The sequence below is a fragment of the Oryzicola mucosus genome (assembly GCF_014534685.1).
Classification (GTDB): domain Bacteria; phylum Pseudomonadota; class Alphaproteobacteria; order Rhizobiales; family Rhizobiaceae; genus Oryzicola; species Oryzicola mucosus.
In genome coordinates this window covers 853089-908548 of the sequence record NZ_JACVVX010000001.1, presented here as the reverse complement: position 1 = coordinate 908548, position 55460 = coordinate 853089, and the positions used below count along the sequence as shown (strand labels likewise).

Sequence of the window (55460 nt, the reverse complement as noted above, 5' to 3'; positions counted from 1 at the left end):
GCACGAATTTCGTCGTCCCAGGCGCCGCGATAGTCCACGGCCGCATGCGCGCCGATAGCCGTGCACACCGCTCGCTTTTCCTCGCTGCCGGCCGTGGCGTAGACCGTGGCATTGCGCAAACGCCGCGCGATCTGAATGCCGGCCATGCCGACCCCACTCGTCCCGCCATGGATCAGCAGGGTTTCCTCGGTCTCAAGACGGGCGAGCCATATCAAATTGTTCCAGGCGGTGAAGAAGACTTCCGGCAGCGAGGCTGCCTGGACAAAGCTGAAACCGCGCGGAATGGGCATACATTGGACGGCCGGCACCACGCAATATTCCGCGTAGCCGCCGCCATTGACCAAAGCGCAGACCGCATCTCCGACCCGCAGCATGTCGACACAGTCACCGACCGTCTCGACAATGCCTGCGACATCCAGGCCCATGATCGGGGATGCGTCGGACGGGGCTGGATACAGCCCACGCCTTTGCTGCACGTCGGGGCGGTTCACCCCGGCGGCCAGGACCCGTATCAGAACTTCACTCGCCCCAGGCCGGGGGCACGGCTGCTCCACGATCTGAAGAACGTCCGGCCCGCCTGGCACCTCGAAGAAAACCGCCTGCATCCTGTCGACCGCGACGACGGCGTTCAGCTGCTCAGTCCAAGCAGGCGGGCGGGATTGTCCGCCACCATGGTCCGCACCTCGGCCTCGCTGAAGCCGAGTGCCAGGCAGAGCTTGATGGCCTGGCGCATGCCTTCGACCGGGGTTGGATTGTCCACTTGCCCAAGATCGGAGCCGATCGAGGAATGCTCGACGCCGGCCGCAAGGATATGTTCCTTGAACTCCTCGGGCGTGTATGTGTTGAAGCGCGAGTCCACATAAAGCCCGGCCGACTGCTCGATCAGCGCGCCAAGCTTGGCCAGGTCTCTGACATCTTCATAGGTAAAGTGCAGGCCGTACATGGGATGGTTGACGAGCAACCGCTTGACACCGCGCGCCCGCGCTTCGTCGAAAAGCTTCCAGATCTCCCACACGTGCAAGTGACCCGACGACAGGATCGCGTCGAATTCGGCGATGAGGTCGAGAATCTGCTTCACTTCGTCGAGAATTTTTCCATAGGGGTCGACGACGGTGAGGCCGGGAGATGGCCTGAGCTCGACATTGGTCGCCAGCCGCGTCTTGCGATGCGCGCTGCGGATATGGTTGCCAGCCTGTGCCGTCGGCATCCAGATCAGCTTGGCGCCCATCTTCAACTGGGCGTCGACGACAAACGGATTTAGCCCGCCCGTCGAATTGTTGAGGACCAGGCCGCTATACATCGCAAGTCCGCGCTCTCCGAAGAGACGTTCCATCATCGGTATGACTGGCGCTACCGAATAGTGGTGATCCTTGAACAGTACGGCACGCATACCGGCAGCCGCTGCCTCCTCGGCGGCCTCCATATGGTCGAGCTTTCGCGGCATGGTCGACGGGCCTGAGTGGACATGAAGGTCGATGGCACCCTTCAACAAATCATTTGCGACCGAGTCGTCTATGCCGGCGATCAGGCGCCGAACTTCTTCCCTATTGCGATTTGCGTCGTTTGCCGAAGCCATCATCTTCCCCTGTATTCAACTCAGCCTCTGATAAGGCGCGGCTTCGGCCAGCCACAACTTGTCATAACAGTCGTTTCGCTTTACGAAACGGCACTCGATACGGGGGAGGACGATCCATGGGCATTCGAGCTGTCGAACGCGCGATGGCTGTGCTGCAGGAACTCAACCTGCAGCCGATCAATACGATCGCGCAACTGCATGCCCGGACGAAGCTTCCCAAGCCTACGCTCGTGCGCATTCTGCGCACGCTTGAGGAGGCGGGGTATGTCGAGAACGACGCCCGGCAGGGCGGATACCACGTCAGCGCGCTGGTGACGTCGTTGAGTTCCGGTTTCCATAAAGACCCCCTGGTGGTGGAAGCCGGGCGCGCATGGGCGATTGCGATGACCCGCAAGCACAAATGGCCGGTGGCGATAGCCTTGCCGGACTACGACAAGATGGTGGTGCGTTTCAGCACCGTGCCGGACAGTTTCATTTCCCCATTCCACAGCACGGTCAACAAGCGCTTGAACCTTCTGACGCGTGGACTCGGCCTGGCCTATCTGGCGTTTTTGGACAAGGAAGAGTTCGATTTGATCGTCGGCGTGCTGAAGCGCTCGGACGATCCTGAGAACGCTCTCAGCCACCATCCCAGCGAGTTGGCCAGGCTGGTGGAAAAGGTGCATGACAATGGATACGCGGTCAGGTCTTCGTTTGTAGAGCCGAAAAATTCGAACACGATTGCCGTGCCCATCATCGGCCAAGGCGACCGGGTGCTGGCCAGCATAGGGATGACCTATTTCAAGTCGGCCTTCAGTTCCGAGCAGGAAGCCTGCGAACGCTATGCGCCGATCCTGAAATCGGCGGCCAATGCGATTTCGGAAGACCTGGATCGTCTCACGAACCAACTCGCGGTCTGACTGTTCAGTAGGCGTCCAGCAGCATATCCGCGTTCTCTCGCGAGAAGACGAGCGAGTGTGGTTTTTGAGGATGACGGTGCACGCCTTAGATTCAGTTGCTCGCATTGGCGTCGATCTGCAGGATCATGTCACTGCGATAGCGGCGGTGCGCGAGGCGGGCTGAAGGCCCGCCTCCTCGATCTTGCTTTGCGTGCTCAGTAAGCCTTACTCGATATCGCCGCTATTCGATGTCAAACGAGACGCCCTGGGCGAGCGGCAGGGATTTCGAGTAGTTCACCGTGTTGGTGGCGCGGCGCATATAGGCCTTCCAGGCGTCGGAGCCGGATTCGCGGCCGCCGCCGGTTTCCTTCTCGCCGCCGAAGGCACCGCCGATTTCCGCGCCCGACGTGCCGATATTGACGTTGGCGATGCCGCAATCCGAGCCGTCGACCGCCAGGAAGCGCTCGGCTTCCTGGACGTTAAGCGTGAAGATCGATGACGACAGCCCCGCCCCGACGGCGTTGTGATCGTCCAGCACAGCGTCGAAGTCGGAATACTTCATGACGTAGAGAATCGGCGCGAAGGTTTCTTCGAGAACCGGGCCAGCCTGCTTCGGCATTTCGACGATGGCGGGCTTGACGTAATAGGCCGTGTCCTTGCCGGCATCGGCGACGCGCTCGCCACCGGTGACGGAACCGCCCTCGGCCTTGGCCGCTTCCAGCGCCTTCTGCATGCCGTCGAACGCCTGCTTGTCGACGAGCGGGCCGACGAGAGCGGAGGTTTCCAGCGGGTTGCCGACGGAAACGCTGGTATAGGCCTTCTTCAGGCGCGGCACGAGCTGGTCGTAGACGCTGTCATGCACGAAGAGGCGGCGCAGCGTCGTGCAGCGCTGGCCGGCGGTGCCCATCGCACCGAAGGCAATCGCGCGCAACGCCATGTCGAGATCGGCGGACGGGCAGACGATGCCGGCATTGTTGCCACCGAGCTCGAGGATCGAGCGGGCAAAACGCTTGGCAAGGCGCGGACCGACTTCCTTGCCCATGCGGGTGGAGCCTGTGGCCGAAACGAGCGCGACCTTGCGGTTGTCGACGAGGGCTTCGCCGATGACGCGGTCGCCGATGAGGACCTGGCTGAGGTTCGCTGGGGCATCGCCGAACCGGGCCAACGCGCGCTCGAAGATCGACTGGCAGGCAAGCGCCGTCAGCGGGGTCTTCTCGGACGGCTTCCAGACGATGGCATTACCGGCGACGAGCGCGAGGGCAGCGTTCCACGACCAGACGGCAACCGGAAAATTGAAGGCCGAGATGATGCCGACGACGCCGAGCGGGTGCCAGGTTTCCATCATGCGGTGGCCTGGGCGCTCGGTGGCGATGGTGAGACCGTAGAGCTGGCGGGAAAGACCGACGGCGAAATCGCAGATGTCGATCATTTCCTGCACTTCGCCGAGGCCTTCGGAGGTGATCTTGCCGGCTTCGATAGACACAAGACGGCCGAGATCCGCCTTGGAAGTACGCAGTTCCTCGCCGAGCAGGCGGACGAGTTCGCCGCGTTTGGGAGCCGGCACGAGGCGCCAGGCCTTGAAAGCGTCATGGGCAGCGTCGATAGCCGTGTCGGTCTCGGTCCCGGAAACGGTCTTGAGCTTGCCGATCTCCTCGCCGCTGACCGGACTGTAGGAGGCCATGTCGCCGCCCTGCCAGGCGCCACGGTCGACGCCGAGCTTGTCGAGAATGGCTGCGGTTTCCTGTTTTACGTCGACTTTCGTCATGGGGTAACTCCGTGTTTGTCTCAATCAGAAGGTTGCGGCGCCGAGCGGCTCGGCGAGATAATGGCTTTCAGCCCGGCCGCAAGACGGCGAACCGTTCGACCGCGACGGCAAGACCCAGTCGCCCAGGTCCGCCTCGCAATCGCGCGGCAAGGCGCGGGTCACCCCTGGCGGCGGCGAGGTTGAAGCGTAAGCCACCATCGCCGATATGGCCGAAATCGCAGATCGTCACGTCCTCGAAATGATCAGGCATGTCCGCTTTCATATGCGCCAGGAAAGGCATGATGTCACCCCGGCGGAAAGGCAGATCGAAGGCGATCAGGCGCCCGCTCTGCTTAACCCCTTCGGACAAAACGTGGCGCAGCGCCCGTCTTTGCCAGCCGGCAGTTCTTCCAGCACTTGCTCGTCGTCACGGCCAGTTGCATCTTGTGCAGCGCACGCAAACGGGCAATACATTTTGAAAATGGGGATTTTTACAATGAAACGCTCGCTACTCGCACTTGGTTTGACAACCCTGCCCAGCGCGGCCTTCGCCCATGTCGGCGGGGGTGAGGCCAGCGGCTTCGCGCATGGGTTTATGCATCCCATCGGCGGCGTCGACCACATACTTGCGATGGTTGCCGTCGGCGTGTTCGCCTATGTTTTGGGCGGACGAGCACTGTATCTGGTTCCTGCGAGTTTCGTCGGCATGATGATCGTCGGCTTCTTACTGGGCACGAGCGGTGTCGATCTGCCTCTCGTCGAGCTTGGCATCGGCCTCTCCAGCGTCGTGATAGGGGGTGCGGCCGCATGGGGCAGGTCCGTACCGACCGTCGTTGCCATGGCGCTTGTCGGGGTTTTCGCTGTTTTCCACGGCCATGCCCACGGTGCGGAAATGCCCGGCAATGCCAGCGGTTTCCTCTACGCGGCAGGCTTCATCCTGGCGACGGCTTCGCTGCATCTTGCCGGCATAGCTGCATCTATCGGCGCGGCGGCACTTGTCGGCAAATACGCCCGACCGGTTGCACGCGCGGTCGGAGCCCTGTTCGCAGTCGGCGGCATCGGCGTTCTGGCGGGTTGGCTGTAAGCCGACGGACAAACTATCTGGCCGACGTCCCACGGAGCGCGCGGGAATCAGACCCGGCCACTATTCGACTGATACAGACAGCCCTGCTGGATCGCCGGGCTGCAAAGGGGCGGCTTACTGGGCCGCGACGGAGACGATCTCTTCGCCCAGCGCCTTGTTGACCGCAGGGATGATCTTTTCGCCCCACAGTTCGATCTGCCGCACCATCGTCTTCTGGTCGAAGTCGCCGAGCTGGGTCTGAACCGCGATCTGGTCCGGCTTGAGGATTTCGATTTCCGCCAAAAGCCGGTCGATGACGTAGTTCACGCTGCCGATGGGCAGATTTTTCTGCATCTGCTCGAAGGACATATCGGCCTGCGTCGGCGTTTCCTGCAGCAGGTAGCCGTCAGCACTCTGCTGGCGTCGCTGGTGCAGGGCCTCCGACAGGCGCCGCTGGAAGCGCGCATTGTCGAGGTAGCTGTCGATCTCGGCCTGGCTGTCGCTGGCATAGCAGCAGCGCAGCAGCCCGATCCGCGCATCCGTCACCTTCTTGCCCTCGCCTGCGGCGGCCTCCTCGATGGTGGCGCGAAGCTTACGCACGGTGTCGAGCCCCTCATGGAATGCTGTCACGAACAGATTGTTGCCCTCGCGATAGGCGCGGCTCATGCTGCGGCTCGAACCAGCCGCGAGCCAGATCGGCGGGGTGGGCTGCTGCACGGCGCGGACGGAAATCGCAGTCGGCAGGATTTTTTCGTATTTGCCGTCATGCTCGAAAATCTTCTGCTTGAGACCCTTCTGCAGGATGTCGAGATATTCCGAGAAGATCGCCGGCGCCTCGTCGACATTGACGCCGAAGCGCTCGAATTCAAACTGCTGGTAGCCCGAGCCGACGCCGAGTTCGAGACGGCCGTTGGACACGATATCGGCGAAGCCGACTTCCGACAGCAGCCGCTGCGGGTGGTAGAGCGGCAAGACGCAAACGGCCGTGCCGAGCCGGATGGTCCTGGTGACGCCGGCGCAATGGGCTACCATCATCAGGGGCGAAGGAACGAGGCTGTAGTTGTTGAAATGGTGCTCGGCAAACCAGGCGGTGGTGAAGCCTGCCTTCTCGGAGGCGACGGCCTGCTCGATCGAATTGCGGATCACCTGTTCGGACGATTGATGATAACCGCGTTGCGCGGCGAGAATGAATGTTCCGAATTCCATGACCTGGTCTCTTCCTGGTTGATTTATGGGCACTCGCGTCGGACTTCGACAGGGACCGCGAAACATCGGCGTTTGCGGCGAAAAGCTTCCCCCTCCGTCATCGGTGGACGGCGGCTATCGTCGAAGCTGATGTTTGCGAACCTCCTGCGAAGAACGGCCAGCGACACGTTCTCTGCATGAACAAGACTACCGATCGACCATACGATCAAGTCTTACATATACCGGCCGCGCACATTCATATTCATGAAGAAAGCGGCGGTTGCGGCGTTGTCAGTTGCGCTCGACATGCGCCTTGATGGCATTCGCCTCATCGTCGATCCAGCCATATTTCGCTGCCGCCGCAAGCATCTTTGCATAGCCTTCGCGCCAGGCCTCGGTACTTGGCGCGCCCGGCAATGACGGGACGGCGTCGATGCCAACGAGAGCGTTGCCGTCATCGACGAAACGCAGGCCGTCAACCTCGGGCTGTTGCGTGGCGCCTTGGGCGAGTTGGACCTTGAAGTTGCGAAAATCGTCGGGCTCAAGCAGCGTCAGGCCGACTTGCGGGTCATAGTGAACGATCATGCGGGCTCCTCCTTAGCTTGCGTATCGGGAGCGCTGGCGTGACCGGCATTGCCGAAAGAAGTCCAGCCGCCATCGACATAGACAATCGAGCCGTTGATGTAGGACGCGGCCTCCGACGCCACGAAATGCACGGCATGGGCGATATCTTCAGGCGTGCCGAGATCGGCCATGGGAATCCGGCGGCGGAGCGCGTTGACATCGATTCGGCCGGACGCTTCCAGGGCTGCGACGCCGGGCGTTCGGATATAGCCGGGGGCAATCGTCACCGTACGGTGGCCCTCGGGTCCGAGTTCTGCCGCCATGCAGCGCGTCAGGATGTCGATGGCGGCCTTCGACGCGCCATAGGCATGGCGCGGAGCAAACGGCAGGAAAGTGTTGATCGAGCCGAGATTGACGATGACGCCCTTTCGCCCGTCCATCACCTTCAGCGCCTCGCGGGCGCACAGGAACGCGCCCGTCACATTGACGCTCAGCGTCCGCTCGAGATCGGCGCCGGTCTGGTCGAAAGCCGGCTTGAAATCGTCGGCAATCGCTGCGTCGTTGACCAGGACGTCGACGCCGCCGAATCGCCGGCCGATCTCGGCAAAGGCGGCTTCCACCTCGGCATCGACCGTGACGTCGAGCGCGAGCCCCAGATGCCCCTCGCCCAACGATGCGGCAACTGCCTTTGCAGTCGCACCATCCTTGTCGGCGACGATGACCGTGTCGCCCGCTTCTCCGAATCGCCTTGCAATGGCTTCGCCGATACCGCGGCCGCCGCCGACCACCACGACAATGCGCGAACGCGCATTCGGCGCGGGCCGGTCGAGTTCCTCAGCCGGCGTGCCCTCGACGGGTGGATGCGCGAAACCGGGCTGGTTGAACGACGCCCAGCCGCCATCGACGGAGACGACCGATCCGGTGACGTAGCGCGCTTCGGGCGATGCGAGGAAGCCGATCACCGAAGCCATCTCATCCGGCCGGCCCATCCGGCCAATCGGAATGCGGCGGCGCACCAGCGCGAGGTCGGCCTTGCCGCTGCGCTCCAGCTCGGCGACCATCGGTGTGCGCACATAGCCCGGCGCAATCGCATTGACACGAATGCCACGGCTGGCCCATTCGCAAGCCAGCGACTTGGTCATCGAGATCAGGCCGGCCTTGGAGGCCGCATAGGCATTGCGGCGCGGATTGCCCAGCACCCCCGCCATGGAGGCGGTGTTGACGATGACGCCGCCTGGCCGCATGCGGCGCGCGGCCTCCCGCGCCATGGCGAACGGTCCGATCAGGTTGACCTGCAGCGCCTTGCGGAAATCGGCAGCGGAAGTTGCCTTGGTCGATGCCATGGTCGGGCCGAGCGCTGCGTTGTTGACCAGCACATCGAGGCGTCCGACAGCGGCGTCGAGCCATTCATACAGCGCCATGATATCGGCTTCGGAGCCCAGGTCGCATGCCTTGAAGAGGTGACCGTCGCCATAGGTCTGCAACTCGCCGGCCAACGCACCATCGGCGATGTCGACGGCGACCAGCCTGTAGCCCCGGTCGGCGAACTCTGCCAGCAAGGCGCGGCCGATACCGCCCGCTGCACCGGTAATCAGGGCGACGGGCTGCATTTGCTCATTGTTCTCCGACATCGCGCGCCTCAGAAATTCGCGCCAAGGCGGCGGAAATAGCCGTCGCGATACAGCAGCGGTGCACCATCATCGGAAGATACGGCTTCGACACGGCTGACATAGATGTTGTGCGTACCGCAGGGCACCACCGATTCCACCGTGCAGTCGAAGCTCGCAATCGTGTTCTTCAGCACGGGCGCGCCAGTCGAAAGCGTGGTCCAGTCGCCCACCGCGAAACGCTTTTCCGAAGACAGTTTCGAGGTGGAGAACAGGCGGGCCACTTCATGCTGATCGTCAGTGAGAAAATTGACTGCCAAACGGCCGCTCGCTGCAATCATCGGCTCCGCGCTCGCCGAACGATTGACGCAGACCAGAATGGTCGGCGGCTCCGTGGTCGCCGAGCAGACCGCCGTCGCCGTCAAGCCAGCCTTTTCGCCACCGTCGAAAGTCGTGATCACCGCGACCGGCGACGCTACCTGGCGCATTGCTGACTTGTACAAATCGACCGAGACAAGCTCTTCCGGCGCTTTTTTCTTCAGGCGTGACAATTCTCAATGCCTCCAAAACCGTTATTCATGTTTCGGACACCTAATTTTCTTCAAAAAACTGTCAGATGCCAAATCTAAAATCGCACTCGCGGCAATTCAAATCAATGATGACTTGCCATTGCTTTTGAAATTCATCTTTGTGAAGAAGCTTTCTTCCGGATTTCGTTTCAAGCTTTTCGCTGCCCCGCAATGGCGTAGATGGGGTCGTCTGGATAGGCCGCACCGATGGGCTTGCGCGCGGCGAAGCGTTCCTCTTCGCCGCGTTCGGGCAGCGCCTGGCCTTCGACCCAGTCATACACGACAACCCGCTTGAGCACGCGCCATTCGCCCGAGCGCTTTTCGAAGACATCGCAATAGCGCCCGGCCAGCATGACCTGCTCGACGGCGCCGCTGGCTCCGGGACCGCGCTGCAGCGCGTGGAAGTAGCTTTCGACCGCTGCCTGCCCTGGTCCGGTGAACTCGATCAGAATGTTGCTGACCTGGTGGACCATGCGCGGGGCGGTCTTGAAGACCTTGAGCGCCAGATCGATGAAACCGCTCGCAGGCCCGGAGTAGGCGCCATGCTGGTCATGCGCGTCGGGCCAGTAGGACGAGCGCAGGTTGGCTTCATCGGCGCGGTCGATGCCGCGGCAATAGCGATAGAGACAGTCGCGGATGGCCTCGCGATCCATCAGTTCGGTCAGCATCGCCTCAACAGATATCGTCATGGCCGCGGCTCCTTCAGCACCAGAAGAGCGTCGAGAGGCGCCACGCCCTGCCCCTTGGGCAGAACCCGCACCGGGTTGAGGTCGATGCTCTCGATCACATCGGCATGGGCAGCGGCGAAACGCGACAGGTTGGACAGCAGTTCAGCCAACGCATCGACATCCGCCGGCGGCTCGCCGCGAACGCCTTCGAGAATGGCATAGCTGCGGATGTCGCGGATCATGCGATGGGCCTCGTCGACGCTGAAGGGCGCGGCACGGAAGGTGACATCCTTAAGAACTTCGACGAAGACGCCGCCGAGCCCGAACATCACCACCGGCCCGAGCACGGGATCGTTGACCACGCCGGCAATCGTCTCCACGCCGCCGGAGATCATTGGCGCGACGATGATGCCTTCGATATCGGCGCCCGGACAGGTTTCCGCCGCCCGTGCCAATATGTCGGCGGCGGCTGAGCGGGCCTCGTCGGCAGAGCGGATGTTGATCTTGACGCCGCCCACCTCGGTTTTGTGAGCGATGTCGGGCGACGCGATCTTGAGGACGACAGGGAAGCCGATCCTTTCCGCAATGGCCCCCACATCGCTGCCGGGCGCAGCCAACTCTTCCCGGGGAAAGGCAATGCCGGCCTGGCTCAGAATATCCTTGGCGCTGCGTTCGCTGTGCTTGCCCGGCCTAATCTCGATGCGCTGCGCGGCATCCACTTTCGAGGCCGACTTCGCGGCATCAAAGCTTTTGCGGAAGCCGACCAGCGCACCGAGCGCCTTGATCAGTGCCGAGCCGTCTTCATGGGCGATGAAGCCGTCGGCCTCATAGCGCCGGAACACATCGGGGTCGGCCGACATGGTGAGCGCGCGGATCTTGTCTTCATGCCCCTCGGCGGCCTCGAGCAGCGCCTTGCGCAGCGGCTCGGCAAAGGTCGCGCTGGCCGGACCGGTGCCGAAAATGCCGACGAAAAGATCGTATCCGCCCTTGTCGAGAATGGCGCGGATATAGCGCGTCATCAGCGGCAGGTCGGTCACCGCCTGAGCCGTAGCATCGACCGGATTGCGCGGCGAAGCATAAGGCAGCAGTGCCTTGAGTTCCACTTGGACGGGCTCGGGCATGGTGGCGACGTCGAGCCCGGCCGCAACAGCGTCGTCCGCCATCTGGATGCCGAAGCCGCCCGACATGGTGAAGATGCCGATCTTGTTGCCTTTCGGAAAGATACCTGGCGCGCAGGCATAGGCGACGTCGAGCTGCTCGGCGGTGGTCGCGGCGCGAAACACGCCATACTGCCGGAGCACCGCGTCGAAAACGGCGTCGGAACCCGCGAGGGCGGCTGTATGGGAGGCGGCTGCCTCCGCTCCCACGTCAGACCGGCCGGTCTTCATGAAAACGATGGCTTTCTCGCGATTGCGCGCATGATCGAGCGCCGCGAAAAAATGCTCATGGTTCCGAATACTCTCGGCATAGGCCATGATCACTTTGGTGTCGGGCTGATCGACCATCCAATGCAGGACTTCGGCCAGATCGAGGTCGCATTCGTTTCCAGTGGTGACCCACTGGCTGACGCCAAGCCCGCGGCTGCGCGCGAGATGGGCGATGTGCGACCCGTAAGCGCCACTCTGCGAAACGATACCGACAGGGCCGGGCTGTATGAACGCGTTGTCGAGCACGACCGAAAACGTGCCGTAGAAATGCGTCGACGGGTTGAACACGCCGAGGCAGTTCGGTCCGAGAACCCGCATGCCGCTTTCACGCGCGATGCCGGTTATCCGGTTCTGGATGCGGAGGCCTTCCGCATCCGTCTCGGCAAAACCCGCCGAGAAGATGATCGCGTTGCGCACGCCAAGTGCCGCGCAGTCCTCCACGGCCTTGACCGTGGCGTCCGCCGGCACCGCCAGCAAGGCGACGTCGGGCGTTTCGGGCAGTGCGGAAATTGATCCGAAGGCGGGAATGCCCTGCACCGTTTCGCGGTTTGGATTGACCGGCATGATGCGCCCGGCAAAGCCGGCTTCGCGCATATAGCGCAGCGGGCGACCGCCAATCCGAGCCACATTGTCCGACGCACCCACGATCGCCACCGAGCGCGGCGCGAGAAGGGTTGAAAGCGTTTCCGACACTGACCTAATTCCCTGGTTGATAGCTGAAGCGCGGCTCGGGAATGCCTTTCACCCCCAGCCCCTCGATGGCAAAGAGATGCCCGCCGGCGGGGTGGCGCGAAATGGCGCGGCCCGAACCGGAATCCTTGATCGTCGTGACGAACAGCGTCGACATGTCGGGTCCACCGAAAGCAACGCAGGAGGGCATGTCTGTCGGCGCTTCGATGGTTCGCTCGATCAGGCCGTCATGATCGAAGCGCGCGATCTTGCCGACTTGGACGAGCGCGACCCAGATGAACCCCTCGCTGTCGATCGTGGCGCCGTCCGGGCCGGAATCGAACGGCTTGGTGTCGACATGGATGCGCGGATCGTCGAGCGGATCGTCGCCCTCGGAATAGTGATAGGCCCGCACGCGACGATCGAGGCTGTCGGCGAAATACATCGTATCGCCGCCGGGACTGAAGCAGAGCGAGTTTGCGATGCGGATGCCGTTGGCCAGGAGTTGTGCGTCGCCCCGGCTATTGATGCGATACAATTCGCCCAACGCTTCGGCGTGAACGCCCATAGTACCGCAGACGAAGCGGCCCTGCCGGTCGACCTTACCGTCGTTGAAGCGCACCCGAGGATCGGGCGGATCGAGCTTGAAGATCGGCTCGACCGCGCCGCTTTCGATGTCGACGAGATAGATCCCGTCGGCGAGGCCTGCGACGAGTTTGCCGCCTGTTGCCAGTCCGACAGATCCGACCATGGACGGCATCGGCAGATCGCGGAACGCGCCGGTGGACGGTTCATAGCTGCGAATGAGCTTCTGGAAGCTGTCCACCCAGAAGAGCTTCTGGCTGTCGGCGTCCCAGACCGGGCTTTCTCCAAGCATGTCGGACGTCTTGGAGATTCGGGTTGCCGATAAAACCATCTGCCGATTTTCCATGTCATGTCCCGCGCCGGGAGGACCGACCCGATAGGCCGGTCCTCTGTCAGAGCCTACTTCTTCACGAGCGGGCAAACGCTTTCGGAAAGCGGACGCCAGGCCTGTTCGGCGGGAACTTCGCCGATGACCTCGTAATAATCCCACGGATACTTGGAGTCGCCGGGCGCCTTGACCTTGACCGTCTTCATCGGCCGCATGACGACACCGTCCTCGCGGATCGGCACATCCTTCAGCATCATGTCGTTGACCGGGATTTCACGCATCTTTGCCATGACGGCGTCGCCCTCGTCGGTGCCGGCCGCTGCCACTGCCTTGAGGTAGTGATTGACCGCCGAATAGGAGGACAATTGCGATTCGTTCGGCACACGGCCGTTGAAAGCCTCACCATAACGCTTGGCCAACGCACGGGTGCCGTCGCTCTGGTCCCAATAGACAGTGCTGGTCAAGATCATGCCCTGCGTAGCGTCGAGGCCGATGCCATGCACCTGGTTGATCTGCAGGCCCAAAGGCGCCAGTTGCTGGCCCGCATCGACAATGCCGAACTCGCGCGCCTGCTTGATGACGTTTGCCATGTCGGCACCGGAATTGGCGATGCCAATTGCCTTGGCGCCGCTGGCCTGCGCCTGCAGAAGCTGCGAGGAGAAATCATTGCCGTTCAGCGGGTGAAGCGACGAGCCGAGCACCTTGCCGCCGCCGGCCTCGATGAAGCGCGTGGCGTCTTCCTGCCATTTCTTGCCGAAGGTGTAGTCGACAGTGATGAAATACCAGGTGTCCAGCCCCTGGCCGAGCAACGACGTCACCGTGCCCTTGGGCAAGGTGTAGGTGTCGTAAGCCCAGTTCGTGCCCATTGGAGAGCATTTCGCATTGGTCAGATCCGACGTCGCGGTGCCTGCGATGAGATAGGGCTTCTTGTGCGATGCCATGATGTCCTGGATCGCCAGGGCAATCGAGGAAGCCGAGCAGCCGACGATGGCGTCGACGCCTTCGTCCTCGACCCATTTCTGCGCCTTGGCGGTGCCGATATCGGGCTTGTTCTGATCGTCCGCGACCACGACCTCGATCTTCTTGTCGTTGATCTCGCCACCGGCATCTTCGACCGCGAGCTTGACGGCGGTGACCGAGCCGGCGCCGCAATTATCGGAATAGACGCCGGACTGGTCGTTCATGACGCCGATGCGGATCACGTCGTCCGACACTTGCGCCTGCGCAGGCAGGACGGTCGCGGCCACGGCAAGCGCCACGGTCGCACAATTGAGTTTCAGTGCGGAAATCATCATGTCAGTCTCCTCCTCTAGCGCCCGGACCTCTGGTTCGGGCTGTGTTGTTGGCCCCCTCCGGCCAAAATCAGGAAAATGCGAAGGTCATCGCCCCATCGACGAACATCATGTCGCCGGACACGAAACTTGCTTCGTCGGAAGCCAGGAAAACCGCCGCATTGGCAATGTCTTCGGGTTGGCCGAGACGACCGAGCGGCACGCGCTGGCGGCGGCGCTCCCATCCATCTTCGGACACGACAAGATTGGCGCCGTCCGTCTGGGTCGAGCCGGGCGCAATGGCGTTGACGCGGATGTTCATCGGGCCGAATTCGGCCGCGGCCGAGCGCGTCGATGCAGCAACCGCCGCCTTCACCGCGCTGTACATGATACCGTGCTTCATGGCGAGAACCGCCGACGGCGAGGCGATGTTGACGATGGCGCCCTTGCCGGCTTCGCGCATCTGCGGCAGCACAGCCTGGTAGCCCCAGATCACCCCCTTGAAGCCGACATCGATCATACGGCCGATCATGTCCTCGGTCTGCTCTTCCAGCGGGCCGTAACGATTCCACATCGCGTTGTTGACCAGAATCGTGGTCGGCCCGAATGCTGATTTGAGCGCCTCAGCGCCGGCGAACACCTGCTCGCGCTTGCCGACATTGCCAACGATGGCCAAAGCCTTGCCGCCGGATTTGCGAATGTCTTCAACCGCTGCATCGGCGATTTCCGCCTTCAGATCCATGACGCCGACGGCCGCGCCCTCGCGAGCATAGGCCTCGCTGATCGCACGGCCGATGCCGCGCCCGCCACCGGTCACAAGCGCAACCGCGCCCTCAAGTCTGCCTGCCATATGTCCTCGCCTTCCTCCTGCCCCATCGAACCTTGCGGCGAGGGGCGACGGCAAGCTCCCATGCACCGCAAGGGTGCTGCCGACGGTCCGGAAGATGTCACAGGCGGTTGCACGCAACCAGAACTTTCCCTACGTATGGGATACATTCACGTATATGAAACGGGTGGAGGAGGAGCCAGCCCCAATGCAAGCTTCGCAGGTGAAGTCGGCGTCGCGCGCCATCGAGATTCTCGAATATTTCCGGCTGGTTCAGCAGGAACGCTCGATGTCGGAGATCGCAGCCGATCTGGGCTATCCCCAGTCGAGCGCAACCGTCCTTCTCAAAACATTGATAAATCTCGGCTATTTGAACTTCGACCGGCGCGCCCGGCTGTATTTTCCGACGCCGAAAGTGACGTCATTGGGCGACTGGATTCCGCGCAAATTGTTCGGCACGGGAGAGATTCTGGACGCCATGCGCGACGTACATGCCGCTACCGGCGAAGGCATTTTCATCGGCTCGAAAAACGACATCTACCTGCAATATGTGCAGACGATGGACTCGATTCATGCGCTGCGTTTTCACCTCGACGAAGGCGTGATCCGCCCTCTCACTCAGTCCGCCGCCGGTTGGGTTCTCTTGTCGACGGTGAGCGACGAAAAGATCGACAATCTGGTGCGCCGCGCCAACATAGCCACGCCCAGCGCACAGCGCGTGAAGGTGCGGGACATGATGGAAAAAATCACGGAAGTCCGCACCAACGGCTACGCGGTTGCCGAAAATGTTCCCTTGGAAGGCGGCCGCTCGCTCTGCGCGCTTTTGCCGGCGACCATGCAAGGCCAGCCCGTCGTACTTGGCATGGGCGGCATCATGGACCGCATGCGCAAGAACCACGACCGCTACCTCAACGCGTTGCTGTCCGCGGTCCGCTCCGTCAAGGTCCGGGACGATTTCGACGTGCCGATCCAGATCGAGCTCTGAGCATCGCTTGCCTCGTATCGGAGGACGCGGTAACCCAAAACGGTTACGACCCGTCCCGATTTGCGGCATGGATAATTTTGCCGGCAAATTAGATTAATCTCGATCCAACCGTCGCTAGTGAGCTTTATGTCCGATTCAGAAAAAATCGCGTCTGTCCTTGTTGAGAACGGCGATGGCTATGCCGTCATAACGCTGAACAGACCTGACAAACTGAACGCGTTCAACGCTGAGATGCATCATCAGCTCAGACAAGCCCTCGATGCGGCTGAGCAGGATGAGCGATGCCGCGCCGTACTGCTCACCGGAGCCGGCAAGGGCTTCTGCACCGGCCAGGATCTCTCCGACCGGGTATTCACGCCCGACGCGCCGCCGGATTTGAGCGCGTCCTTGAAGGACAACTACAATCCCCTGATACGGCGCATCCGCAGCATGTCGAAGCCGGTGATCGCCGCCGTCAATGGGGTCGCAGCGGGCGCCGGCGCCAATGTTGCGCTGGCCTGCGATATCGTTGTCGCAGCACGCTCAGCCCGGTTCATCCAGTCCTTTTCTAAGCTGGGACTGATCCCCGATGCCGGAGGCACCTGGACACTTCCCAGGCTGATAGGCGACGCCCGCGCGCGGGCGCTTGCCATCCTCGCCGAACCTGTGTCGGCTGAGCTTGCCGCCGAATGGGGCATGATCTGGAAGGTGGTAGACGATGCCGATCTGGACGGCTATGCGCGCCAACTATGCGGCGAACTCGCGGCGCGCCCGACCAAGGGCTTCGCCCTTCTGAAGCAGGCGTTCCTCGCATCGGCTTCAAACGACCTTTCCGAACAGCTCGATCTCGAAGCTCGGTTGCAGGGCGAGGCAGGACGAAGTGACGACTACCGCACCGGTGTCGAAGCATTTCGTGCCAAGCAAACCCCGGCGTTCAAGGGCCGCTGACAGCGGCCCTTGGGGTAAAAGCCAGGCTCAGGCGGCGGCCTGTGCCTTGCCGACCAGGGATTGTGCCGGCGCGTACACCGGCTTGCCAGTCCGTTCGTGCCAGCGACGCAAGCCTTCGACCACCTTGGACATGCCTTCCAGTTCGGCCCAGAACATCGGGCCGCCCTTGCCGATCGGGAAACCATAACCGTTCGTCCAGACCACATCGATATCGGACGACCGCGCCGCGATGCCTTCTTCAACGATCTTCGCGCCTTCATTGATCATCGGATAGAGCGTGCGCTCGATGATTTCCTGCTCGCCGATCTCGCGCGCCTGGATGCCGCGTTCGCGACGCTTCTGCTCGATCAGCGTGGTTACTTCCGGATCGGACACCGGCGTACGCGACCCGTTCTCATAGATATAGAAGCCGCGCCCGGTCTTCTGGCCGAACCGGCCCTGCTCGCACAGCGCATCCGCGATGGCAGCGGTTTCGCCGCGCGACTTGCGGTTGCGCCAGCTGATGTCGAGGCCCGCCAGATCGTGCATTTGGAAAGGCCCCATCGGCCAGCCGAAATCCGTAAACACCTTGTCGACCTGCGCGGGCGTCGCCCCCTCCAGCAGCAACGCCTCCGATTCGGCGCCGCGCGCGCCCAGCATGCGGTTGCCGACGAAGCCGTGGCACACGCCCACGACGACCGGCACCTTGCCGATCTTCCTGGCCACGGCGACCGCAGCCGCGAGCGCGTCCGGCGCAGTCTTTTCAGCGCGAACGATTTCCAGAAGCTTCATGACGTTAGCCGGCGAAAAGAAATGCATCCCCAGCACATCGGCCGGCCGGTTCGTGCCCGCGGCTATCTCGTTGACGTCGAGATAGGATGTGTTCGATGCCAGGATAGCACCCTCCTTGGCGATCTTTTCCAGCTTGCCGAAGACCTCGTGCTTGACCGACATCTCCTCGAAGACAGCCTCGATGATCAGGTCGCAATCGGCGAGGTCGGCATAGTCGGTGGTACGCGACAAAAGCTGCATCCGCGAGGCCTTGTCCGCCTCCTTCAGCGACCCGCGCGACACCGAGACGGAATAGTTCTTCTCGATGGTGGCAAAGCCACGGTCCAGCGCGGCATCTGTCATTTCCAGGACGGTGACGGGAATGCCTGCATTGACGAAGGACATGGCGATGCCGCCGCCCATCGTGCCTGCGCCGATGACGCCCACCTTGCGGATATCGCGAGACTTGGCGCCCGCCAAGCCGGGCACCTTGGCCGCTTCACGCTCGGCAAAGAACAGGTGACGCTGGGCGCGCGATTGCGTTCCGGCAACGAGTGTCAGGAAAGCTTCGCGCTCCTTGCGCAGCGCTTCGTCGAAAGGCAGCACAATCGCGTTGCGCACGGCCTGTGCGCAGGCAACGGGCGCATCGAGACCGCGCGCCTTCTTCTTCAGCTCGGCGGCAGCCGCATCGAATGCCGACAGGTCGGCCTTCGCCGCGGCAAGCTTCTCGTCCCGGTTTCGCACAGGCACATGATTCGCGCCGGACGCGGCCTTTTGGCGCGCGAACGCCACTGCCGCTTCGACCAGATCGCCCTGCGCCACTTCGTCGACGATCCCCGCCGCAAGAGCCTCCTGCGCGCCGATCGGCGCACCGCTCACGATCATCTTCAAGGCTTTCTCCGGGCCGGCGAGGCGCGGAAGCCTTACCGTCCCGCCCGAACCCGGCAAGATGCCAAGCTTGACTTCCGGCAGTCCGACCTTCGCGCCGGCATCCGCCACGCGATAATGGCAGGACATTGCGAGTTCGAGCCCGCCGCCAAGCGCCGTCCCATGAACCGCGGCCACGGTGGGCTTGGCAATCGTATCGAGCAACGCGCATAGATCCGGCAGCGACGGCGACTGCAATTGTTTCGGCGTTCCGAACTCGGTGATATCGGCACCTGAGACGAAGGTGCGGCCTGCGCAGGCCAGCACGATAGCCGCCACGCCTGCGTCGTCGCTAAGTTCGCCAAGCGCTTTGGCCAGCGGTTCGCGCAAGTGCAGGCTCAAGGCGTTCACTGGCGGATTGTCGAGCAAAACCACAGCTACGTCGCCGTTGCGCGTTACCCCCACGAAATTCGTCATCTGCAAATTCTCCTCCATGCGCCGCATCCGGCAGCTTAGAACCGACCTTCTTTCTCCGGCGATGGATGTGTACCGTCAACCGTTGGCGCGAGCTTTGTAGCCGTGTCGGCGCGGTACGTCGATCTTTCACACTGGTGAATTTTTCCTTCGGCCCGCGATTGCTTTGACTTCACGGTCGGTAATTGGGAAATGTCTTTTCGTTCGGTGCGGGAGAGGTCGCACAGGAGGAGGACGTTCTATGCAGGGTCTGATGCAGGACCGCCCGTTGCTCATTTCTTCGTTGCTCGAGCACGCCCGGCGTTTCCATTCTGATACGGAAATCGTCAGCCGCACGGTCGAAGGCCCGACCGTCCGCACGACCTATGCCGGCCTGGCCGAGCGCGCTGCCAAAATTGCCGAGGCGCTGATCGAAAAGGGCGTCAAACCGGGCGACCGGGTGGCGACCCTGGCCTGGAACACGCACCGCCACCTCGAGCTTTACTTTGCCGTTTCCGGCATCGGCGCCGTGCTGCATACGGTCAATCCGCGGCTGTTCCTCGAGCAGATCGAATACATCCTCAATCATGCCGAAAGCAGCGTCCTGCTTTTCGACATCAGTTTTGCCGACATGGTCGCCGGCTTGCAGCCGAAGCTGCCGCTGGTGCGCGATTTCATCGCCATGACCGATGCCGCCCACATGCCCGCCCATGTCGCGAACTGCCTCTGCTACGAAACGCTGATCGAGGCACAGGACGGCGAACTCGAATGGCCTGACTTCGATGAGCGCACAGCCTCGTCGCTCTGCTATACCTCGGGTACCACAGGCAATCCCAAGGGCGTGCTCTACAGCCATCGCTCGACCGTGCTGCATTCCTTCATCGCCTGCCAGGCCGACGGCCTGCAACTGTCCAGCCGCGACACCACGCTGCTGTCGGTGCCGCTGTTTCACGTCAACGCCTGGGGCATTCCTTATGCATCTGCCATGTGCGGCGCCAAGCTGGTGCTGCCCGGCCCCAATCTCGACGGCAAGAGCCTCTACGAACTGGCCGTCGCCGAGCAATGCACCTTCTCGCTCGGCGTTCCCACGGTCTGGCTGGGACTGTTCAAATATATCGACGAAACGCCAAGCCTCGATCCCAACGATCTCAAGATCAAGCGCGTGGTTATCGGCGGTTCGTCCGCGCCACGATCCATCATCGAAAAATTCAACAGGATGGGCATCTATGTGCTGCATGCCTGGGGCATGACCGAGACAAGCCCGCTGGCCTCCATCTCCAATCTGTTGTCCAAGCACAAGGACCTCTCCTTCGACGAAAAGGTGGATGTCCAGGCCAAGCAAGGCCGCGCGATCTACGGCGTCGACCTCCGCATCGTCAACGACGAAGGCCAGGTGTTGCCGCATGACGGTTCGATCGCAGGGGACCTGCAGGTGCGCGGCCCCTGGGTGACATCAGGCTACTACCGCAGCGAGGGCGGCGACGTGCTCGACAAGGAGGGCTGGTTCTCCACCGGCGACGTCGCCAAGATCGACAGCGACGGCTATGTACTGATCACCGACCGCTCCAAGGATGTCATCAAATCCGGCGGCGAATGGATCAGCTCCATCGATCTGGAAAATGCCGCGGTCGCCCATCCCGGCATCCATGAGGCGGCTGTCATCGGCATCGCCCATCCCAAATGGCAGGAGCGTCCGCTGCTGGTCGCCGTCGCCAAGGACGGCAATCCGCCGACATCGGACGAACTCAAGCAGTTCCTGTCCGAGCGGGTGGCGAAATGGTGGCTGCCCGACGACATCGTCTTCGTCGACGAGCTGCCGCACACCGCAACCGGAAAGCTCCAGAAGATGAAGCTGCGCGAACGCTTCCGCGACTACGTGCTGCCGGGCTGACCGACGTCGACCCAACTCCCAAGACGGCCGCCGAAAGCGCATCCCGCCTTGGCCGAACGAAAGCAGAGGGTGTCATGCCACAAACGATGTTCGACGATGAAGAAGGCACGCTCGGGATGCTGCGCGAAAGCGTGGCGAGCTTTGCCGAGCAGAACCCGGGAGCCAAGGCGCTGCGCGCGCGCCGCGCAGCCGAGACCGACCTGGATGCCGATCTGTGGCGAGGCATGGCCGAAGCCGGCTGGCTCGGTCTGCTTCTGCCGGAAGAGCTCGGCGGTTCCGGGCTGGGGCTCGCAGAGCAGGCCGTGCTCAGCGAGACGCTCGGCCGTTCGCTTCTGACCGAACCTCTCGCCCAGCTTGTCGTCTTCTCCTCGGTTCTGCTGAAGAGAGTTGCTGAAAGCAATGCGCGCACCGCGCTCGCGAACGGCATCGCCGACGGTTCGCGTATCGTCTCGCCGGTCTGGCAGGGCAGCGACGCCGAACTGTCCGACGTCAGCGCAGAACCCCGCCCGGATGGGGGCTATGCGCTGTCGGGCAGCTATCATTTCGTGTCGGCGCCGCATTCGGCCACCGACTTTCTGGCCATTGCGAGGTCGCCGGATGGTTTGATCCTTGTGAGCATCGATGCCGCAGCGGACGGCATTTCCGTCACCGCGCGTCCGACCGTCGACGGCTCCCGCCTTGGACATGTGACGCTGAAGGATGTCGTCGTTTCCGCCTCGCAGGTTTTGGCCAAGGGATCGGCGGTCCAGGCCGCGCTCGATGAAGCCATCGAAGTCACCCGCTTCGCGCTTGCCGCCGAACTCGCCGGCATCGCCTCGCGTGCCTTGGAAATCGCTGTCGCCTACACCCGCGACCGTGTCCAGTTCGGCAAGCCGATCGCCAGTTTCCAGGCCGTCCAGCACCGCCTCGTCGACATGTGGGGGGATGCGGAATTCGCCTGCGCCGCCGTCGTCAACGCTGCGGATGCCGCGCGGGATGAGACAGCGCGCGCGACAAGCCTGGCGATCTTGGCGGCCAAGGCCCGCGCCGGCGACGCCGCGGTATCCGTCACCCGCCGTGCGGTGCATCTGCATGGCGCAATGGGCTTCACCGATGAATGCGACATCGGCCTCTATCTCAAGCGCGCCATCAATTTGAACGCCACGCTCGGACAGCCGGAGGTGTTGCGCCTTCAGTTCGTCGCCCTCGAACGCGCCGCAGCCTGATCGACAGGGAGGATAAAATGCTCAACAATCTCATCAAGGTTACCATCGAAGACCACGTCGCGCTGGTGAAGATGGACTCGCCGCCGGTGAACGCCTGGTCGCTGGAGTTCAGCGAAGAGATGATCCAGGTGTTCGATGAACTCTATGACGCCACAGACGTTCGCTGCATCGTCGTGACCGGTCGCGAGAAGATTTTCTCGGCCGGTGCCGACATCAAGGCACGTGGCAAGGTCGGCGGCCAGCCCGGCGACACCACGCGGCATATGCGCCGCATGCGCGAGGTCGGCAACTGCATCATGGAATCCAACAAGCCGGTGATTGCCGCCGTCAACGGCCCTGCGCTGGGCGTCGGCATGGCGCCGATCATCAATGCCGACATCATTTTGGCCTCGGACAACGCTTTCTTCTGCATGCCCGAAATCGACATCGGCCTGATGGGCGGCGCGAGCCACACGATGCGCCTGTTCCCGCATTCGCTTGCCCGTCGGATGATCCTGACCGGCTATCGGCTGCCCGCTTCCGAAGCCTATCGCCGGGGCATCATCGAGGCCTGCGTGCCGCTCGAGGAGCTGATGGATGCGGCGATGGAGATCGCGCGCAACATCGCCTCCAAGAGCCCGAAAGCGCTCAGCCTGGCCAAGCGGGCGATCAACACGGTCGCGAACATGCCGCTCCGCGACGGCTATCGTTTCGAACAGAACCTGACCAACGAGATGGTGCAGCACGAGGATTCCAAGGAAGCGATGCGCGCCTTTCTGGAAAAGCGGAAGCCCGTCTTCAAGGATACGATCTAATGGCCGAGCCGCAGCAGGACTGGAACACGCTTCCCGACGAGGACTTCCGCCGTATCTTCCGCGACTGGGTCGATGCCAATTGCCCGGCGGAGCTGCGCTTCATGCGCAAGCAGCGCCCGCTCTTCGACGAAGTGGCCGAATGGTATCACGCTCTGGCCAACAAGGGCTGGCTCGCGCCAACCTGGCCGCAGGCCTATGGCGGCATGGGGCTGAACCCTGCCAAGCACATGATCTATGTCGAGGAGTGGGCCCGGCTCGGCTGCCCACGCATTCCCGACCATGGCATCGGGCTGACCGGCCCGCTTTTGCTGCAATATGGCACCGACGAGCAGAGGGCTTACTACCTGCCGCGCATCCTGTCGGGCGAGCATGTCTGGTGCCAGGGCTATTCCGAGCCCAACTCCGGCTCCGACCTCGCCTCGCTGAAGACCTCGGCCGTCCGCGATGGCGATGAATTCGTCGTCAACGGCCAGAAGATCTGGACCACGCTGGCCCATTGCGCCAACTGGATTTTGCTGCTGGTCCGCACCCGCAAGGTCGAAGGCAAGCGCCAGGAAGGCATATCCGTACTGCTGGTCGATCTGCGCACGCCCGGCGTCCGCATCCGGCCGATCCCCAATCTGCGCGAGGAAGCCGACTTCTGTGAAGTCTTCTTCGACGATGTGCCCGTGCCCGCCGGCAATCTTGTCGGCGAAGTCGATCAGGGCTGGACGCTGGCCAAGTCCGTGCTCGGCCATGAGCGCATCTTTCTCGGCGCTCCGACCCGGCCAGAATATGCGCTGGCGCGTCTGGAAACGTTGGCGGAAGCCACCGGCAAGTTCGAGGACAAGGCGTTCCTGTCGCGTTATGCCCGCCACAGGCTGGATGTCTACGACCTCGGCTCGGCCTTTGAGCGCTTCGCCAAGGTGCTGCGCGCCGGCGGCGACCTGGAAGCGGATGTCTCGGTGCTGAAAATCTTCAACACCGAGCTTTATCAGCGCATCACCGAGGAAATGCTGGAGATCGCGGGCGAGGCTGCCCGCTTCGAAGACGATCTCGACGCCGGCGACACCAAGGTCGACGCCATGAACCTGTTTCTGGATTCGCGCGCACCCGCCATCTTTGGCGGCTCCAATGAAATCCAGCGCAACATCCTGGCCAAGGCGGTCCTCAGGCTGCCGGGTTAGGACCAGCCTGATCAGCGCGCAAACGGGAGGAACCGAATGAGCGAAACGTTAAGCCTCGATGAGAGGCGACCGGATGCCGATGCATCGGCCTATGCGCTCACCGCGCGTGGGCTGACCAAGCAGTTTGGCGGCTTCCATGCTGTCAAGAATGTCGACTTGTCCATCCGCCGCGGCAGCATTCACGCGTTGATCGGTCCCAACGGGGCGGGCAAAACGACCTGCTTCAACCTCCTGACCAAGACGCTGACGCCGACGGCCGGCACGATCACTTTCGAGGGCCGCGACATCACAGGCATGCGCGCAGCCGACGTGGCGCGCCTGGGGCTGGTTCGATCGTTCCAAATTTCGGCGACGTTCCCGCATCTGACGGCGCTGGAGAATGTCCGCGTCGCGCTGCAATCGGCCTATGGCAAGGCGTTCCATTTCTGGCGCTCGCTAAGCGCCGTCGAACCGCTGAATGCGCGGGCCGAGGAACTGCTCGACCGCGTCGGCCTTGCGCAGTCGCGCAACCTGACGGCGGCCGAGCTTTCCTATGGCAAGAAGCGCGCGCTGGAGATCGCCACGACCCTGGCGCTCGACCCGCAGATCATGCTGCTGGACGAGCCGACCGCCGGCATGGGCCATGAGGACATCGAGCCCATCACGGAATTGATCCGCGAAGCCGCCAAAGGCCGGACCGTGCTGATCGTCGAACACAATCTCTCGGTCGTCTCCACTCTTTGCGACCGCATCACCGTGCTGCAGCATGGCCAGTTGCTCACCGAGGGCAGCTACGCCGAGGTCTCGTCCAATCCGGACGTGATCACCGCCTATATGGGAGGCGTCGATGACGACTGAAGCCGAGACCTTGGCCAGAACCGTTCTATCGGTCGAAAACCTCAGTGCCTGGTACGCCGAATCCAAGGTGCTGCACGGCATTTCCTTCGACGTGCGCGAAGGCGAGTTGCTGACGCTGATCGGTCGCAACGGCGCGGGCAAGACCACCACGCTCCGCTCGATCATGGGTATCGTCAAGAAGCGCACCGGCTCGATCACCTTCAACGGCGACCAGCTTATTGGCCGCCGCATCTACGAGATCGCCCGCAAGGGCATCGGCTACTGCCCGGAAGAGCGCGCCATCTTCTCCTCGCTCTCGGTCAAGGAGAACCTCACGCTGCCGCCGGTACTGCAATCGGGCGGCATGGGCGACGAAGAGCTGCTGGAAGCCTTCCCCAATCTGCGCAGCCGCGCTTCGAGCCAGGGCACCAAGCTGTCGGGCGGCGAGCAGCAGATGCTGGCCATTGCCCGCATCCTGCGCACGGGATCGCGCTTTTTGCTGCTCGACGAGCCCAGCGAGGGGCTTGCGCCCGTCGTCGTCAAGGAGATCGGCGAGCTCATCCTGCGGCTGAAGGCGCGCGGCTTCACCATCATCCTGGTGGAGCAGAACCTGCGCTTCGCCAAGCGCGTCGCCGACCGTCACGTCGTTGTCGAGAACGGAAAGGTGGTCGACATTCTCAGCGCCGCCCAGCTCGACAGCGATATGGAACGCGTCCAGAGCTATCTAGGGGTTTGATGCGATGTTCGATGCCATTTCCCCGCAACTGATCTTCGGCCAGCTTCTCATCGGCCTGATCAACGGATCGTTCTACGCCATGCTCAGCATGGGGCTGGCGATTATCTTCGGCCTGATGCACGTCGTCAATTTCGCCCATGGCGCACAATATATGCTCGGCGCCTTCGTCACGTGGGTGCTGCTCAACTATCTCGGCATTCCCTACTGGCCCTCGCTTGTGCTCGCGCCCGTCATCGTGGCTGTGCTGGGCATGGTCATGGAGCGGACGATCCTGCGGCCGCTGCAGAATCTCGACCATCTCTATGGCCTGCTCGCCACCTATGCGGTGGCGCTGATCGTCGAAGGGCTCATCCGCCAGCAATATGGGTCCAGCGGCCTGCCCTATTCGAGCCCGATCCCAGGCGGGGTCAATCTCGGCTTCATGTTCCTGCCCTATTACCGGCTCTGGGTGGTGCTGTTTTCCATCGTCACCTGCATCGGCTCCTGGCTGCTCATCGAGCATACCAAGCTCGGCGCCTATCTGCGCGCCGCCAACGAAAAGCCGGACATCGTCGAGACCTTCGGCATCAACGTACCCCGCATGGTCACGCTGACCTATGGCTTCGGCGTCGGCCTCGCGGCGCTTTCCGGCGTGCTGGCCGCGCCGATCTACCAGGTCTCGCCCTCGATGGGCTCCAGCATCATGATCGTCATCTTCGCTGTCGTCGTCATCGGCGGCATGGGATCGATCATCGGCGCCGTCGCCACCGGCTACATGCTCGGCCTTGTCGAGGCGCTGACCAAGATCGTCTATCCCGAAGCCGCCAATGTCGTGATCTTCCTGTTCATGATCCTGGCCCTGCTCGTCCGGCCCAACGGCCTGTTTTCCGGGGCGGAGAAAACCCGATGATGACGCGTATCCTGTTGCTCGGCGTGCTCGCGGTCCTGTTGATCGCAGCCCCCTTCTTCGCCTATCCGGTGACGCTGATGACGATCCTGTGCTTCGTCATCTTCGCCTGCTCGTTCAACCTGCTCCTGGGCTATACCGGCCTGCTCTGCTTCGGCCATGCCATGTTCTTCGGCAGTGCCGCCTACGTCACCGGCTATCTGCTCAAGACCACGGGTCTGTCGCTGGAACTCGCTTTGCTGGGAGGTGCGGGCGCCACGGCGCTGCTGGGCTTGTTCGTCGGCTTGATTGCGCTGCGCCGCAGCGGCATCCAGTTCGCCATGATCACCTTCGCTATTGCCCAGTTCGTCTATTTCCTCTTGCTGCGGGCCCCGTTTACCGGTGGCGAAGACGGCATGCAGAGCATACCGCGGTCGGCTCTGTTCGGCGTCTTCGACATCTCCAGCAGCTTCACCTTCTATTATGTCGTTCTCGGCATCACCGTGCTCAGCGTCTGGTTCTTCTACCGCATCGTGCATTCGCCCTTCGGCGAGGTGCTCAAGGCGATCCGCGACAACGACCAGCGCGTCGAATCGCTTGGGTTCAAACCCGAGCGGTTCAAGCTGGTGGCCTTCGTCCTGTCGGCAGCCCTGGCCGGCCTGGCAGGCGGCCTGAAAGCCACCGTCTTCCAGTTCGCCACGCTGACCGACGTCTCGTTCCCGATCTCCAGCGAGGTCATCCTGATGACGCTGCTTGGCGGCCTGGGAACGCTGAGCGGCCCCATCGTCGGCGCGGGCATAATCATCCTGCTCAACGACTATCTCGCCGATTTCGGCGAATGGGCCTTGATCGCACAGGGCGTCATCCTGCTCCTGGTCATCATGTTCTTCCGCCGAGGCGTCGTCGGCGAGTTGGACAGGGTCCTGCGCAAGATCCGCGCCCGCCGCGCTTCGTAATTCACTCAATTCAAGGACAGCGATAGCAATGAAGACCATCTACATCGTCGCAGGCGCGCGAACCGCGGTCGGAACCTATGGCGGCTCACTCAAGGATATCGCCCCCAGCGCGCTGGGAGCCACCGTTGTCAGGGAAGCCGTCAAACGCGCTGCGATCGACCCTGCTTCGGTTGGACATGTCGTTTTCGGCCAGGTCATCCAGTCCGAGCCCAAAGACCCGTTCCTTGCGCGCATTGCCGGCATCGACGGCGGCGTGCCCAAGGAAGCGCCAGCACTGACGCTCAACCGTCTCTGCGGCTCCGGACTGCAGGCTGTGCTGACCGCCGCCCATACGATCATGCTGGGCGACGCCGAGGTCGCGGTGGCGGGCGGCGCGGAAAGCATGAGCCGCATCCCCTATCATTCGCCCTCCACCCGCTGGGGTGCGCGGTTCGGCGATACCGGCCTTGTCGATGCGCTGAAGGGTGCGCTGACCGATCCGTTCCATCGCATCCTGATGGGGGTAACTGCGGAAAACGTCGCCGAACAGTTCGGCATTTCCCGCGACGACCAGGACGCCTATGCCGTGGAAAGCCATAGACGGGCGGCACGCGCCACCGAAGAAGGCCGCTTCCGCGACCAGATCGTCCCAGTGACCGTCAAGCAGAAGCGGCGCGAAGTTCAGTTCACGACCGACGAGCACATCCGTGCCGAGGTCAGCATCGAAGATCTGCGCGCGCTTCCCACCGTGTTCAAGGAGGGTGGCAGCGTCACCGCCGGCAACGCATCGGGCATGAATGACGGCGCCGCCGCCCTGGTCCTGGCCAGCGAAGAGGCGGTGAAGGCGCAAGGGCTCAAGCCTATGGCCCGCCTCGTCTCCTGGGGTTATGCGGGTGTCGACCCCACCATCATGGGCATTGGCCCTGTGCCCGCAAGCCGCATCGCCATGGAGCGCGCCGGGCTAACGGTCGACGATTTCGCCGTCATCGAAGCCAATGAGGCCTTTGCCGCCCAGGCCTGCGCCGTCGCTCGCGAACTCAATTTCGATCCGGCGCGCGTCAACCCGAATGGCAGCGGCATCTCCATCGGCCACCCGGTCGGCGCGACGGGCGCCATCAACACCGTCAAATGTCTGTACGAACTCGAACGCCTTAAGCAGCGTCATGGCCTCGTCACCATGTGCATCGGCGGCGGACAGGGCATCGCCGCCATCTTCGAGCGCGTCTGAAAAACCTGGCAGCGACCATCATGCAAACCTCCCCGCCCACCAAGCGGGGAGGTTTTTCTTTGTTTGGCGCTCTCGCTTCTCTGGTTTCGACTTGCCGATTTCCGGCAGCCGAAACTGGTGAATTGAAATCGCTGACCAAAACGAACATATTGCGCCGCAAAAGACGGGCCCTGTCGTTCGTCGAAGAAAGGATGACCATGAACCGTTGGCTGATGATTTCGGCTGCCTCGATCGTTCTGGCGGGATGCGCAAGCACAAGGGATACGACCAACATTACCGCGCCGGTCGCCACGCAAAGCGTCGAGGTGTCGGAAATCCTGCCGCTTCAGGCGACGGTGCTGGGAACGGTTAAGGCCAGCGTCTGTGGCTCCGACCAGCCGGCGGCTCTCGAACAAGCCAAGGCGCAGGCCGCGGCTCTGGGCGCAACGGCGATAACCCGCGTCCGCTACAACAAATTGGGCGTCAACGCTCTCCAGGGATGCTGGAATGGCACCATCGCCAGAGCCTTGGCCTATCGATAAAGGCTGCTGCAGGATTTCGACAGCGCCGCCCTCAGGCGCGCCTGATTGCTGCGTTCGCTGGTCAAACCGATATCCATCGCGCTGAAAACTTTGTAGAAGGTTGGCGCAGTCCGGCGCCGACTTGTTTGCTGAAGCTCCGAGGAGCAGGGAGAGACACATGACATTGCATCAGAATCTGATTGCCGGCGAATGGATCGGCAAAGAGGGCACGAAAAATGTCAGCCCCTCCGACACCAACGATATCGTCGGCACCTATGCCCAGGCGAATGCGGACGACGCCAAAATGGCGATTGCCGCTGCGAAGGCGGCATTCCCGGCCTGGTCGCGCTCCGGCATCCTCGAGCGCCACGCGGTGCTCAGGAAAGCGTCCGACGAAATTCTGGCGCGAAAGGAGGAACTCGGCAAGCTGCTCGCCCGCGAGGAAGGCAAGATCCTGCCCGAAGCCATCGGCGAGGTGACGCGCGCAGCCCAGATCTTCGATTTCTTCGCCGGTGAGGCATTGCGCCTGGCAGGCGAAGTGCTGCCCTCAGCCCGTCCGGGCATCGGCGTCGAGATCACCCGTGAACCGATCGGCGTCATCGGCATCATCACGCCTTGGAACTTCCCCATCGCCATTCCCGCCTGGAAGATCGCGCCCGCCCTCTGCTACGGCAACACGGTCGTCTTCAAGCCCGCCGACCTGGTTCCGGGCTGCGCCTGGGCCATTGTCGACATCCTTCACCGCGCCGGCCTGCCCAAGGGCGTGCTCAACCTCGTCATGGGCCGCGGCTCGGTGGTCGGCCAGGCGCTGCTCGACAGCCCCGACCTTGCCGGCATCACCTTCACCGGATCGACCGCTACGGGCAAGCGCGTCGCGCTGTCGTCGCTCGAACACAACCGCAAATTCCAGCTCGAAATGGGTGGCAAGAACCCCATGGTCGTGCTTGACGATGCGGATCTGGGCGTCGCCGTCGAAGCAGCTGCCAATTCCGGCTTCTTCTCCACCGGCCAGCGCTGCACCGCATCCTCCCGTCTGATCGTGACCGAGGGCATCCACGATAAATTCGTCGCCGCGCTGACCGAGAAGCTGAAGTCGCTGACCATCGACAACGCGCTCAAGGCCGGCTCGCATATCGGCCCCGTCGTCGACGACAAGCAGCTTGCCCAGGATCTCGACTATATCGAGATCGGCAAGAAGGAAGGTGCCAAGCTCGCCTTCGGCGGCGAGCGGCTGGAGCGCGATACGCCCGGTTTCTACCTGCAGCCCGCGCTGTTCACCGAAGCAACCAACAAGATGCGTATCAGCCAGGAGGAAATCTTTGGGCCGGTCGCCTCCGTCATCCGCGTCAAGGATTATGACGAGGCGCTTTCCGTGGCCAATGACACGCGCTTCGGCCTGTCGGCGGGAATTGCCACCACGAGCCTCAAATACGCCACCCATTTCAAGCGCAATTCGGAAGCCGGCATGGTGATGGTCAATCTGCCGACGGCGGGCGTCGATTTCCACGTGCCCTTCGGCGGCCGCAAGGCCTCGTCCTTCGGCCCGCGCGAACAAGGCCGCTACGCCGCCGAGTTCTTCACCGTCGTGAAAACCGCCTACACGCTGCCGTAAGCGGCGGCGGCCTCAATACGGCAGGCCGGTGTAGTTTTCGGCCATGACAGCTTGCGCGGCAGCCGAGCACTCCAGAAAGGCGAGCTCGGTGTCCTGCATGCGCCGCTCATAGGCATTGTGCTCGGTAAAGCGATGCATCAGCGTGGTCATCCACCAGGAAAAACGCATCGCTTTCCACACCCGCGACAAGGCCTGCTCGGAATAGCCGTCGAGCGCTGAACCGTCGCCGCTGCTGTAGAACAGCTTCAGCGCCTCGGCCAGATAATGCACGTCCGAAACGGCAAGGTTGAGGCCTTTCGCGCCCGTCGGCGGCACGATATGGGCGGCATCGCCGCACAGGAACAGCTTTCCCCATCGCATCGGCTCCGACACGAAGGAGCGCAGCGGCGCAATCGACTTTTCGATGGATGGGCCGGTGACGAGGCGTTCGGCTACCTCCTCGGGCAAGCGGCGCTTGAGTTCCTGCCAGAAGGCGTCGTCCGACCAATCTTCCACATGATCGGTCAGCGGCACCTGGATGTAATAGCGCGACAGGTTCGGGTTTCGCATCGAGGCCAGCGCGAACCCCCTCTCATGGCTGGCATAGATCAGCTCGTCCGCCAAGGGCGGCGTATGGGAGAGCACACCCAACCAACCGAACGGATAAACCTTTTCGAACTCGCGGCGCACCTCCTTCGGAATAGAGGGGCGGCTGACGCCATGGAACCCGTCGCAGCCAGCGACGAAGTCGCAGTCCAGCCGAAACGGTTTCCCGTCATGCGTCCATGTCACGAACGGCGCTTCGCCATCCAGCTCATGCAGAGCCACCTCCTCGGCATCGTGAATGATGGTCGCGCCCATTGCGTCCTGCGCCGCGTAGAGGTCACGCGTCATTTCGGTCTGGCCGTAGACCATCACCTGGCGCCCGCAGGCATCACGGAAGTCGACCCGGAACATCCGGCCATCATGGGCGAGATAGCAGCCGTCATGCGGCATGCCTTCGTGGTCCATGCGTTCGCCGACGCCGGCAGTTCTGAGCAACTCCACCGTGCCCCATTCCAGCACGCCGGCGCGAATGCGCGACAGCACGTAATCTCGTGATTTTCGCTCTAGGACAACCGTCGATATGCCGACGCGGTTGAGAAGCTGGGACAAGAGCAGGCCAGCCGGCCCGCCGCCCACGATGGCAATCTGTGTCCGCATTGTCGATCCTCCGTAGCGAAAGAATATCGCAGCAGAGAAATCCATGAATGGACAAAGCCGTGTTGTTCCGGCACTTTTCGGACATGGCGTCGGAAATCTCACCTATCCCGTCCTATCAGCTATACGGCGAAAAGCGCGGCTTTCCCGATGTGCTGCACATCGAGCGCATCGTTGACCGGGCGGCAGGGCTGGACTGGAAGATCGGCCCGCACCGGCATCTTCACCTGCATCAGATTTTTCTGCTGCTGTCGGGCGAGATCACGCTATCGATCGACGGCGAAAGCCAGGCCGTCATGACGCCCGCTCTGCTCAACATCCCGCGCGGCTGCGTTCACGGCTTTCGTTTCTCGGCCGGTACCGAAGGCTATGTGCTGACGCTGCCCATAGAAGAATTTAGCGACCTCTTTAGCGAGGACAGTGAAACAGCCGTGCCGGCCAGCCGCTTTTTCGTGGCTGTGCCCGGGAAATGGGCCGAGACGCTTTTCATGGATATTTCGCAGGAGCATGGCGCATCGCGGCCTTTTCGCAAGACGCGGTTGCGGGCTTTGGCGACGTTGGCCATGTGCCGTGCTTTTTCAGCCGCTGATCTTGCAGGCGACCAGGCAGCACCGCATCTCGGCCGCCGCGACCCACGCCTCGGGCGTTTCGAGGCGCTGATCGAAAAGCACCACAGGCAGCACTGGACGGTTTCGGACTATGCGCGTGAGCTGGGAATGTCGCCGCGCCATCTCAGCCGGCTCTGCACCGCTCTCACCGGGCTGTCGGCATTGGCGCTTATCGAAGGCTATCGCACCCGCGAGGCCTGCCGGATGCTGGTCTATACCCGGATGTCGGTCTCAAGCGTGGCGTTTTCGCTCGGCTTCGACGACGCGTCCTATTTCAGCCGCAGCTTCCAACGCAACACTGGGCTGTCGCCCAGCGCCTACCGCGCCAGGTTCGAGGCTTAGCCGCAAACGGCTACTCGCTCGACTTGGTCCAGCTAACCGTCTTGCACACCAAGCCGCCGATGACGCAGCCTTTTGTCGACAGGCTCGCGCCCGAGACGCTGATATGGATCTTGTAGCTCATGTTGCGCTTGGCATCGAACGCCGTGCCGCTCAGCATGTCTCCCGATGGCTTGACGTCCATCACCAGTCTGTCGCCGACGGCTTCGCCGCCGCTGGTGTCCTTGATCCAGAGATTGGTGGCGCAGAGATCGTCGCCGCAGGGTGCTATCCGCACCTTGGCGTTGCCGTCGCCGCGCAGCCAGATGCCGTCGACATCGGGCTCGGCGTGGGCGACGGACGCCGTGGCGACCAAGATGCCGAAGGCGAGTGCAATTCCAGACTTGAAAGCTTTCATGGCGGCCTCTCCGGGTGGGTCTATCGCAAAGTCACGGAAGCGGGGCTTGGCGAGTTTCACTCCGCCTCAAGAAATGAACATCCCGGCCTGGCAGTTCCTCCATGAGCCTCGTGAAAACCACCGGGCGCGAAACCATTTGCCTCTGGCATTCGTATAGGGAGGACAACAGCAGGAGCGGATGAGAATGAAAACCTTGGGTATCGCCTATGTTGCGACCGGACTGGTGTTTCTGGCGATAGACGCCATATGGCTTTCGACCATGGCGAGCAGACTCTACCGCCCGCTTCTCGGTGACATGCTGACCGATAGCTTCAACGTTGCGCCGGCGGTCTTTTTCTATCTCATCTATATCGGCGGAATTCTGTTTTTTGCCTTGTATCCCGCGCTGGGTGCCGGCCGCTGGCAGACGGCTGCCTTGAACGGGGCCGTGCTCGGCTTTGTCGCCTACGCAACCTACGATCTCACCAACCAGGCAACGCTGCGGAACTGGCCGACGATCATCACCGTGGCCGATCTGGCGTGGGGTACATTCCTGACCGCGGCCTCGGCGACCGGCGGCTTCCTCATCACCCGCAAGCTTTTGGGATAAAAGCCTACTTCGGATCGCCGCCGCGTTCGGCGATCAGGTTGGATGCCAGGATGCCGACCAGCGCGGTGAGCATGCCGACACTGGTCGCGTTCAGCCTGATAAAAGAAGCGTATTCCTCGGCGGTGAAGCGGTGGAACGGCTCCCCGTAGCCGCCATGCATCACCATGTAGACGGCGAGCGATAATCCAGCGAGTGCGAAGCTGTGCAGCCTCTCCTTGGGCCGGAAGACTACGAAAGCGATCAGCACGATCGGCAGCAGGAACAGTTCCACGCCGGAGGCGTCGCCGAACGCCTTTGCGCTCAGCATCGTGTTGCCGATGCCTGCGACAGGCAGCAGCGCCCGACCGGCCATAGCGTCCATACGAGACACCATCGGCACCGCCAGGAAGAACGGCGTCGACAGGAACGTCCAATAGGCCGCTTCGAAGTTCGGGCTGACGAACCAGTAGAGATAGAGCGGATAAAACGGTTGGTTGAAAACGACGACCAGCGCGATCATGTTTGCCGTTCGCACCAGCGGATCGGGATGGTGGAAGTAACGGCTGACGGGTCCCCTGAGACGGCTCAGCAAGATGGTACTCACGAACCGCTGACCGGCAGCAGACGATAATGGCTGACCGCCCATTCCTCGCCACCGGCATGGCCGAACAGGCCCGCCGTCGCCAGGAAGAACAGCCGCCAGCGCCGCCGCCACAAGGCGGCATCCGCGCCATAGACGTCGCACAGGATGCGATCGGTGGCGTCACGGTTGGCATCCATGTTCTTCAGCCAATCCTCGGCGGTGCGCTGGTAATGCGTGCCGTTCCAACGCCATTCCTTCTCAACCGAAAAAAGATCGGTGAACTGATGCGCCAGCCCGTGGCTGGGCATGATGCCGCCGGTGAAGAAATGCTGCGCGATCCAGTCGGACTTGTCGCTATGGTCGAAGCGATAGCAGCGGCTGCGGTGGGTGAAGACATGCAGGAACAGCCGCCCATCCGCCTTCAACCAACCCCGCGCGCGTTCCAGCAAGGCACGCCAGTTGGCCATGTGCTCGAACATCTCGACCGAAACGATACGGTCGAAGGAACCCGTTGCCTCAAACTCGTTCATGTCAGCGGTAATGACCGTGACATTGCCAAAGCCGCGTTCGCGCGCCTGCTGCTCGATATACAGCCGCTGCGGCGCCGAGTTGGACACGGCGACGATCCGCGCATTCGGGTACTGCTCGGCCATGTAAAGCGTCAGCGAGCCCCAGCCGCAGCCCAGTTCCAGAATGGACTGGCCGTCCGCGAGATCGGCATGCGTCACCGTGTCCTGCAAGGCGGCCACTTCGGCTTCGGCCAGAGTCTCATTGCCATTGCGATACAGGCAGCATGAATATTTTCGCCGAGGCCCCAGCACTAGCCCGAAGAATTCGGGCGGCAGTTCGTAATGCTGCTCGTTGGCGGCGTCGGTGTGTTCGGCGATGGGATAGCGCGCCATATCCCGCGCAAACGCGAAATCCGCATCGCCACCGGTCTCGCCGACCAGTCGCTGACGCGTCCGTCCCACAAGAAACTGGATGCCCTGACGCAGCACCGGATCGGGCAACGCGCTGCGTTCGACAAGATTGATGGCGGAGGCGATCAGGCTCATGGTGTCTTCTTTTGCGATTGGCGGTTGGCGGGAGGACCGGGCCAGAACGCGTTGACCCGCTCCTGATAGGCCCTGAATTTGTCGCCTCTCGAGCGCAGCATATGCTCTTCGAGCGGCGGGATGCCGGAGGCATAGACGAGCAGCCAGTACATGAAGGCCGGACCGGCCAAGGCCACCCAGCCCCAGGGATAGCCGCCGGTGAACTCGACGGCGATCACCGCATAGGCGACCCAGCCGAGCCATTGGAAGAAGTAGTTGGGATGTCGCGAAATGGCCCACAGTCCGACATCGCAGACCTCGCTTTTGTTGGCAGGATTCGAGCGAAACTGCTTGAGCTGACGGTCCGCCAGCCCTTCTCCGACAACAGCAACCAGCAGCAACGCGACGCCGAACAAATCGCTCAGCCCGAGTTCCGAGCCGGGATTGTGCGCGGCGGCGGCAATCGACAGCGTCAGCAGAAACGCCGCCGCGGCCTGTATCTGCAGAAACCAGAACAGCCGGCGCGGCGCGGCATCGCCCCATTCCTTCCGCAAATGCGCATAACGCGGATCGTCGCCCCCGCCCAAGGTGCGCATCAGGATGTGACCGCCCAGCCGCAGCGCCCACAACACGGCCATAGCGGCGACGAGCCATTGTCGCGCAGCCAGATCGGAAGCACCACCCAGAGGCATAAGGGCTGCGGCGAAACCTGCCCCACCCAGGGCAAAAGACCAGATCACATCGATCCAGCCCGACCGCCCCGACTTGATCGCAATCGCCCAGGCAACCGCCATCACGCCCGACAGACACGCCGCGATGAGGGCGAACGAGATCCATGCATCCAAAAGTCAATCTCCCGCAATTCAGCGGTTTCTACTGGCGCAGATACGCGTGCGGTCCGGCATCGGTTTCAAGCATGAGCGAATTTCGAAACAGATGCGGACGTTATTCCAATAGTGTTGCCTTTTCGGCAATCATCGCAGCGAACATCGGCGCTTCTGCGCAACGCCACCGTTTGGCATAGTTACAGGGACGGCAACGCTGGAGCGCGGCATGGCCTATGTGGTGACGGAACCTTGTATCGATGTGAAGGACGGCGATTGCACAGATGTGTGCCCCGTCGACTGCATCTATGAAGGCGGCCGCACATTCTACATCCACCCGGAAGAATGCGTGAACTGCGGCCTGTGCCTGTCGGTCTGTCCGGTCGACGCAATCATCTGGGACGAAGAGGCGACACCGCAGCAGGCACCGTATATTGCGATCAACCGTGAGTTCTTCGAGGTCAGCGGCATCGGATCGCCCGGCGGCTGGGACAAGCGGCTGTCCACCGCTGCCGACCATCCTGCGGTGGCCCAATTTGAAAAGTCCGCATGAACGCGGCTGCATCTGGAGGAACCATGCCCACCAAACTGTCCGGCGTCATAGCCGCTGTCCCCACGCCCTTCGACGCTCAGCGCAAGATCGATCTCGCAGCCTTTGTCGAACATTGCAGCTGGTGTCTCGCCAATGGCTGCGACGGCTTGAACGTGCTGGGCACGACCGGTGAGGCAAACTCGCTTTCGGTGGCGCAGCGCAAGTCGGTCATGGCGGAAGCGGCAAGCAAGCTGGATAAGAGCCGCCTGATGGTCGGCACCGGGACGCCAGATCTCGACACAACAGCGGAGCTGACGCGCTATGCGCACCAGCTGGGTTTTGCCGCGGCCCTCGTGCTACCGCCCTATTACTACAAGCCGGTTTCCGACGACGGCCTGTTCGCCTGGTTCTCGGCGCTGGCGGAGATCACGGCCGACAGCCCGATCGGCATCTATCTCTACAATTTCCCGCAGCTTACCGGGATCGAGTTCAGCCCGGCGCTGGCCGAACGGCTCTTGCGCGCGTTCCCCAACCGTATCAAGGGCGCCAAGGACAGTTCGGGCAATCTCGACTATGCTGCCAAGCTGGCTCGGATCGACGGCTTCGACGTGTTTCCGAGCAGCGAAGGCGCCTTGGCCAAGGCGAAAGTGGACAACTATGCCGGCTGCATTTCGGCGACCGTCAACATCGACCCGGCATCGTCGGCGGAGCTGTTGAAACAGCAGGACGACGCTGCCTTGCACAAAGAGGTACTCGGCCTGCGCCAGTCGATCTCAGCCAATCCTTTGATCCCGGCGATCAAGTATCTGGTTGCGAAACGTACAGGCAATCCGGTCTGGCTCAACGTCGCGCCGCCGCAATTGCCGATCTCGGACAAGTCGCATGTCATAGCGCTCGACGGGATTGCCGAGAACCTCGACGAACGGCTTCACCAGCCGGCATAATAGGCGCGGGTGGCCTCGGCCAGGGCGCGGCTTCGTCCGCGTTCCTGTTGCAGGCGTGGCATGTCGGCCCGCGCCTGATCCATCAATTCGTGGTGGGCGGCTTCGAAATCAACGCCGACCAGTTTACCATCCGCCACGATCTCGCGCCCCTCGACATACAGCGCACGCACATGGCCCGCCGTCATGCGCGCAAGCAGAACCTCTGCTTCGTCGACATCGCCGAACAGGCTGTCTTCAGTCAAAGCGTCATAGTCGATGACGACCTGATCGCGGCCTTCGGGTGCGCCGACGATATGGGCCGCCGTCGAGGTGGCGGCCGTGAACAGGGCCTCGGCCGTAAAGCCCCGCGTCAGGTCACGTCCGCCATGGAGCAGATAGGCGACCCGCATCTCGCGCCACAGATCCTGGTCGTCGTCCATGCCGGTCCCATCGAGCCCGATGCCGAATTTCAGGCCATGAGCCACAGCCTGCCCCAACGGGGCGATGCCCGAACGCAGACGCAGATTGGCCGAAGGGTTGGAGGCGAGCTGCACGTCGCGTTCGGCAAGCAGCTCGTACTCGTCCGGCCTGAGCTGCACGCCATGTGCCACCGCCAGCCGTGGCGACAGAAAGCCGATCTCGTCGAGATAGGTCACTATGCCTTGCGGAAAGCGTCGGTCCAGCCATTGCCGCTGCCTTGGGCTTTCGAGCAGGTGCATATGAATGCGCCGGTCATTCAACGCCGATGCCTCGGCGATGCGCTGAAGCAGCGCATTCGAGCACCATTGCGGGCCGATCGGGCCATATTGCACGGTGACAGTGGGGTTGGTGTTCGCCGCCGCCACCGCATCCACCGCTGCGATCTGCACCTCGACAGGAGCATAGCGCGGGATGGTCTGCGACAGGTCAGCCCAATCCGACTCGGAAAAATGCGGCCTGAGCCGTTCCGGCCCTCCGTCATAGGCCCAGGCGTCGAAATCGAGCATCGGGCAGGACAGGCCGAGCCTTATGCCGACATCGCCCGCCGCGCGGATCACCGCAAGCGCCTCGTCCACCATGCGGTCGACATTGAGCGAGTTGTGGCAGTGGATCGTGCCGGCAATGCCGCCCTTTGCCATCCGGCCGAACGCGACCAGCGTCTCCAGATAGGGATTGGTGCGCGGCCTCAGCCGCAGGCTCGGGATCCACGCTTCGAGCGCATCGTCGACCCCGCCGAAATCCAGCGTGCGGACGCCATAGCCGTGGTCATGCGCATTGAACGGCGCTGCCATCACCAGGTCGCCGGATACGGGCGCCGAAGCACCTTGTGGCAACAGAGGCCGCAAATCTGTGACCCGTTCGGTTTTCGAACGGCCCGGCTGGTTCAACAGCCTGCCCGGCACCGCTTCATTTTCGGACGATGTCATCGATTTCCCGGCTGAATTTGTCGAGCTCCTGACTGAGGAACTCGATCACGGATTCCGTGGCATGGGTCAGTTGCCGGTCGCGCGGCGCGACGATGCCGACCTGCATGTTCTGCAGGTTCGAGCCGGCAATCGGCACCGCCACCATGTCGCCGGCGCGCAATTCATCGACCAGCCCCAACGGCGTGAAGAACGCGACGCCCAGCCCCGACAGGATCAGCGGCTTCAGCATCATCTGGTTGTTGGTGGCGACGAGCGTTCGGCCGATGCGGTCGAGCGAGGCGAGCTCGAAGGCGATCATCGAGCTCATCACCTCATTGTCGAGTTGCAGCAGCAGCTTGAACTGCGCGCATTCCTGCAGCGTGACCGACTTGAGCTTTGCGATGGGGTGGTTGCGCGCCACGATCACCATCAGCGGCATGGCCACGCCATAGACCAGCTTGATGTCCTGTGGCCGGGCGAGATCGAAGGTGATGCCGATGTCGACATCGCCTTCCGCCACGAAGCGGAAGATGTTGTTGTAGTTGTCGGTGCGTATGCGGAAATCGACGGCCGGGTGTTTCTTGTGAAACGCCATGACCTGCGTCGGCATGAAATGGATTGCCAGGCTGTCGAGGCAGGCGATGTGCACGCGGCCTGTCTTCTTGCCGCGCAAATCGCCGAGGTCGCTTTTCATCACCTCATATTGCTGCAGCGTTTCCCGCGCATGACGCAGCACGATCTGGCCCGTAGTCGTCAGCCTGAGACCGTCGGAAAAGCGGTCGAACAGCGGCGTGCCGAGCTCGTCCTCGAGTTTCTTGATCTGCCGGCTGACGGCGGAGGTTGCGACATGCAGATCCTCCGACGCCTTGCGGATCGAGCCCGACCGGGCCACGGCGACAAAGTATTTGAGAATGCTGGCGTGCATCTGCGGTCCCCGGATAGCTCTCCGGCTATATCACGCTCACCGGCCGCGCCAAACAGGCGCCCGTTTCTCCTGAAATGCAGCCACCCCCTCCAGCGCATCCTCGCTGGTCAACGCCCTCACCAGGGCCGGCGTCCGCAGCGATTGCGCTTCAGCAGGACTGAGATGACCGGTGCGGTTGACGGTCTGCTTGATCGCCCTGAGCGACAGCGGCGCGCAGGCGACGATATCGGCCGCCCAGCGGTCGACCGCGGCATCGAGGTCAGTCGCATCCACCACCTCGTTGACAATACCGAAGCCGAACATGTCGTCCGCGGTGAACTGGCGGCCGGTCAGCATGACGGCCATAGCGCGGTTGAAAGGGATTTTGCGCTGTAAAAGCACCATCCCGCCATCCAGCGGCATACGGCCGACGCGCCCCTCCGGCAGGCCGAATTTGGCAGTGCGCGCCGCCACCACGATGTCACAGCCCAGCACCATTTCGAAGCCCCCGCCCAGCGCATAGCCGTTGACGCGCGCGATCACCGGCACGTCCAGGCTGCGTCGGAAGGACAATCCGCCAAAACCATTCGGCCGGCTCTCCGCCCAATAATCGAGCCCGGACTTCTCGACGCCCTTGAGGTCGGCCCCGGCACAGAAGGCCTTTTCGCCCGCGCCCGTCAGCACCACGCAGCTGATGTCGTCGCGGTTTTCGATCTCGCTCCAGATTCCGTCAAGCTGGCGCTCGGCTTCGCCATTGACGGCGTTCAGCCGCTCCGGCCGGTTGAGCGTGACGCGGGCAACCCGTCCTTCGACCGAGAATTCGACGCTCATGCCGCGTTGCCCCTGACGAGCCGGGTCTCGGCGAGGATTTCCTCATTGTGCTGGCCAAGCGTCGGCGGCGCCAGGCGAACCGAAACCGGTGCAGCCGACATGTCGATGGGCGAACCGATGAGCCTGACCGGGCCGGCAGCCGTTTCCCCGGCTTCGAGGATCATCTTGTTGATGAAGGTCTGCTCGTCCTGCAATGCTTCCGGCAGCGACCGGACCGGCGCGCAAAGGATGTCGACCTCTTCGAGCCGCTTCAGCCAGTGCGCCGTCGTGTTCTTGGCGAAGTTCTCGCGGAACACGGCCTGAAGGTCGGGCCGGTTCAGCATCTGCTGGTCGAAATCCTTGTATTCGGGCTTGGCCGACAGATCCTCGATCTCCAACGCGTTGCAGATATCCTGCAGCGGGTTCTGCTTGAATGCGCCGACCATGACAAGCGCACCGTCGGTGGTGTCGAAAACGCCGGTCAGCGGGAAGGCACCCCAGTTCAAATCCTTGCCGCGCATCATGTGCGCGGCGCCTTCCTGCATCTGCATCGCCAGCATGGAGCTGTAGAGGCTGACGGCGACCTGCTGGCCCTCGCCCGTCTTGTTCCGGTGCAGCAGCGCCAGGAGGATGCCCTGCACCAGATGCATGCCGGCGGAATAGTCGGCCAGCGGCGTGGCATAGATCGAGGTCGGATGCAAACTGTCCGACTTGCGTCGCATGACGCCGGTCAGTGCCTGGGCCAGGATATCCTGTCCGCCCTTGTGCTGGTAAGGCCCTTCGAGGCCGAAGCCGGTGCCCACGGCGAAAATGATGCCCCGGTTGATCTTCTTCAGATCTTCATAACCGAAGCCCATCCGCTCCATGACGCCGGGGCGGAAGTTGTTGACCACGACGTCGGCTGTTTCGAGGAGCGCCAGGACGGCCTGCCGCGCATCCTTCTGCTTGAGATCGAGCGCCAGGCTCTTCTTGTTGCGGTTGAGCGAGCAGAAGACCGGGTTGTTGAGGCCGTCGGGATCGGAGCCGAGCGACCAGCGCGACAGGTCGCCGATGCCGTTCTTCTCGATCTTGATGACCTCGGCGCCATAGTCCGCCAGCATCTGGGTGCAGCACGGCCCGAGCATGACTTGGGTGAAATCGACGACGCGAATGCCGTCCAGGGGTAGAACGCTCATTCCGCGGCCTCCAGGTAAGTGGCGTTTTCAGACGGGGTGTCGCCGGGATCGGCTCCTTGGGCCCGCATCTGCTGTTGAATCTTGGCTACATTGGCATGCCGCGCGACGACGCCGGCATTGAGCGCGACGGTGGCGGCAACGCCCGCCGCCTCGCCCATCGCCATGCAAGGCGGGATTTCGCGGCTCGACTTCTGCGCCTGCGGCGTCGCGGAATAGTGCCGGCCGGCAACGATGAGCTGGTCGATCTCGCGCGGCAGCATGGCGCGGTAAGGCGTGTAGTAATCGCGGCCGCGGCACACGGTATCCGCAAAATGCCTGCGGTTCATCACGTCGTCCTTGGTCACGACATAGGAACCCTCGAGCAGGCGGGTCTGCCGCACACCGGTCTGCGGCGCGAAATCGACAATATAGGCCTTCTCGAAGCCGGGAAAGTTGGTCCGCGCGAACTCCAGCAGGTTCTGGATACGGTTGCGGCCTTCCACTTCGGCGTGGGTCAGGTCCTCGACCTTCAGCCCGTTCAGCTTGGGGATATGCGGACAGTTGAGCCAGACGATGCCGGGAAGCGGCGTCTTCAGCCACCAGAACGACCAGCAGCCGCCGATCAGGCGCTTGGCCTCGTGGTCGAGCCGCTTGAAGCGCTCGGGCTCCTCGAACTCGAAGCGTTCGGCAGCTTCGGTGTCGACGCCGCCCCAGCGCGATACGTTTGTCAGGATGAACGAGCCTTCGGTGTGCTGTGCGCCCGCGCTTGCCGCGACGTCCAGATCGCCTGTCGTATCGATCACCACATCGCCCATGATGGCCTCGCGGCCCGACTTGGTCTGGCAGATCACACCCTTGATGGTGTTGCCTTCCATGATCGAGGACGAGAACCAGCTATGCGTGCGCAGTTTCACGCCGGATTCGCGGATCACATCATAGGCCGCGCGCTTGAAGCCATCCGGATCGAAGGCCGCTGAATAGCAGATCGGATGCGGCATCGACTGGGTGTGGAAGTCGAACAGGCCCCAGCGCGCCCAGCGCCGCCAGGCTTCGGGCGTGTCGCGCATGTCGAGTTCGCGGTCGCGGTCGGTCGGGGTGACGCAGAGGTCCCATTTCTTCATCCGCTCGATCATCTCCATGCAGATGCCCTGCACGGTGATTTCGAGCTTGTTGGTCATGTCGTCGAGCACCAAGACCATGCCACCGGCGGCGAGGCCTCCGACATAAGGATAGCGTTCGAGCAGCGTCACACTCGCGCCGTTTCGCGCCGCCGAGACCGCCGCCGAGATGCCGGCCGGGCCGCCGCCAACGACGACGACATCGGAGCGGTCGACGATGCGGACATCTCCGCCGGGTTCTCTGATGGTTGCAGTCATGTCCAATTCCTCCTGTTTGAGGCCGCAAAAGGCCGGGCTGTCAGCGATGACAGCGCGCAAAACCTCGCGAAAACTTCGGTTTAGTGTTGAGCGTCAGGCTTCCAGCGGACCACCTTGGATTCGATGAAGGAGACGACGAAGAACAGCGCCACGGCCAGTCCGGCGGCAATGACCACGGTGGCATAGAGCAGCGGCGAGCGGAAATTGTAGGTCGCCTCGATGATCAATGCGCCGAGCCCGTAGCTCGAACCGATCCACTCGGCCACGATCGCCCCCATCACGCTGCTCGTCGCCGCGATCTTCAAGGCTGCGAACAGGAAGGGGAGCGATGCCGGCAAGCGCACTTTCCAGAACACTTCGGAATTGCTCGCTGAAAGCACCCGCATCAGGTCGAGCATTGCCGGGCTCGCCGCCTTCAGCCCCTGAACCATGTTGACCAGCGTCGGGAAGAAGCAGATCAGGCCGGCGATAATGATCTTGGGCGCGATGCCGTTGCCGAAGATCAGCACCAGGATCGGCGCAAGTGCTATGATCGGGATCGATTTGATAATCACGGCGATGGGATAGAACGCCTTCTCGGCGGTCGAGCTGTAGACGAACCAGACAGCCAGGAGAATGGCGATGAGGTTGCCGAAGATGAACCCCAGGAAGGCTTCCAGAAGCGTCGGCAGCAGATTGGCCCAGAGGATCGCGCCATTCTCGCCAAAGGCATAGAACACCTCCACGGGGCTCGGCGCCATGAAGGTCGGCACCGCGAAGAACCAGACCACGAACTGCCACAGCGCGACGCAGCCGGCGACGGCGAAGATTGCCGGATAATGGTTGGCGAAGAAGCCTAGGACGGCGTCCGTCACGCCGCTGCGTTTGGCGTCGGAAACCGAAACGCCCTGCTTGGAGCCTTGCACGACATCGGACATCAGCATTCCTCCAGCAAAGCGCGCAGCTTGGCGGTGATGCGGATGAACTCGACCGTATCGCGCATCGCAAGCTTGCGGGGATAGGGCAGCTCGACCTTCATGAATTCCTTCACCCGGCCGGGATGCGATTCCAGCATCAGCACGTACTGGCCCAGGAACACCGCCTCCGGAATGGAGTGGGTGACGAACAGGATGGTCGTGCCGGTTTCCTGCCACAGCCGCAGCAGTTCCTCGTTGAGCTTGTCGCGGGTGATCTCGTCCAGCGCCCCGAAAGGCTCATCCATCAACAGGATGCGCGGCCGGGTGATAAGCGCGCGAGCAATCGCCACACGCTGGCGCATGCCGCCCGAAAGCTCGTGCGGCAGGGCTTTTTCGCGGCCTTTCAGCCCCACCAGCGCCAGCATTTCCTCCGGATCGGCCGTTGGCTGGGAAGAACTGTGCTTGCCGACTTCCAGCGGCAGGCTGACATTGTCGATGGCGCTGCGCCAGGGCAGCAGCGTTGCTTCCTGGAACACGAAGGCGAAGTCGCGGCCCTCGCGCGCTTTTTTGGGCGGCTGTCCCAGCACCGAAATGGAGCCGTCCGAGACATGGACGAGATCGGCCACCGCGCGCAGCAGTGTGGACTTGCCGCAACCCGACGGCCCCAGCATGGTGACCAGCGCACCTTCCGGAACCTCGACCGAGACATCGGAAAGGGCGGTGAATTCCGAACCCTTGCTGCCGAAGCGGATGTGCAGGTTCTTGACCGACACTGCCGAACCCGCTGCCTCAGTGTGCCGCACGGGTTGCATCATCTGGGCGGCCCCAAGCATCTCGCTCACCCGACCTGCTTGCGGATGTCGGTGGTGGCATCGAGAAGAGCCAGGCTCATCACATCGTCCACCGTCGGCACCGTGCCCTTGAACTGGCCGAGATCGGCATAGGTCTTGATCTGGGCTTCCCAGTTTTCCTTGCTCATCGCACCCCAACCATTGGCGACGGTCGTCTCGTTGAAGGCGAAGGTCATCAGAGGACCGATGGCTTCCAGCTCGCTTGCCTTGTCGAGGTTCGGATAGGCCTTGACCAGGATGTCGACAGCCTCGGCCGGATTGTCGCGCGCATAACCCCAGCCCTTGGCGGTGGCGGCGATGAAGCCGGTCAGGTCCTTGGTGTTGTTCGCAAGCTGGTCGTCCGTGGTGTAATAGACATTGGCATAAAGCTGAATGCCGGTGTCCCAGAGCAGCATGTCGATGCGGTCGTCGCCCAGAACCTTGAGCGCGTTGACATTGGTCAGCCAGCCCACCACGGCATCGGCCTGGCCGGTCACCAGCTGGTTCATGTCGGCGCCCATATTGACCACCGTGACCTGATCTTCCGCGATGCCGTTCTTGGCCAGGAGCGCGCGCAGCAGGATGGCGCCTGTGGGCTGAATCGCGACCGTCTTGCCGACCATGTCGGCAGGCTTTTCGATCGGCTTGGATTTCTTGGAGAAGTAAGCGTAGGGATGCTTCTGGTAACCGGCGGCAATCGCCTTGATTGGAACGCCGGCCGAACGCGCCAGCATCACCGAGGGGCTTGACGAAATCTGGCCGACATTGGACTGGCCGGAGGCGACGCCTGCAACGCCGTCGACATTCGGTCCGCCGGGCACGATTTCAAGCTCGATGCCCTGTTCGGCATAGAAGCCCTTTTCGATGGCGACCACTTCGCCCAGCAGGCCGTTGGAGGCCAGCCAGCCGAGCTGCATACGGATTTTGGCCAGACCTTGCGCATTCGCGCCGGACACGGTGAGCATGGTCTGGCTTGCTGCTGCCAGCCCGCCCAACAGGGCGGCATTGGTCAGGAAGCCACGGCGGTTCATGGTAAAGTTCGACATTGTATTCCCCTTTGTCGGTGGCTGAATCGATGCGGCTTCTTATCTGCCTGGGGGAGCCGTTCATCGGACTGAGTAAGATGATGATCCGCTTTCGCGTTCGATAAAAGAACAATTTTTCGGAAATTGAATTGCCGAAACGGCAACGCACCGAAAAGCGTTGCCACACCAGTCCGTCGGGCCGACAGCGGCAAGCAACACCAGTTCCAAAGAAAAGGGCGCCGATGCGGCGCCCTTTGAAGAGTTCGAATTCCCGCCCGCAGCTATTCCAGCAAGGGCGACCATGCCGGATCGGATGCATAGCCCTGAGCCGGAATGGCCTGCTCGTTGCGGCCCGTCAGGTCGATCGAATACAGCTTGGGTCCGCCACCGCCGGCGGCCTCGCGGAAGAACATCAGCACGCGGCCATTGGGCGCCCAGGTTGGGCCTTCCTGCTGGAAACCAGACGACAGGATACGCTCCCCCGAACCGTCCGTGCGCATCACGCCGATCTGGAACTCGCCGCCGCTCTGCTTGGTGAAGGCGATGAGATCGCCGCGCGGCGACCAAACCGGCGTCGAGTAGGAGCCGCCCCCGAAGGAGATGCGGTTCTGGCCGGAACCGTCCGCGCCCATCACATAGATCTGCGGCTGGCCGCCACGGTCGGAGGTGAACACCACCTTGGAACCGTCGGGCGAATAGGACGGCGAGGTGTCGATGGCGCTGGAATTGGTCAGGCGCGTGGTGTTGCGGCTGCGCAGGTCCATCGCATAGATGTTGGAATTGCCGTCGTCGCGCAGCAGGCTCATGATCACCCGCTGTCCATCGGGCGAGAAGCGCGGTGCGAAGGTCATGCCGGGGAAATTGCCGACGAGTTCGCGCTGGCCGGTCTCAAGCTGCAGCAGGTAGACCCTGGGCTCGCCGCTCTCATAGGACATGTAGGTGATTTCCTGCCGGCTCGGCGAAAAGCGCGGCGTCATCACGATGGAGCGGCCATCCGACAGATAGCGCACATTGGCGCCGTCCTGGTCCATGATGGCGAGGCGCTTCTTGCGCTGGTTCTTCGGTCCGCTCTCGTCGACATAGACGACGCGGGTGTCGAAATAGCCCTTTTCGCCGGTCAGCCGCTCATAGATCGCGTCGGCGATGATATGCGCCACGCGGCGGTAATTGGCCTTGGTGGCGAAGAACTGCTCGCCGATCAACTGCTGGCCGGCGAACGTGTCCCACAAGCGGAACTCGGCGCGCACGCGCCCGTCCGCTTCCTGGCTGACCCGCCCCGTCACCAGCGCCTGCGCATTGATGACCTTCCAGTCTTCGAAACGCGGGGCAGCATCGGGGTTGGAAATCTTTTCGATGAAGGCGCCCTTGTCAATCGGCGTGAACAGGCCGGAACGCTTGAGGTCGGCGGATACGATCTGCGATATCTCGGCACCCATCTTATCGCCCGAGAGGAAGTCGGTGATCGCAATCGGCAGCGGCTCAACATTACCCCTGTTGACGTCGATGACGATGTCGGCCCGTGCCGCGCCCGCGGCGAAGCCGCCGGCCAGCACCAGCCCGAGCATCAGGGCTTTCAAAACTGCTTTCATAGGTGGAACCTTGCCTCTGTGAATCGTCATGGCTCAGAACATTTCGGCTGGATCGAAATTGATGACGAACTGATCCCATTCGCCATTTGCCGGGGGCAGCTTCAGCCCCTGATTGTCGCATTTCTGAACGGCGCGGATAGCGCTTTCGTCGAACGGCCTATTGCCGCTGGACGTCTCGACCGTCGGCCTGCCGTCGATCTTGCCTGCTTGCGTTACCTTGAAACGGATCGACACTTTGAGATTGTCGGTTTCGGCACCGCCCACCGGGATGGTCCAGCAGTCGCTCAATTGCGAGGAAAGGGCTGCCTTGTCGCTCTGCGACAGGGTCTGGCCGGTGGTCTTCTTCGCGCCCAGCGCGGCCTGCTCGGTCGAGCGCTTGGCCCCGCCGCCGGACGGCTTGGCCTTGTTGAGCAGGGCGGTGATCTCATCGGTGCTGAATTGCTTTTCGTCCGACTTAGGACGCACCGCCGTCTGCTCGCTCGACTGCGACGTCGACGGCTTCGTCTCGCTGGCCTTGGCGGCAGTCTGCTGCGCAGGCGCCGGATCCGGCCGCGCCGCGGGGGCCGGCGCGGAGTTCGGCAGTTGCACGGCCTCGGTCGGCGCAGGCTCCTGGGCAATGGTCTCGGCCACAGGATCGGGCGTGGTTTCCTGTTTTGGCTCCGGCTTGGCTTCCTGAGCGGGAGCGGGCGTCGGCTCAGGCTTGGGCTCCGGCTGTTTGACGGGCTCAGGCCTTGGGGCCGGTTCAGGCACGGGTTCCGGCTTCGGCGCGGGCTGTTCCACCGGCTCCGGTTTGGGCTCAGGCTTTGGTTCGGGTTGCTTTGCCGGCTCGGGCTTGGCCTCGTCGGCCACTCTGTCCTGCGGCTTGGGCTCGGGTGCCGGAGGCGGTGCGGCGGAAGGCTCGACCGGGCGCGGACTGGCTTCCGGCGTGATCGGGGCGTCGGTATCGGCGCTGTTGTTGCCGACCTTCTGGGCATCGGCGACGACGTCGGGGCGCTGGGTCGGCACAGGAGCCGGCTTCTCAGCCTTCTCCGCCTTGCGTTCGCCCAGAACGGATTGCGGCACCTCCGACAACGGCACCAACTCGACCGGGAACGACTCGATATTCTCCACCTGCATCGCGCTTGGCGCGGACATCGTTACCAGCCCGACGGCCAGCAGCGAGGCGTGCAAGACGACAGATGTGGTGAGCCCGGCCTTCATCGCGGTATCAGCTACCCTGTTCCTGAAGCGTGACGAGACCGATATTGCGATAGCCCGCCGCGGAAATCCGCGCCATGACACGCATCACGGTGCCATAGTCGGCAGCCTTGTCGCCGCGCACATAGATGCGTTCATCATAGCCGGTCTTGGCGATGGCCTGCAGCCTGGGCACTACTTCCTCGATCGGAATTTCGGTCTCCTGCAAATGAATCTGGCCGGCCTGGTTCACCGAGACGGTGATCGGCTGGGTCTCCGAATTCATCGCATTGGCCTGGGTTTCAGGCAGGTCAATGGGCACGCCCACCGTCAACAAAGGTGCCGCCACCATGAAGATGATGAGCAGCACCAACATCACGTCCACGAAGGGCGTGACGTTGATTTCCGACATCAGGCCGAGCTTGCGCCCGCGGCGTCCGCCGCGGCGTCGCCCGCCTCCGCCCGTGCTTACCGACATGCCCATGGTTCAATCCAACCCCTGAAGTTTCAGGCCCGTTGCGGGACCTTTTCATCGATTTGCCGCGAGAGTATGGCGGAGAACTCGTCGGCGAAGCCTTCCATCCGCGATGCCAGCTTGGATGCGTCGGTCGACAGCTTGTTATAGGCGATGACGGCGGGAATGGCCGCCAGCAGGCCGATGGCGGTGGCCAGCAGCGCCTCTGCGATACCAGGCGCCACCACCGCGAGATTGGTCGACTTCGATCCGGCAATGGCCTGGAACGAGGTCATGATGCCGACGACCGTGCCGAACAGACCGATGAAGGGTGCGGCCGAGCCGATGGTGGCGAGAAAGCCAAGACGGCTTTCCATGCGCTCCATCTCGCGGCTCAACGCCAGATCCATCGCCTTGTCGATGCGGGTTTGCAGGGCCAGCGCCGACTTCGCGCCCTTTTCGAACGATTTCTTCCATTCGCGCATGGCGGCGATGAAGATCGAGGCCATGCCGGTGGTCTTGCGGTCGGACAGGGTGCGGTAGAGTTCCTCGAGCGACTGTCCCGACCAGAATACCTGCTCGAAACGGTTGAGCGCCGAGCGCATCCGGCCATAGGAAATGAGCTTGTCGACGATAATCGCCCAGGTCCAGATCGACGCCACGAGCAGGCCGATCATGACCAGCTTGACGACCCAGCCGGCCTGCCAGAAGAGCGCCCAGATCGACAACTGGGCGGCCGGCTCGACAAGTGTAAGGTTTTCCATATCCAAACTGTCCCTAACATCTTCGGACCCGGCTCACCGTCCCGTCCATGCATACCGTCAATTCAAGGAGGCCATTTCGCGCAGACCTTCGGAAAAGTCCCGAAAATACGCGTTTGCCGCCTTGTCCAAGCCAAATTTGGTGAAAGGAAGGCCGCAGCCATTCCTTACCATTTTCATCGATTCCTTCATGATCCGTTATGGTTAAGGATCGGTTAGGATCGACGCTTCAGGGAATGGCGCTTTGTCGCAGGGATAGGTGCGCGTCGGTGTGCCGATCAGCTGGCAGAAGGCATGAAAGCGGCAATCCACTCCTTGGGGAACCGCCGTGGCCGGCCGCTTTCACCGATGATGGCGGCCTCGACCCGCGCCTCGATCAAAAGATCGTCGCCACGCCGGATCTGCTGGCCCATGACGATGCGGGCGCCGGAAATATCGATGGTGCGCGTGTCCACGGTCAGGATATCGTCGATGCGGGCCGGACTGCGAAAGTCGATTTCCATCCGCCTGACGATCCAGACGATCTTTTCGCCATGCTTGCCATCGGCCAGTTCGGTGTGATGCACGCCCGCCAGCCGCAGGAAATCCGACCGGCCACGCTCCAGGAATTCGAGATAGCGCGCATGATAGACGACACCGGAAAAATCGGTGTCGGCGTAATACACCCGCGCCATCAGGCGATGTCCGAACGGCGTCAGCGCGCCGGACAGGCCGGCTTCCAAGGAAGCGTCCATTATCACTCCTCTTCCTGGAACAGGTTGATCTGCTGCTGGGCGATCTCGTTCGGTGCATCGAGCCCGAGATGCCGCCAGGCGTTGGCCGTCAGCACTCTGCCGCGCGGCGTGCGCTGGATGAAGCCCTGCTGGATCAGATAGGGCTCGATGATGTCCTCGATGGCGTCGCGCGGCTCGGAAAGACCTGCGGCGATCGTCTCGATGCCGACGGGGCCGCCGCCGAAATTCATCGCGATCATCGACAGATAGCGCCGGTCGAGCTGGTCGAGGCCGAGCGCATCGACCTCGAGCCGCTGTAGTGCCTCGTCGGCCGCCTTGCGGTCGACGATCGGCGCATTGGCAACCGACGCGAAATCGCGCACCCGGCGCAACAGTCGCCCGGCGATTCGCGGCGTGCCGCGCGAGCGGCGGGCGATTTCCAGCGCACCGTCGTCCGACATAGGCAGGCTCATGATGCGTGCGCCGCGGCGCACGATCAGTTCGAGCTCTTCCACGGTGTAGAAATTGAGCCGGACCGGGATGCCGAACCGATCGCGCAACGGGTTGGTCAGAAGGCCGAGCCGCGTGGTCGCGGCGACCAACGTGAATTTCGCCAGGTCGATCTTGACGGAGCGTGCCGCCGGCCCCTCGCCGATGATCAAATCGAGCTGGTAATCCTCCATCGCAGGATACAGGATCTCCTCCACCGCCGGGCTGAGCCTGTGGATTTCGTCGATGAACAGGACGTCGCGCTCTTCGAGATTGGTCAGGAGTGCTGCGAGGTCTCCTGCCTTCGCGATCACCGGGCCGGAAGTGGAGCGGAAATTGACGCCGAGTTCGCGCGCCATGATCTGCGCGAGCGTCGTCTTGCCGAGACCGGGCGGGCCAACGAACAGCACATGGTCGAGCGCTTCGCCCCGCCCCTTCGCCGCCTCGATGAAGATCCGCAGATTGGCCCGCGCCGCAGCCTGGCCGACGAAATCGTCCAGCATCTGCGGCCGCAGCGACGAATCGATGTCCTCGCCGCGCTTTTCCGGGGTGATGAGGCGGGGAGAAAGGCTCACTAAAGAAGTTCCATGGAAGAAGGCGATCGCGCAGAGCGCTTGTCGAACGTCATGACCGTATCGCATTTCGCCGCTTCACACGACCAGGCCATAAGGGCGTCAGGCAGGTCGGATGCGGTGACATCTTCCCTTTCCAGCAAACCGCGCAACTTTTCGCCATGCTCGAAACGGAACTCTGCGCTTTGCGTCATCTTGCGAATTGTGGCGAGGATGCTGTCACCATCGTAATGAAGCCGCCTTTTCAACAACCACAGGAGTTCCACAAGCGAAACGGCGCTGACAAAAGCCGGGCTTCGAGCCGCTCGCCGCGCAAAGAAAGCGCGAGATTTCGCACACTGCTCAGGATCGTCGTGCACCAGCAACGGGAGGAGAATGTTAGTGTCGACCCCGATCACGTCTCGCGCTCCCTTGCTTCGAACTCGGCCCATTCCTCAGCGACCGCATCCGCGATTGCATCGTCGAATTCCTCGATCGCCAAGCTCTTCCCCGAAGGCGGCCTTCCAAGAATACCGGCAAGGTCTATGGCCCTGATTTTTCGAGGACGGACATAGGTTCGCCCTCCCTCCTCAAGAAACTCGACGGTATCGCCAGCTTTGAGATCGTGTCTCAGGCGAACTTCCTTAGGGATGGTAATCTGACCTTTTGAGGTGATCGTCGCTAAAACGCTCATTTCTTACACCTGATTTTCCCTACCAATAGTAATAGTAAGGAATTTCAGCTCCGCAACACGTCACCGGGCCAGCTCCTTCAGCCCGAGCCGGATGAGTTTGGAGGAATCGGCGTCCTCACCCGCCGTCTTCAGAGCCGATGCGATGGCGTTCGCGGCGATGTCGCGGGAGTAGCCGAGATTGACCAGCGCGGAAACCGCATCCGCGATCGGCGCAGGCGCCACGCCCTCACCGAGTTCCTGCTTGAGCCCGATGGTGCCCGTCGCCTCGCCCGCGAAGGCCGGCGCCTTGGTCTTCAGTTCGGTGACGATGCGCTCGGCCACCTTCTTGCCGACGCCCGGGGCGCGGCTGACCATGGCGATGTCGCGCAGTGCAATCGCATTGGCGAGTTCAGGCGGCGTCAGCGTCGACAGCACGGCCAGCGCCACCTTGGCGCCGACGCCCTGGACGTTGTTCAAAAGCAGCCGAAACCATTCGCGTTCGAGCTGCGACTGGAAGCCGTACAGCCGGATCATGTCCTCGCGCACATAGGTTTCGATGAACAACACCACCGCCTCGCCGGGATGCATCGCTCCCAGCGTGCGCGTCGAGCAAAACGCGACATAACCGACGCCATGCACGTCGACGACGCATGAGTCCTCGCCGATCTCGTCGACAGTGCCTTTGAGCTTGCCGATCATCTGGGCCTCATGAGTGACTCTCGGGAGTAACAAGCTCCACCTGCGGGAAATAGGTGCGGTAGCGGCGGGTATCGCGCGTCATGAGGCGATGCCCGGCCACACTGGCATGCGCGCCGATTAGAAAATCCGGCAAGGTCTGCGCACGCCCGCCACCTCTGGCACGGTAGTCGCGATGCGCCCAACCCGCAATCGGCGCCGCTTCCGCTGGTATATTCTCGAACGTCCACAATGCGGAGACGAAGACAGCGTTGTAGTTTTCCAACGTCTTGAACGCGTGTGCGACCTCGGCCGCAATGACGACGTTGTAGATCAATCCGCCACGCGACAACGCACTGCCGATTGCGCCTCTAGCCCAATCCTTCCAAGGCGATCCACGCTCCAAAAGGTCGATGATGATGTTGGAGTCAATCAGCGTCGCCATCGCCGCCTCGCGTCAGGGTCATGATCTCGTCCGAGTTAAGACCGCTGTCACTTGTGCCTTCCAATTTGGCGAACCAATCCTCAAGGCTTCGGTGCAAAACGCTTTCCCGCCCGCCCGGCACCCTTACAAGTTCCACGACGCCATCCGAACGCTGGACGAAATCGACCTCCATGCCCGGCTCGATGTTGAGGCGGTCTCGGATGTTCTTGGGGATGGTAACCTGGCCTTTTTCCGTCACGCGCATGGTAATACCTCTGTGGTATTACTTATCCACCGACCGTGAACAAGTCAAGAACATACTGACAAACCTCATCCTGCCAGCTCGGCCCTGAGCCGATAGGCCGGGCTTTGCCGGTGATGGGTGTGGCAGATGGCGATCGCAAGCGCGTCAGCGGCATCCTCGGTATCGAAGCTCGCCTTGGGCATCAGCACCTTGACCATCATGACGATCTGCTTCTTGTCGCCATGACCGACGCCGATCACCGCTTTCTTCACGGCATTGGGCGCATATTCGGCAACCGCCAGGCCCGCCAGCGCCGGGACCAGCATGGCAATCCCACGCGCCTGCCCAAGCTTCAAGGTCGCTGCGGCATCTCTGTTGACGAAGGTGGCTTCCACAGCCGCTTCATGCGGCATCAGCGAATGGATGACGTCGGAAAGCCCGTCATGCAGCTGGCAGAGCCGTGTCGCCAGGCTCATCTTTTCGTCGGAGCGAACCGTGCCGGCCGCGATGAAACGCAACGAATTGCCGAGGCTTTCCACAACGCCCCAACCGGTGCGGCGCAGGCCCGGATCAATGCCAATGATACGAATCGCTTCCGTCATACCCGAACCTTATCTTTCGGGCGCCACGAAGCCAGAGAAATGTGAACAAACCGAAAACGTCAGCCGCGACCGAAGGCAGTGTTGAGCAGAGTGATCTGGTCGGAAACCGGGTTCTGCGACCGATGCGGAAACGGCATGAACCCGTTGCCGTATATTTCGTCGTCCATACGCCGCACCAGCGATTGCAGACGCAGCGAACGGCGGACGAGGCCTATGAAGTCTTCGGGCAGTTCGCCCCAGCCAAGCGCGTCTTCATGCGCCGACGCTGTATCGAGCCGAACCTTGGCCTTTTCGGAGGCAACCTGGTCGCGGGTCATTTCACCCGAATTGGCGGCACGCTGGAGCAGCAGCCACGAAGCGACCTGCATGAGCCGCGTCGTCAGGCGCATCGACTCCGCCGCATACAGCGTTGCCGCGTTGCGCGACAGCCGCTTGGCCTCGGCGCGACCTTTGCCGTCGAGATATTCGGCTGCATTCTCCACCAGCCCCATGCCCTCTTCATAGAGCGGCTTGAAGGATTGCGAGAACACGCGGTGCTCGGCCAGCTTGATCGTGTTCGGGCTCGTGGCGAAAGGCTCGTTCATCAAAAAATTCCTGCATCCCCGCTAAACGGCATATCAGCCTGTTCCGGCTGTTTCGACCGCGTAGACCCCAACTCTTGCGAGAAGATGGTGGAAAATGCGCTTACCCCCCATTGAAGGCAAGCTTATGTTTAACAGAAGGTTAACGGGGGTGAATGGACAGCCTGGGGCTGTGATAAAAATGAAAAATCCGTTCTGAAACGGTACAAATTGTGACCTGAAATGGGATGCCGCTATTGCGGTGCGGCAGCCGAATCAAAGTTACGCACAACCACCGCGCCGAGTATGGCGCCGGGCAGTCCTTCCGTGTCGACTTCCTGCAGCAGGACGGCGCATCCGCCCTTTTTGCCCATCACCTTTTTCGGCAGTTCGAAGCGTGCGGCCTTGCCATGCCACATGCCGACCGTCTGGATGTCGGTGACGGAATTCCAGTAGGTGACCTCGCGGCCCTGGTTTTCGCCGCGATCGATG

59 protein-coding genes and 1 pseudogene (2 of these 60 cut by a window edge) are annotated in these 55460 nt (G+C 62.4%); 19 read left to right on the top strand and 41 right to left on the bottom strand.

The features are described 5' to 3' along the window. Positions 1-605 carry the 5' portion of an NAD(P)H-quinone oxidoreductase gene (locus tag ICI42_RS04305; RefSeq protein WP_188163269.1) on the bottom strand. The gene continues 415 nt to the left of window position 1, outside the view, so 605 of the gene's 1020 nt are visible here — the first part of the coding sequence; its start codon is at positions 603-605; its stop codon lies off the left edge, out of view. A gap of 23 nt (positions 606-628) precedes the next feature. Beyond that, entirely contained in the window at positions 629-1576 is a 948-nt protein-coding gene (locus ICI42_RS04300; protein WP_188163268.1) for a DUF6282 family protein, read from the bottom strand. 116 nt (positions 1577-1692) lie between these two features. Between ICI42_RS04300 and ICI42_RS04295 the strand changes: the two genes are divergently transcribed. Continuing rightward, positions 1693-2475, top strand: a complete 783-nt coding sequence (locus tag ICI42_RS04295; RefSeq protein WP_188163267.1) for a helix-turn-helix domain-containing protein — start codon at positions 1693-1695, stop codon at positions 2473-2475. 220 nt (positions 2476-2695) lie between these two features. On the opposite strand, the gene amaB is transcribed toward ICI42_RS04295, so the two are convergent. Both amaB and ICI42_RS04285 read right to left on the bottom strand, forming a co-directional pair. After that, entirely contained in the window at positions 2696-4219 is a 1524-nt protein-coding gene (gene amaB / locus ICI42_RS04290) for an L-piperidine-6-carboxylate dehydrogenase (protein ID WP_188163266.1), read from the bottom strand. Positions 4220-4307: 88 nt separating this feature from the next. Beyond that, positions 4308-4583: pseudogene (locus ICI42_RS04285) on the bottom strand (FAD-binding oxidoreductase); the annotation flags it as partial. 111 nt (positions 4584-4694) lie between these two features. Here ICI42_RS04285 and ICI42_RS04280 point away from each other — a divergent pair. Then, positions 4695-5282, top strand: coding sequence for a HupE/UreJ family protein (locus tag ICI42_RS04280; protein ID WP_188163265.1), 588 nt, complete (start codon positions 4695-4697; stop codon positions 5280-5282). Between the two features lie 114 nt (positions 5283-5396). Here the strand turns inward: ICI42_RS04280 and ICI42_RS04275 are convergent, their stop codons facing one another. From ICI42_RS04275 to ICI42_RS04235, 9 genes are all read right to left on the bottom strand, one after another. Beyond that, the gene (locus tag ICI42_RS04275) at positions 5397-6467 is read right to left on the bottom strand and encodes an LLM class flavin-dependent oxidoreductase (RefSeq protein WP_188163264.1); all 1071 of its coding nucleotides are present in this window, start codon (positions 6465-6467) and stop codon (positions 5397-5399) included. 270 nt (positions 6468-6737) lie between these two features. Then, positions 6738-7031: a hypothetical protein gene (locus ICI42_RS04270; protein WP_188163263.1), complete on the bottom strand. Its 294-nt coding sequence runs from the start codon at positions 7029-7031 to the stop codon at positions 6738-6740. Continuing rightward, positions 7028-8620: an SDR family oxidoreductase gene (locus ICI42_RS04265; protein WP_210316946.1), complete on the bottom strand. Its 1593-nt coding sequence runs from the start codon at positions 8618-8620 to the stop codon at positions 7028-7030. The genes ICI42_RS04270 and ICI42_RS04265 overlap by 4 nt, the downstream gene beginning before the upstream one ends. 29 nt (positions 8621-8649) lie before the next feature. Next, positions 8650-9168 carry a flavin reductase family protein gene (locus ICI42_RS04260; RefSeq protein ID WP_188163261.1) on the bottom strand — a complete coding sequence of 173 codons (519 nt, stop codon included), beginning with the start codon at positions 9166-9168 and terminating at the stop codon, positions 8650-8652. Between the two features lie 167 nt (positions 9169-9335). After that, positions 9336-9875 (bottom strand): nuclear transport factor 2 family protein, encoded by a 540-nt coding sequence (locus tag ICI42_RS04255; protein ID WP_188163260.1) that lies wholly within the window; start codon positions 9873-9875, stop codon positions 9336-9338. Next, entirely contained in the window at positions 9872-11974 is a 2103-nt protein-coding gene (locus ICI42_RS24090) for an acetate--CoA ligase family protein (RefSeq protein WP_188163259.1), read from the bottom strand. The genes ICI42_RS04255 and ICI42_RS24090 overlap by 4 nt, the downstream gene beginning before the upstream one ends. Positions 11975-11978: 4 nt before the next feature. Next, complete coding sequence (locus tag ICI42_RS04245; protein ID WP_188163258.1) at positions 11979-12866, bottom strand: SMP-30/gluconolactonase/LRE family protein; 888 nt, start codon at positions 12864-12866, stop codon at positions 11979-11981. Positions 12867-12934: 68 nt separating this feature from the next. After that, positions 12935-14158: an ABC transporter substrate-binding protein gene (locus ICI42_RS04240; RefSeq protein ID WP_188163257.1), complete on the bottom strand. Its 1224-nt coding sequence runs from the start codon at positions 14156-14158 to the stop codon at positions 12935-12937. Between the two features lie 67 nt (positions 14159-14225). After that, a complete protein-coding gene (locus ICI42_RS04235; protein WP_188163256.1) occupies positions 14226-14984 on the bottom strand; it encodes an SDR family NAD(P)-dependent oxidoreductase in 759 nt (252 codons plus the stop codon). Positions 14985-15168: 184 nt separating this feature from the next. Here ICI42_RS04235 and ICI42_RS04230 point away from each other — a divergent pair, with 184 nt between their 5' ends. Then, positions 15169-15945 carry an IclR family transcriptional regulator gene (locus ICI42_RS04230; protein ID WP_188163255.1) on the top strand — a complete coding sequence of 259 codons (777 nt, stop codon included), beginning with the start codon at positions 15169-15171 and terminating at the stop codon, positions 15943-15945. Between the two features lie 126 nt (positions 15946-16071). After that, positions 16072-16872 carry a 2-(1,2-epoxy-1,2-dihydrophenyl)acetyl-CoA isomerase PaaG gene (paaG, locus tag ICI42_RS04225; protein WP_188163254.1) on the top strand — a complete coding sequence of 267 codons (801 nt, stop codon included), beginning with the start codon at positions 16072-16074 and terminating at the stop codon, positions 16870-16872. 27 nt (positions 16873-16899) lie between these two features. Here paaG and ICI42_RS04220 read toward each other — a convergent pair whose 3' ends face one another. Further along, on the bottom strand, positions 16900-18966 hold the full coding sequence (locus tag ICI42_RS04220; protein WP_188163253.1) for a 3-hydroxyacyl-CoA dehydrogenase NAD-binding domain-containing protein: 2067 nt from the start codon (positions 18964-18966) through the stop codon (positions 16900-16902). Positions 18967-19204: 238 nt separating this feature from the next. Between ICI42_RS04220 and ICI42_RS04215 the strand changes: the two genes are divergently transcribed. The 11 genes from ICI42_RS04215 (at position 19205) to ICI42_RS04165 (ending at position 30690) form a co-directional block, all read left to right on the top strand. Further along, positions 19205-20833: a long-chain-fatty-acid--CoA ligase gene (locus ICI42_RS04215; RefSeq protein ID WP_188163252.1), complete on the top strand. Its 1629-nt coding sequence runs from the start codon at positions 19205-19207 to the stop codon at positions 20831-20833. Positions 20834-20907: 74 nt separating this feature from the next. Then, the gene (locus tag ICI42_RS04210) at positions 20908-22038 is read left to right on the top strand and encodes an acyl-CoA dehydrogenase family protein (RefSeq protein WP_188163251.1); all 1131 of its coding nucleotides are present in this window, start codon (positions 20908-20910) and stop codon (positions 22036-22038) included. 17 nt (positions 22039-22055) lie between these two features. Then, positions 22056-22832, top strand: a complete 777-nt coding sequence (locus tag ICI42_RS04205; protein ID WP_188163250.1) for an enoyl-CoA hydratase/isomerase family protein — start codon at positions 22056-22058, stop codon at positions 22830-22832. Then, positions 22832-23998 carry an acyl-CoA dehydrogenase family protein gene (locus ICI42_RS04200; RefSeq protein WP_188163249.1) on the top strand — a complete coding sequence of 389 codons (1167 nt, stop codon included), beginning with the start codon at positions 22832-22834 and terminating at the stop codon, positions 23996-23998. Before ICI42_RS04205 ends, ICI42_RS04200 begins: the two co-directional genes overlap by 1 nt. A gap of 36 nt (positions 23999-24034) precedes the next feature. Next, entirely contained in the window at positions 24035-24835 is an 801-nt protein-coding gene (locus ICI42_RS04195; RefSeq protein ID WP_188163248.1) for an ABC transporter ATP-binding protein, read from the top strand. Then, positions 24825-25550 carry an ABC transporter ATP-binding protein gene (locus ICI42_RS04190; RefSeq protein ID WP_188163247.1) on the top strand — a complete coding sequence of 242 codons (726 nt, stop codon included), beginning with the start codon at positions 24825-24827 and terminating at the stop codon, positions 25548-25550. Before ICI42_RS04195 ends, ICI42_RS04190 begins: the two co-directional genes overlap by 11 nt. 4 nt (positions 25551-25554) lie before the next feature. Further along, positions 25555-26439, top strand: coding sequence for a branched-chain amino acid ABC transporter permease (locus ICI42_RS04185; RefSeq protein WP_188163246.1), 885 nt, complete (start codon positions 25555-25557; stop codon positions 26437-26439). Continuing rightward, complete coding sequence (locus tag ICI42_RS04180) at positions 26436-27371, top strand: branched-chain amino acid ABC transporter permease (protein ID WP_210316945.1); 936 nt, start codon at positions 26436-26438, stop codon at positions 27369-27371. The genes ICI42_RS04185 and ICI42_RS04180 overlap by 4 nt, the downstream gene beginning before the upstream one ends. Positions 27372-27399: 28 nt before the next feature. Beyond that, positions 27400-28578 carry a beta-ketothiolase BktB gene (bktB, locus tag ICI42_RS04175; RefSeq protein WP_188163245.1) on the top strand — a complete coding sequence of 393 codons (1179 nt, stop codon included), beginning with the start codon at positions 27400-27402 and terminating at the stop codon, positions 28576-28578. 191 nt (positions 28579-28769) lie between these two features. Then, positions 28770-29099 (top strand): hypothetical protein, encoded by a 330-nt coding sequence (locus tag ICI42_RS04170; RefSeq protein ID WP_210316943.1) that lies wholly within the window; start codon positions 28770-28772, stop codon positions 29097-29099. Positions 29100-29256: 157 nt separating this feature from the next. Beyond that, complete coding sequence (locus ICI42_RS04165; RefSeq protein ID WP_188163243.1) at positions 29257-30690, top strand: aldehyde dehydrogenase family protein; 1434 nt, start codon at positions 29257-29259, stop codon at positions 30688-30690. A 12-nt stretch (positions 30691-30702) separates the two neighbouring features. Here the strand turns inward: ICI42_RS04165 and pobA are convergent, their stop codons facing one another. After that, on the bottom strand, positions 30703-31872 hold the full coding sequence (pobA, locus tag ICI42_RS04160; RefSeq protein ID WP_188163242.1) for a 4-hydroxybenzoate 3-monooxygenase: 1170 nt from the start codon (positions 31870-31872) through the stop codon (positions 30703-30705). A 47-nt stretch (positions 31873-31919) separates the two neighbouring features. Between pobA and ICI42_RS04155 the strand changes: the two genes are divergently transcribed. Further along, on the top strand, positions 31920-32819 hold the full coding sequence (locus ICI42_RS04155; RefSeq protein ID WP_188163241.1) for a helix-turn-helix domain-containing protein: 900 nt from the start codon (positions 31920-31922) through the stop codon (positions 32817-32819). 10 nt (positions 32820-32829) lie between these two features. On the opposite strand, the gene ICI42_RS04150 is transcribed toward ICI42_RS04155, so the two are convergent. Continuing rightward, positions 32830-33213, bottom strand: coding sequence for a DUF2147 domain-containing protein (locus ICI42_RS04150; RefSeq protein ID WP_188163240.1), 384 nt, complete (start codon positions 33211-33213; stop codon positions 32830-32832). 184 nt (positions 33214-33397) lie between these two features. Here ICI42_RS04150 and ICI42_RS04145 point away from each other — a divergent pair, with 184 nt between their 5' ends. After that, positions 33398-33802 carry a DUF2177 family protein gene (locus tag ICI42_RS04145; RefSeq protein WP_188163239.1) on the top strand — a complete coding sequence of 135 codons (405 nt, stop codon included), beginning with the start codon at positions 33398-33400 and terminating at the stop codon, positions 33800-33802. A gap of 4 nt (positions 33803-33806) precedes the next feature. Here ICI42_RS04145 and ICI42_RS04140 read toward each other — a convergent pair whose 3' ends face one another. From ICI42_RS04140 to ICI42_RS04130, 3 genes are read right to left on the bottom strand one after another with little or no spacing between them, the layout of a single operon-like run. Then, positions 33807-34385 (bottom strand): hypothetical protein, encoded by a 579-nt coding sequence (locus tag ICI42_RS04140; protein WP_330999099.1) that lies wholly within the window; start codon positions 34383-34385, stop codon positions 33807-33809. Beyond that, positions 34382-35419, bottom strand: a complete 1038-nt coding sequence (locus tag ICI42_RS04135; RefSeq protein ID WP_188163238.1) for an SAM-dependent methyltransferase — start codon at positions 35417-35419, stop codon at positions 34382-34384. The genes ICI42_RS04140 and ICI42_RS04135 overlap by 4 nt, the downstream gene beginning before the upstream one ends. Further along, positions 35416-36243, bottom strand: coding sequence for a DUF1295 domain-containing protein (locus ICI42_RS04130; protein WP_407945129.1), 828 nt, complete (start codon positions 36241-36243; stop codon positions 35416-35418). The genes ICI42_RS04135 and ICI42_RS04130 overlap by 4 nt, the downstream gene beginning before the upstream one ends. Positions 36244-36451: 208 nt before the next feature. On the opposite strand from ICI42_RS04130, the gene fdxA reads away from it, so the two are divergent. After that, positions 36452-36775: a ferredoxin gene (fdxA, locus tag ICI42_RS04125; protein WP_188163237.1), complete on the top strand. Its 324-nt coding sequence runs from the start codon at positions 36452-36454 to the stop codon at positions 36773-36775. A 23-nt stretch (positions 36776-36798) separates the two neighbouring features. Beyond that, positions 36799-37698 (top strand): dihydrodipicolinate synthase family protein, encoded by a 900-nt coding sequence (locus ICI42_RS04120; RefSeq protein WP_188163236.1) that lies wholly within the window; start codon positions 36799-36801, stop codon positions 37696-37698. Here ICI42_RS04120 and ICI42_RS04115 read toward each other — a convergent pair. From ICI42_RS04115 to ICI42_RS04010, 22 genes are all read right to left on the bottom strand, one after another. After that, positions 37683-39083: an amidohydrolase family protein gene (locus tag ICI42_RS04115; RefSeq protein WP_188163235.1), complete on the bottom strand. Its 1401-nt coding sequence runs from the start codon at positions 39081-39083 to the stop codon at positions 37683-37685. The two genes, ICI42_RS04120 and ICI42_RS04115, sit on opposite strands and share 16 nt — an antisense overlap. Next, positions 39064-39987 (bottom strand): LysR family transcriptional regulator, encoded by a 924-nt coding sequence (locus tag ICI42_RS04110; protein WP_188163234.1) that lies wholly within the window; start codon positions 39985-39987, stop codon positions 39064-39066. Before ICI42_RS04110 ends, ICI42_RS04115 begins: the two co-directional genes overlap by 20 nt. 36 nt (positions 39988-40023) lie before the next feature. Continuing rightward, a complete protein-coding gene (locus tag ICI42_RS04105) occupies positions 40024-40797 on the bottom strand; it encodes an enoyl-CoA hydratase-related protein (RefSeq protein ID WP_188163233.1) in 774 nt (257 codons plus the stop codon). After that, positions 40794-41951, bottom strand: a complete 1158-nt coding sequence (locus ICI42_RS04100) for a CaiB/BaiF CoA transferase family protein (protein WP_188163232.1) — start codon at positions 41949-41951, stop codon at positions 40794-40796. Before ICI42_RS04100 ends, ICI42_RS04105 begins: the two co-directional genes overlap by 4 nt. Continuing rightward, entirely contained in the window at positions 41948-43306 is a 1359-nt protein-coding gene (locus ICI42_RS04095) for an FAD-dependent oxidoreductase (RefSeq protein ID WP_188163231.1), read from the bottom strand. The genes ICI42_RS04100 and ICI42_RS04095 overlap by 4 nt, the downstream gene beginning before the upstream one ends. Positions 43307-43386: 80 nt before the next feature. After that, positions 43387-44223 (bottom strand): ABC transporter permease, encoded by an 837-nt coding sequence (locus tag ICI42_RS04090; protein WP_188163230.1) that lies wholly within the window; start codon positions 44221-44223, stop codon positions 43387-43389. Then, a complete protein-coding gene (locus tag ICI42_RS04085; RefSeq protein ID WP_188163712.1) occupies positions 44223-45035 on the bottom strand; it encodes an ABC transporter ATP-binding protein in 813 nt (270 codons plus the stop codon). Before ICI42_RS04085 ends, ICI42_RS04090 begins: the two co-directional genes overlap by 1 nt. Before the next feature lie 5 nt (positions 45036-45040). After that, entirely contained in the window at positions 45041-46078 is a 1038-nt protein-coding gene (locus tag ICI42_RS04080; RefSeq protein WP_188163229.1) for an ABC transporter substrate-binding protein, read from the bottom strand. A 260-nt stretch (positions 46079-46338) separates the two neighbouring features. Then, positions 46339-47646 carry a Tol-Pal system beta propeller repeat protein TolB gene (tolB, locus tag ICI42_RS04075; protein ID WP_188163228.1) on the bottom strand — a complete coding sequence of 436 codons (1308 nt, stop codon included), beginning with the start codon at positions 47644-47646 and terminating at the stop codon, positions 46339-46341. A 33-nt stretch (positions 47647-47679) separates the two neighbouring features. Continuing rightward, a complete protein-coding gene (locus tag ICI42_RS04070; RefSeq protein WP_188163227.1) occupies positions 47680-48846 on the bottom strand; it encodes a TonB family protein in 1167 nt (388 codons plus the stop codon). A 7-nt stretch (positions 48847-48853) separates the two neighbouring features. Next, positions 48854-49306, bottom strand: a complete 453-nt coding sequence (gene tolR / locus ICI42_RS04065) for a protein TolR (protein WP_188163226.1) — start codon at positions 49304-49306, stop codon at positions 48854-48856. 23 nt (positions 49307-49329) lie between these two features. Further along, the gene (gene tolQ, locus ICI42_RS04060) at positions 49330-50040 is read right to left on the bottom strand and encodes a protein TolQ (RefSeq protein WP_188163225.1); all 711 of its coding nucleotides are present in this window, start codon (positions 50038-50040) and stop codon (positions 49330-49332) included. 275 nt (positions 50041-50315) lie between these two features. Beyond that, on the bottom strand, positions 50316-50771 hold the full coding sequence (gene ybgC / locus ICI42_RS04055) for a tol-pal system-associated acyl-CoA thioesterase (protein WP_188163224.1): 456 nt from the start codon (positions 50769-50771) through the stop codon (positions 50316-50318). A gap of 2 nt (positions 50772-50773) precedes the next feature. After that, positions 50774-51814: a Holliday junction branch migration DNA helicase RuvB gene (gene ruvB / locus ICI42_RS04050; RefSeq protein ID WP_188163223.1), complete on the bottom strand. Its 1041-nt coding sequence runs from the start codon at positions 51812-51814 to the stop codon at positions 50774-50776. Then, complete coding sequence (locus ICI42_RS04045; protein ID WP_188163222.1) at positions 51814-52209, bottom strand: PIN domain-containing protein; 396 nt, start codon at positions 52207-52209, stop codon at positions 51814-51816. The genes ruvB and ICI42_RS04045 overlap by 1 nt, the downstream gene beginning before the upstream one ends. Next, entirely contained in the window at positions 52206-52484 is a 279-nt protein-coding gene (locus ICI42_RS04040; RefSeq protein ID WP_188163221.1) for an AbrB/MazE/SpoVT family DNA-binding domain-containing protein, read from the bottom strand. The genes ICI42_RS04045 and ICI42_RS04040 overlap by 4 nt, the downstream gene beginning before the upstream one ends. A 60-nt stretch (positions 52485-52544) precedes the next feature. After that, positions 52545-53162, bottom strand: coding sequence for a Holliday junction branch migration protein RuvA (ruvA, locus tag ICI42_RS04035; protein ID WP_188163220.1), 618 nt, complete (start codon positions 53160-53162; stop codon positions 52545-52547). Between the two features lie 7 nt (positions 53163-53169). After that, positions 53170-53583: a type II toxin-antitoxin system VapC family toxin gene (locus ICI42_RS04030; RefSeq protein ID WP_188163219.1), complete on the bottom strand. Its 414-nt coding sequence runs from the start codon at positions 53581-53583 to the stop codon at positions 53170-53172. After that, complete coding sequence (locus ICI42_RS04025) at positions 53567-53827, bottom strand: AbrB/MazE/SpoVT family DNA-binding domain-containing protein (protein WP_188163218.1); 261 nt, start codon at positions 53825-53827, stop codon at positions 53567-53569. The genes ICI42_RS04030 and ICI42_RS04025 overlap by 17 nt, the downstream gene beginning before the upstream one ends. Before the next feature lie 65 nt (positions 53828-53892). Further along, positions 53893-54408, bottom strand: coding sequence for a crossover junction endodeoxyribonuclease RuvC (ruvC, locus tag ICI42_RS04020; RefSeq protein WP_188163217.1), 516 nt, complete (start codon positions 54406-54408; stop codon positions 53893-53895). 59 nt (positions 54409-54467) lie between these two features. Further along, a complete protein-coding gene (gene rcdA, locus ICI42_RS04015) occupies positions 54468-54992 on the bottom strand; it encodes a protease adaptor protein RcdA (RefSeq protein ID WP_188163216.1) in 525 nt (174 codons plus the stop codon). A 230-nt stretch (positions 54993-55222) separates the two neighbouring features. Beyond that, positions 55223-55460: the 3' end of a DUF1223 domain-containing protein gene (locus ICI42_RS04010; protein WP_188163215.1), read on the bottom strand. It continues 536 nt past the right edge of the window; only the last 238 of its 774 coding nucleotides appear in the window; its start codon lies beyond the right edge, outside the window; it ends in the stop codon at positions 55223-55225.

Coding starts and splice junctions, on each gene's coding strand:
- ICI42_RS04180 (WP_210316945.1), top strand. CDS start 26,436: ATGATGACGCGTATCCTGTTGCTCGGCGTGCTCGCGGTCCTGTTGATC.
- ICI42_RS04245 (WP_188163258.1), bottom strand. CDS start 12,866: ATGGTTTTATCGGCAACCCGAATCTCCAAGACGTCCGACATGCTTGGA.
- ICI42_RS04235 (WP_188163256.1), bottom strand. CDS start 14,984: ATGGCAGGCAGACTTGAGGGCGCGGTTGCGCTTGTGACCGGTGGCGGG.
- ICI42_RS04170 (WP_210316943.1), top strand. CDS start 28,770: ATGACCATGAACCGTTGGCTGATGATTTCGGCTGCCTCGATCGTTCTG.
- ICI42_RS04295 (WP_188163267.1), top strand. CDS start 1,693: ATGGGCATTCGAGCTGTCGAACGCGCGATGGCTGTGCTGCAGGAACTC.
- ICI42_RS04205 (WP_188163250.1), top strand. CDS start 22,056: ATGCTCAACAATCTCATCAAGGTTACCATCGAAGACCACGTCGCGCTG.
- ICI42_RS04030 (WP_188163219.1), bottom strand. CDS start 53,583: ATGGCGACGCTGATTGACTCCAACATCATCATCGACCTTTTGGAGCGT.
- fdxA (WP_188163237.1), top strand. CDS start 36,452: ATGGCCTATGTGGTGACGGAACCTTGTATCGATGTGAAGGACGGCGAT.
- ICI42_RS04040 (WP_188163221.1), bottom strand. CDS start 52,484: ATGAGCGTTTTAGCGACGATCACCTCAAAAGGTCAGATTACCATCCCT.
- rcdA (WP_188163216.1), bottom strand. CDS start 54,992: ATGAACGAGCCTTTCGCCACGAGCCCGAACACGATCAAGCTGGCCGAG.
- tolB (WP_188163228.1), bottom strand. CDS start 47,646: ATGAAAGCAGTTTTGAAAGCCCTGATGCTCGGGCTGGTGCTGGCCGGC.
- ICI42_RS04195 (WP_188163248.1), top strand. CDS start 24,035: ATGAGCGAAACGTTAAGCCTCGATGAGAGGCGACCGGATGCCGATGCA.
- ICI42_RS04155 (WP_188163241.1), top strand. CDS start 31,920: ATGGACAAAGCCGTGTTGTTCCGGCACTTTTCGGACATGGCGTCGGAA.
- ICI42_RS04215 (WP_188163252.1), top strand. CDS start 19,205: ATGCAGGGTCTGATGCAGGACCGCCCGTTGCTCATTTCTTCGTTGCTC.
- ICI42_RS04185 (WP_188163246.1), top strand. CDS start 25,555: ATGTTCGATGCCATTTCCCCGCAACTGATCTTCGGCCAGCTTCTCATC.
- ICI42_RS04165 (WP_188163243.1), top strand. CDS start 29,257: ATGACATTGCATCAGAATCTGATTGCCGGCGAATGGATCGGCAAAGAG.
- ICI42_RS04240 (WP_188163257.1), bottom strand. CDS start 14,158: ATGATGATTTCCGCACTGAAACTCAATTGTGCGACCGTGGCGCTTGCC.
- ICI42_RS04230 (WP_188163255.1), top strand. CDS start 15,169: ATGCAAGCTTCGCAGGTGAAGTCGGCGTCGCGCGCCATCGAGATTCTC.
- ICI42_RS04275 (WP_188163264.1), bottom strand. CDS start 6,467: ATGGAATTCGGAACATTCATTCTCGCCGCGCAACGCGGTTATCATCAA.
- pobA (WP_188163242.1), bottom strand. CDS start 31,872: ATGCGGACACAGATTGCCATCGTGGGCGGCGGGCCGGCTGGCCTGCTC.
- ICI42_RS04090 (WP_188163230.1), bottom strand. CDS start 44,223: ATGTCCGATGTCGTGCAAGGCTCCAAGCAGGGCGTTTCGGTTTCCGAC.
- tolR (WP_188163226.1), bottom strand. CDS start 49,306: ATGGGCATGTCGGTAAGCACGGGCGGAGGCGGGCGACGCCGCGGCGGA.
- ICI42_RS04120 (WP_188163236.1), top strand. CDS start 36,799: ATGCCCACCAAACTGTCCGGCGTCATAGCCGCTGTCCCCACGCCCTTC.
- tolQ (WP_188163225.1), bottom strand. CDS start 50,040: ATGGAAAACCTTACACTTGTCGAGCCGGCCGCCCAGTTGTCGATCTGG.
- ICI42_RS04190 (WP_188163247.1), top strand. CDS start 24,825: ATGACGACTGAAGCCGAGACCTTGGCCAGAACCGTTCTATCGGTCGAA.
- ICI42_RS04080 (WP_188163229.1), bottom strand. CDS start 46,078: ATGTCGAACTTTACCATGAACCGCCGTGGCTTCCTGACCAATGCCGCC.
- paaG (WP_188163254.1), top strand. CDS start 16,072: ATGTCCGATTCAGAAAAAATCGCGTCTGTCCTTGTTGAGAACGGCGAT.
- ICI42_RS04270 (WP_188163263.1), bottom strand. CDS start 7,031: ATGATCGTTCACTATGACCCGCAAGTCGGCCTGACGCTGCTTGAGCCC.
- ruvC (WP_188163217.1), bottom strand. CDS start 54,408: ATGACGGAAGCGATTCGTATCATTGGCATTGATCCGGGCCTGCGCCGC.
- ICI42_RS04150 (WP_188163240.1), bottom strand. CDS start 33,213: ATGAAAGCTTTCAAGTCTGGAATTGCACTCGCCTTCGGCATCTTGGTC.
- ruvA (WP_188163220.1), bottom strand. CDS start 53,162: ATGATCGGCAAGCTCAAAGGCACTGTCGACGAGATCGGCGAGGACTCA.
- ICI42_RS04100 (WP_188163232.1), bottom strand. CDS start 41,951: ATGAGCGTTCTACCCCTGGACGGCATTCGCGTCGTCGATTTCACCCAA.
- ICI42_RS04300 (WP_188163268.1), bottom strand. CDS start 1,576: ATGGCTTCGGCAAACGACGCAAATCGCAATAGGGAAGAAGTTCGGCGC.
- ICI42_RS04280 (WP_188163265.1), top strand. CDS start 4,695: ATGAAACGCTCGCTACTCGCACTTGGTTTGACAACCCTGCCCAGCGCG.
- ICI42_RS04220 (WP_188163253.1), bottom strand. CDS start 18,966: ATGACGAATTTCGTGGGGGTAACGCGCAACGGCGACGTAGCTGTGGTT.
- ICI42_RS04110 (WP_188163234.1), bottom strand. CDS start 39,987: ATGCACGCCAGCATTCTCAAATACTTTGTCGCCGTGGCCCGGTCGGGC.
- ybgC (WP_188163224.1), bottom strand. CDS start 50,771: ATGGACGCTTCCTTGGAAGCCGGCCTGTCCGGCGCGCTGACGCCGTTC.
- bktB (WP_188163245.1), top strand. CDS start 27,400: ATGAAGACCATCTACATCGTCGCAGGCGCGCGAACCGCGGTCGGAACC.
- ICI42_RS04145 (WP_188163239.1), top strand. CDS start 33,398: ATGAAAACCTTGGGTATCGCCTATGTTGCGACCGGACTGGTGTTTCTG.
- ICI42_RS04200 (WP_188163249.1), top strand. CDS start 22,832: ATGGCCGAGCCGCAGCAGGACTGGAACACGCTTCCCGACGAGGACTTC.
- ICI42_RS04025 (WP_188163218.1), bottom strand. CDS start 53,827: ATGCGCGTGACGGAAAAAGGCCAGGTTACCATCCCCAAGAACATCCGA.
- ICI42_RS04265 (WP_210316946.1), bottom strand. CDS start 8,620: ATGCAGCCCGTCGCCCTGATTACCGGTGCAGCGGGCGGTATCGGCCGC.
- ICI42_RS04115 (WP_188163235.1), bottom strand. CDS start 39,083: ATGACATCGTCCGAAAATGAAGCGGTGCCGGGCAGGCTGTTGAACCAG.
- ICI42_RS04095 (WP_188163231.1), bottom strand. CDS start 43,306: ATGACTGCAACCATCAGAGAACCCGGCGGAGATGTCCGCATCGTCGAC.
- ICI42_RS04085 (WP_188163712.1), bottom strand. CDS start 45,035: ATGCTTGGGGCCGCCCAGATGATGCAACCCGTGCGGCACACTGAGGCA.
- ICI42_RS04135 (WP_188163238.1), bottom strand. CDS start 35,419: ATGAGCCTGATCGCCTCCGCCATCAATCTTGTCGAACGCAGCGCGTTG.
- ICI42_RS04210 (WP_188163251.1), top strand. CDS start 20,908: ATGCCACAAACGATGTTCGACGATGAAGAAGGCACGCTCGGGATGCTG.
- ICI42_RS04105 (WP_188163233.1), bottom strand. CDS start 40,797: ATGAGCGTCGAATTCTCGGTCGAAGGACGGGTTGCCCGCGTCACGCTC.
- ICI42_RS04070 (WP_188163227.1), bottom strand. CDS start 48,846: ATGAAGGCCGGGCTCACCACATCTGTCGTCTTGCACGCCTCGCTGCTG.
- ICI42_RS04255 (WP_188163260.1), bottom strand. CDS start 9,875: ATGACGATATCTGTTGAGGCGATGCTGACCGAACTGATGGATCGCGAG.
- amaB (WP_188163266.1), bottom strand. CDS start 4,219: ATGACGAAAGTCGACGTAAAACAGGAAACCGCAGCCATTCTCGACAAG.